This is a genomic window from Kitasatospora sp. NPDC090091 (genome assembly GCF_044747365.1).
In the GTDB taxonomy this organism is placed as follows: Bacteria; Actinomycetota; Actinomycetes; order Streptomycetales; family Streptomycetaceae; genus Kitasatospora.
In genome coordinates, this window is record NZ_JBIVDY010000021.1 from 1 (window position 1) to 57671 (window position 57671).

Genomic DNA, 57671 nt, shown 5'->3' on the forward strand with positions numbered 1-57671 from the left:
TTCAGGCGGCTTTCACACCGGCCCTCCGGGCGCTTCGTTCTTTCGTGTTTCCAGCTTATCAGACGTTTTCCGCTCCGTTTTCCGGAGTTTCATTCGCCCGACTTCGCTTTCCGCTTGTCCCCGCTCTCTCGCGGCGACTCCGGAACTGTACGGGGATCGACCCGCCACATGCAAATCGCCCCCGCCCGGGTGTCCGGACGGGGGCGAGCCGCACGCAACGAGCTGTCGCTCAGCGGACCTCGGTGATCTCCGGGCCGCGGGCGAACGGGTCCAGCGAGGTGCCACCGAAACGGGCGTCGCCCTCGCCGGCGGCAGCGGAGCCGCCACCGTCGGCGACCATCTGGGCGTCCTCGGGGAGCTTCAGCACGATCGGGTCGCGCGGCGCCATCGGGCTCTCGCCGCGGACGACGACCGTCTGCTGGAAGACCTGCTCCAGGATTCCGGCCATCTCCGGCTGCACGGCGGCCTGGCCGGAGATCACTCCGCGGAGGAACCAGCGCGGGCCGTCGCAGCCGACGAAGCGCACCAGCTGGACACCCTGGGTGCCGTCCGGCAGCTGCACGGGGACCTGGGCGCGGAGGTGCCAGCCCAGCGGGCCCTCCTCCTCCTCGACGAGGCCGCCCTGCGAGGTGATGCCGTTGGCGATCTCCTCGCGGACCTCGCCCCAGATGCCCTCCGACTTGGGGGCCGCGAAGGCCTGGAGCTGGATGGCGCTGTTGCCGAGGACGAGCGTCGCGGCCACGATCGCGTCGCCGGCCACCTCGACGCGCAGTTCCATGCCCTCGACACCGGGGACCAGCAGGCCCCCGAGGTCCACCCGACCCTCCTCCGGCTTCTCCAGCTCGGAGTAGTCCCACGGACCGTCCGGGCGCGGGGCGGGCGGCAGCCCGACCCGGTCCGCCGGGTCCAGCTCGGTCACGTTCTCGCTCTCGGCGGAACCTTCGACGTCATCGGCCGTCTCGTCGGCGCTGATGGCGTCGTCGGCGAGCTGCTCGACAGCGTCCTCGCTCTTCTGGCGACGACGGAACACGGTCACTGTCCTTCCCGGTCCAAGACCGATGCGAATACCTGCTCGGCTTCCTGCGAGGCCGCGGGCAGCCTAGACCGCGGCGTGGCCGCCGGTCGACCCGAACCCGCCCTCGGCGCGTGCCGACCCGGGCAGCTCCGCCACCTCGTGGAAGCGGGCCTTCTCGACCTGCTGGATGACCAGCTGGGCGATCCGGTCCCCTCGGCGGAAGGTCACTGCCTCGCGCGGATCCAAGTTGACGACGATCACCTTGATCTCTCCACGGTACCCGGCGTCGACCGTCCCCGGGGCGTTCACCAGAGCAACTCCGCAACGAGCTGCGAGCCCGGAGCGGGGGTGGACGAACGCCGCGTAGCCGTCGGGCAACGCGATGGCCACACCGGTGGGCAGGACGACCCGCTCACCGGGGGCCAGCTCGGCGTCGACGGTGGTGCGCAGGTCGGCCCCCGCGTCGCCGGGCTGCGCGTACTCGGGGAGCGGCAGCTCGGGGTCGATTCGCCTGATCAGGACGTCCACCGGCGGACGGGCGGTGCTACTCAAGGATTCACCTCAAAGGCTCGGGCGCGCTTCATCAGATCCGGGTCGTCGAGGACCTTGTCGATGTCCTCGGGACGACCGTGCTTGGTGAAGTGTTCCAGCTTCACCTGGATGAAGAGTGCCTGCGCGCGCACGGCGACCGGACCGTCCGGCCCGCCGATCCGCGCCTCGCCGGCGCTGTAGATCTTGCGGCCGTGCACACCGGTGACCCAGGCGCGCAGGTGCAGCACCGAGCCGACCGGGACGGGGCAGAGGAAGTCGGTCTCCAGCCGGCCGGTGACGGCCGGGGCGTGCAGCAGCCAGTTCAGCGTGCCGAGCGTCTCGTCCATCGCGGTGGTGAGCAGGCCGCCGTGGGCGAGGCCGGGGCCGCCCTGGTGCTCCGAGCGCACGGTGAGCTCGGCGGTGACGTCGAGACCCTCCCCGGCGACGGCGTCGATCCGGAGACCGCCGGGGTGCTGCGGCCCGCAGCCGAAGCAGTGCTCGTAGTGCGAGCCGAGCCTGGTGCCCGGCGCGGGGGCCTCCGGGGCGCGAGACGGCAGCACGGCGTCCGGCGGGGGCATGGTCGGCGACAGCGGCTGGGTCGGCGCCGGCTGCGCGGTGGGGGCGGTGGGGGATATGGAACCGGTCACGGCGGACAACCCTACCGACCGGTAGGTGGCTTGGTTCCGGGGGTGGCGTCCCGGGCCGGCCGTAACGGCGCCCACAATGGGGTCATGTACGACGAACGCCTCACCGTGCCGCGCTCCTGGTGGTTGCTCCCGGTCGCGATCGGGCTCACGCTCGCGTTGATCATGCTGCGTCTCACCGCCGTGGGCGCACTGGTCGGGCTGGTGGTCGGCATCGCCGCCGGCGCGGCCGCGATCAGCAGCTACGGCTCCGCCCGGATCCGCGTGGTGCAGGGCTCGCTGGTCGCGGGCCAGGCCCGGATCCCGGTCGACGCCCTCGGCTCCGCGCACCCGCTGAGCCCCGCCGAGGCGGTGGCCTGGCGCGGGCCGAAGTCCGACCCGCGCGCCTTCATGCTGCTGCGCAGCTACGTGCCGACCGCCCTGCGGGTCGAGGTCAGCGATCCGGCCGACCCCACGCCGTACCTCTATCTCTCCACCCGTTCGCCGATGAAGCTGGCCGAGGCGCTGGAGGAGGCCCGGCGCGGCGCCCGCACCTGAGCGCACGGCCCGCGCGACCGGCGGGCCCGCGCGACACCGGCCGGGGGCCGGACAACCGGAAAACGGAAAGGGACGGTTCCGCGGTGCGGGACCGTCCCTTCGATTCCGGTAGCGCCCGGGGTGCCGCCCGAAGGGGCACCCGGTGCGAGACCCGGTACTGCGCCGGTACTACCCGACTCCGTACTGCTGGTGCGTCCGCCTCGACGGCCGCCGAAACTGCCGTCCGGCCCCGCTGCCCGGGGCCGGAAGGGGCGGTGTGCCGGTCTCGCGGCAGGCCGCGAGGACCGGACCATGGCCGCCCTCGTGCTCAGGCGCCGCAGTCCCGGCAGATCGGGTTGCCGTTCTTCTCGCTGTACAGCTGGCTGCGGTGGTGCACCAGGAAGCAGCTCATGCAGGTGAACTCGTCGGCCTGGCGCGGCAGCACCCGGACGGAGAGCTCCTCGTTCGAGAGGTCGGCGCCCGGGAGCTCCAGGCCTTCGGCCGCCTCGAACTCGTCGACGTCGACCGAGCTGCCGGTCTTCTCGTTCCGTCGAGCCTTCAGTTCCTCGATGCTGTCCTCGTTGAGGTCGTCATCGGTCTTGCGTGGGGTGTCGTAGTCCGTTGCCATTGTTCGCTCTCCCCCTCCGGGTTGTGCGGTGTGCGGTATCTCCAGCGCACGTAACGCATGGGGGGTCGGTCTTGTGCCCGACCCGAGGCGGAGATTTTGCCTTACTTCAAGCCCTGTTACTCAATCGACACTCAGCCAGGGGTCCGTTGGGGTGATCCGCTCGGGCTCGGGGGGCCTCACGCTGGGCCATCGTCACCCGGCAGCGAGGCCCGCCCGTCGGACACGCACAGTGATCGCCGGCCGCGCCGACGTCTGCCAATTCCCTTGCCCACCAGCACGGAGCGTCAATCCACCCCGGTGGGGCCGACCCGGGTTTCCCTCACGCACGGCAACCTGGGGGCCATCCACCATGATCACGCTCCGAGGTCGGGCCGACTCGTGGAGCGACACGGTGTGACCTTGGTCACGTTCCGAATCTTCCGGGGCAAACCACGGAAAATCCCCCCAAGCGGAACAGCCGGATCCCGAGCCCGCGACACCCCGCGGTTCGTGTCCGGCCGCTCCTGCGGTCAGGGCCGACGACGGGCCCGCCCGGGGCCCGTCCGACCGCTGCCGTCGGGGCCCGCTACTGGGCGCCGGCCCGCGCGGCGCGGCGGGCCAGCAGGGCGGCCTGCCGCTCCTCGAACTTGCGCGCCTGCGCGTCCAGGCCGCCGAGGAAGACGCCGAGCTCGTCCTGGGCCTGCTGACCCGTCGGCCCCAGGTCGGCGACCTCCATCACCTTGAGGTGGCGCAGCACCGGCTGCAGCACGTCGTCGTGGTGGATGCGCAGGTTGTAGACGCCGCCGATGGCGATCTGGGCGGCGGCCCGCTCGAAGCCGGGGATGCCGTGGCCGGGCATCCGGAAGTCGGTGACCACGTCGGCGATGGCGCGCATGGCCTGGTCGGGGGCGATCTCCAGGGCGGCCTTCAGCAGGTTCCGGTAGAAGACCATGTGCAGGTTCTCGTCGTTGGCGATCTTCGCGAGCAGCTGGTCGCAGAGCGGGTCGCCGGCGAAGTGCCCGGTGTTGCGGTGCGAGATGCGGGTGGCGAGCTCCTGGAAGGCCACGTAGGCGACCGACTGCAGCATGCTGTGCGAGTTGTCGGACTCGAAGCCCTCCGACATGTGGGCCATCCGGGCCCGCTCCAGCTCGTTCGGGTCGACGGCGCGGGTGGCGAGCAGGTAGTCCCGGATGGCTATGCCGTGCCGGCCCTCCTCCGCGGTCCAGCGGTGCACCCAGGTGCCCCAGGCGCCCTCGCGGCCGAACATGGTGGCGATCTCGTGGTGGTAGCTGGGGAGGTTGTCCTCGGTCAGCAGGTTGACCACGAGCGAGATCCGCCCGAGCGGGGTGACCTTGGACTGCTCCACCGACCAGGCCTCGCCGCCCAGCACGCCGTCGAAGTCGCGGCCCTGGCTCCACGGGACGAACTCGTGCGGCATCCAGTCCTTGGCGACCTTCAGGTGGCGGTTGAGCTCCTTCTCCACCACCTCTTCGAGGGCCATGATCAGTCGCGCGTCGGTCCAGGCGCTCGAACCGAGCGAGGCGGTGCGCTGCACGGGGGCGATGGTCACGAGTCTTGCTCCTGGGGTACGGCACGCACGGGGACGGGCGCGTTGGGGGCGGGCGCGGGAGGCGCTCTGTCGGGACGCACTTACGGTTGCGTAGGTTACGACACCGTAAGTTGCCCGGACCGGAAATGACAAGCCGCCCCCGCCAGGCCTTATGTCGTCTTGACAGGCCTGACGGGGGCGGCGGAACCGGTCGGCGCACGGAGCGCGGCGCACCCGGACGGCGTAACGGGCCGAGGAGGGCCCTGCGGAGGCGGTCAGGCTCCCGGGATACGCACCCGCATGGTGAGGCCGCCACCGGCGCGCGGAGTGGCCTCGACGGTGCCTCCGTGCGCGCGGACCACCGAGCGGACGATGGAGAGGCCGAGACCGACCCCCTTGTCGCTGCGGGTCCGGTCGGCGCCCTTCACCCGGCGGAACGGCTCGAAGATGTGCTCCAGTTCGTAGCCGGGGACGACCGGGCCGGTGTTGGACACCACCAGCTCGCCCCCGCCGCCGGGCACCGCGGCGGTGGTGATCTCCACCCAGCCGCCGGCGGTGTTGTAGCGCACGGCGTTCTGCAGCAGGTTGAGCGCGAGGCGCTCCAGCAGCACGCCGTTGCCGGCGACCACGGCCGGGCCGGGTTCGGAGCGCAGCTCCACCTCGCGCTTGCCGGCCTCGGCCCGGGTCTGCTCCAGCGCCCGGGTGGCCACCTCGGAGAGCTCCACCGCGCGGCGGTCGGTCAGCTCGTTCTCGCTGCGGGCGAGCAGCAGCAGGCCCTCGACCAGCTGCTCGCTGCGCTCGTTGGTGGCCAGCAGGGTCTTGCCGAGCTGCTGGAGGTCGGGCGAGGCGGCGGGGTCGGAGAGCTGGACCTCCAGCAGGGTGCGGTTGATCGCCAGCGGGGTGCGCAGCTCGTGCGAGGCGTTGGCGACGAAGCGGCGCTGGGAGTCGAAGGAGCGGTCGAGCCGGTCCAGCATGTCGTCGAAGGTGTCGGCGAGCTCCTTGAGCTCGTCGTCCGGCCCGTCCAGCTCGATCCTGCGGTGCAGGTCGGAGGAGGCCACCTCGCGGGCGGTGCGGGTGATCCGCCCGAGCGGGCGCAGCACCCGGCCGGCCATCGCGTAGCCGGCCACGAAGGCGATCACGGCCAGGCAGACCAGCACCGTGAGGGACTTGCGCAGCAGGGTGTTGAGGGCCGAGTTGGACGCCAGGTCGTGCCGGTTGGCGAGGTACTGGTTGAACTGCTCGCTGGTCATCGGCACACCGTTGACGGTGATGTCCTTGCCGAACACGAAGGACGGCGGCGCGACGTCGTGCAGGGCCTGCCGGACGAAGAAGTACATCAGGAGCAGCAGCACCACCCCGGCCATCAGGAACATCCCGCCGTAGAGCAGGGTGAGCCGCATCCGGATGGTGGGGCGGAACGGCAGCCAGGCGAGCATGCCGTCACCGGGGACGTAGGTCTCGCGTGACGCGGAGTGCAGCCGGGGAACCCGCGGCAGGTGCGCGGGCTTGGGCGGGACCGGCTTCGGCGGGGCGGGCTTGGGCGGGGCGGGCTTGGGCGGGACGGCGCGCGAGCCGCCGGCGGGCGCGCCGGAGGGCCCGCCGGCCGGGGGCGGGGTGGTCATGGTGTTCCTCTCGGGGCGTCCGCCGGGCGGCGGGCGCGGTGGGTCCGGCGCGGTGGCCGGAGGGGTCAGATCCGGTAGCCGGAACCGGGGACGGTGACGATCACCGGCGGGTCGCCGAGCTTGCGGCGCAGCGTCATCACGGTGACCCGGACGACGTTGGTGAACGGGTCGGTGTGCTCGTCCCAGGCCTTCTCCAGCAGTTGCTCGGCGGAGACGACGGCACCGCCGGCCCGCATCAGCACCTCCAGGACGGCGAACTCCTTGGGGGCCAGCTGGACGGTCCGCCCGTCGCGGATCACCTCGCGGCGGCCGGGGTCGAGCGAGATGCCGGCGCGCTCCAGCACCGGCGGCAGCGGGACGGTCGCGCGGCGGCCCAGCGCCCTGACCCGGGCGACCAGCTCGCTGAAGGCGAACGGCTTCGGGAGGTAGTCGTCGGCGCCGATCTCCAGGCCCTCGACCCGGTCGCTGATGTCACCTGAGGCGGTCAGCATGATCACGCGGGTGGCCAGGCCCTGCTCGACCACGCTGCGGCAGACGTCGTCCCCGTGGACCAGCGGCAGGTCCCGGTCGAGGACCACCACGTCGTAGTCGTTGACCGCGATGCGCTGGAGCGCGGCCTCCCCGTCGTACACCACGTCGACGGCCATCGCCTCGCGGCGCAGGCCGGTCGCGACGGCCTCGGCGAGCAGCTGCTCGTCCTCGACGACGAGAACCCGCACGGTCGTTGTCCCTTCTCCAGGCCGGCCCCGGAAGCGGACGCACGGCTCCGACGGTGCCTCCATCCTGCCTGGTCCCGCGGTAAAGCAGCGATAAGCTGCCCCGGAGGCAGGGGCGCCGGGCGGGCGCCGACCGCCGTGATCACCGCCCGGGGCGCGATTCGCACCCGGAGCACTCCGCTTGGCCTGTGACACAGGCAACTTTCTCGCGGTGGGAGGTTTCCCCGGGCCGGGGGCGGGGAGGACAGGTGCACACCCGCGATCTGGCTGTTGGCCGATCGCACCCACCCGCCGTGCGTTCATCCGCGCCGGCCCTGGGGTTGGGGCGTCACCGGGAGCGCGGCCGAGGGCCGTCTCCGCGCCCGTCCGGAGCTCACCACCGACCGGACCGGGCGCTTCCGCTGGCCACCACGACCCTGGGGCGGGGGACGCACAACGTGCACGTCCGACACAGTAAGGGGGCCCGTATGGACGCCTTCACCGCCGGAATCCTGCAGCGCATAGCCAATGCCGAGCAGGATCTGCACCGCGCGATCGAGGCCGGGGACGAGTTCCTGGCCGAGGTGGAGCAGTCCGAGCTGGACGATCTCCGCCGGCTCGCCGCCGAACACGGCGTCGACACGGTGCTGGAGCGCCACCGCACCGCGGCCTGAACCGCCCGACCCGCCCGACCCGACGCCGGTCCTCCGGCACCAGCGGCCCTGTGGGGGCCGTGCGAGATCCCAAGCCCTGGCATCCCCCGTATGCCAGGGCTCTTCGTTCGCCCGCGGGGCACTCGGTGACGAGTGCCCCGCGGTGACGTCAGTCCGCCCAGGCGCGGAGCTCGGCCAGGCGCTCCTGGAGCGGCTCGTAGACGCCGGGCGCGGCCGCGACGGTGAGGTCGCCGTCGGGGCCGTGCCCCGGGCGGCCGCCGACCAGGGCGCCGGCCTCGGCGGCGATCAGGCAGCCCGCGGCGCGGTCCCAGGGGGCGAGCCCGCGCTCGTAGTAGCCGTCCAGGCGGCCCGCGGCCACGTCGCACAGGTCGACGGCGGCGGCCCCGCCCCGGCGGATGTCGCGGACCTCCGGCATCAGCGCGAGCAGGATCGCGGCCTGCCGGACCCGTACCTCGCGGACGTAGTTGAAGCCGGTGGCGATCAGCGCCTGGCCCCACGGCGGGGCCTGGCGGGCCGCGACCGGACGGCCGTCCAGGAGGGCTCCGCGGCCGAGGACCGCCTGGAACAGCTCCCCGCGGGCCGGCGCGTACACCACGCCGACGACCGCCCGGCCGTCGATCTCGGCGGCCACGCTGACGGCCCAGGAGGGCAGCCCGTACAGGTAGTTGACGGTGCCGTCGAGCGGGTCGACGACCCACCGGACCCCGCTGGTGCCGGGCCGCTCGGCGCCCTCCTCGCCGAGGTAGCCGTCCGCCGGGCGGCGGTCGCCGATCAGCTCGACGATCAGCTTCTCGGAGGCGAGGTCCATCTCGGTGACCACGTCGACCGGGCTGCTCTTGGTCCCCGCCACGCCCAGGTCGGCGGGCCGGCCGTCGCGCAGCAGGGTGCCCGCCTGCCGGGCGGCGTCCAGGGCGACGTCGAGCAGTTCGTCGAGCAGTTCGGGGCTGGGCACGGGGTCCTCCTCGGGACGGGGTCGTCGGCTCGAACGGGGTCGTCAGCGCTCGGCGACGGCCGGGCGCGGGGCGCGCGGGTTGGGGCAGCAGGCCACCGCGCAGACGTCGTGGCTGGGACCGCGCCTCCCGACGGCGCACCGGGTCACGGCCTCGCCGCGCTCGGCGGCGGCCCGCTCCAGGACGAGCTCGCGCACCGCGGCGGTGAACCGCGGGTCGGCGCCGACGGTGGCGGCGCGGGCGACCGGCAGGCCGAGCTCGGTGGCCTTCGCCACCGCCTCGGTGTCCAGGTCGTACTTGACCTCCATGTGGTCGGAGACGAAGCCGATCGGGACCATCACCACGGCGGGCGCGCCGTCGGCGTGCTCCGCCTCCAGGTGGTCGCAGATGTCGGGCTCCAGCCACGGGATGTGCGGGGCGCCGCTGCGGCTCTGGAACACCAGCTCGCAGCGGCGGCCGGCGACGCCGGTGCGTTCCGCGACGGCCGCGGCGATCAGTTGGGCGACGTCCAGGTGCTGGGCGACGTAGGCGCCGCCGGGCCGGCCGCGGGCCGGGTCCTCCGGGTCGCCGGAGCTCTCCGCCATGGTCTCCGGGACGGAGTGGGTGGTGAACGCCAGCCGGGCGCCGTCCCGGACCTCCGCGGGCAGCCCCTCCAGGGCGGCCATGGTGGCGTCGATCATCGGCTCGACGAAGCCGGGGTGGTTGTAGAAGTGGCGCAGCTTGTCGACCCGCAGGGCGGGCAGCCCCTCCTCTGCGAGCGTCGCCAGCGCGTCGGCGAGGTTCTCCCGGTACTGGCGGCAGCCGGAGTAGCCGGCGTAGGCGCTGGTGGCGAGGACGGCGACGCGGCGGTGCCCGTCGGCGGCGATCTCCCGCAGGGTGTCGACCAGGTACGGCGCCCAGTTGCGGTTCCCCCAGTAGACCGGCAGGTCCAGGCCGTGCTCGGCGAAGTCCTTGCGCAGCGCGGCCAGCAGTTCCCGGTTCTGCTCGTTGATCGGGCTCACACCGCCGAACATGAAGTAGTGCTTGCCCACCTCCTTGAGCCGCTCCTTGGGGATGCCCCGGCCCCGGGTGACGTTCTCCAGGAAGGGCACCACGTCCTCCGGGGCCTCGGGCCCGCCGAAGGAGAGCAGCAGCAGGGCGTCGTACGGCGGGGCCGCGACCGGAGCGGCGCCGGAGGGCGAGGGATTGCGCACGTCGGACATGGGACCGATCCTGCCATTGAGGGGCCGGACCGCGCGGACAGGGCCGCGTGAGGTGTCCGGAAAATACCGATTGCCAAGGTACGTAAGCTGTGTTGATCAGCCTCGTTCCTTACCCCCGCGGAGCTCCCCCGTGCTGTCCAGCTACCGCCAGATCTTCGCCGCCCCCGGCAGTCTGGCCTTCTCGTCCGCCGGCTTCATAGCCCGGCTGCCGATATCGATGACCGGCATCGGCATCGTGACCATGCTCTCCGAGCAGAGGGGGTCGTTCGGCGTGGCGGGCGCGGTGTCGGCCACGCTGGCGATCGCCGCCGGCGTGCTGGGCCCGGCGGTCTCCTGGCTGATCGACCGCCACGGACAGCGAAGGGTCGCCCGCCCCGCCGCCGCGCTCACCGTGGTCGCCGCGATCGGGCTGCTGCTCTGCGCACACTTCGAGGCACCGGCCTGGACGCTGTTCCTGTTCGCCGTCGGCATGGGCGTGATGCCCAGCGCCGGCGCGATGGTCCGCGCCCGCTGGGCCCACCTCTACCGGGACGAACCGGCCAAGCTGCACACCGCCTACTCCCTCGAAGCGGTGGTCGACGAGTTCTGCTTCATGGTCGGCCCCATCGTCGCCGTCAGTCTGGCCACCAACGCCTTCCCCGAGTCCGGCGTGCTCGCAGCCGTCGTCGCGTTCACCGTCGGCATCGCCCTGTTCACCGCCCAGCGCCGCACCGAACCGCCGGTCCACCCGGCGTCCGCCCACACCAGCAGCAGCGCCATCCGCAACGGCGGCCTGGTCGTCCTGGTGCTGACCTTCATCGCCACCGGCGCGATCTTCGGCTCGGTCGAGATCGTCACCGTCGCGTTCGCCAAGGCCCAGGGCCACGAGGGGCTCGCCGGCACGGTCCTCGCCGTGTGGGCGCTCGGCTCCGGCCTGGCCGGCATGGTCTACGGCACCCTCAAGCCGAAGGGCTCGCTGGCGAACCGTTTCTTCGCCGGGGTGCTGATGATGGCGCTCAGCATGATCCCGGTCCTGCTGGTCGCCTCGACCGTGCAGGGCATGACCGGCCTGCTCGCCGTCGGTGCCGCCCTGCTGATCGCCGGCGTCGCCATCTCCCCCACCCTGATCTCCGCGATGGCCCTGGTCGAACGCCTCGTCCCGGCCTCCCAGCTGACCGAGGGCATGGCCTGGACCACCACCGGGCTCGCAATCGGCGTCGCGTTCGGCTCCGCGGCCGGCGGCTGGGTGGTCGACGCCGCCGGCGCGGCCGGCGGATACTGGGTGCCCCTGGTCGCCGGGGCGTTCGGCGTCCTCGTCGCCCTCGCCGGACTGCGCCGCCTGCAGTCCGGGATCGCCGCTCCCGGCGCCCCCGAGCCGGCCGGACAGACCGTAGACCTCGAACGGTGAACTGACTACTCTCTCCCTACCCGTGGCCCTACCCGCGGGTAGGGAGACCGCAGGGCGGGCCGGCCGCCCCGGAGCGAGCCGACACCGTTCGGCCGCGGAGCAGGAGGCAACCGCAATGCCCCAGGCCAGTACCGCACCCCGCACCCGCTGGACCAACTGGGCCGGCAACCAGAGCGCCCACCCGTCCCGGGTGGCCACTCCCGGGACCGCGGAGGAGCTGGCCAAGGAGATCCTGCGCGCCGCCGACCAGGGCCGCACCGTCAAGGCGGTCGGTTCCGGCCATTCCTTCACCTCGATCGCCTCGGCCGGCGACGGCGTCCTCGTCCGCCCGCACGCGATGACCGCCGTCCGGGCGGTCGACCGCGAGGCCGGCACCGTCACCGTCGAGGCCGGCCTCCCGCTGGCCCGGCTCAACCGGCTGCTCACCACCGCCGGGCTCTCGCTCACCAACATGGGCGACATCGAGGTGCAGACCGTCGCCGGCGCGACCAGCACCGGCACCCACGGCACCGGCCGGGACTCCGGCTCGCTCGCCGCCCAGATCCGGTCGCTGGAGATCGTCCTCGCCGACGGCAGCATCCGCCACTGCTCCCCCACCGAGAATCCGCGGCTCTTCCAGGGCGCCCGGCTCGGCCTCGGCGCCCTCGGCGTGATCACCGCACTCACCTTCGCGGTCGAACCGGCGTTCCTGCTCACCGCGCACGAACAGCCGATGCGCTTCGACGAAGTGCTCGACCGGCTGGACGATCTCACCGCCGTCAACGAGCACTTCGAGTTCTACTGGTTCCCGCACACCGACCGCTGCTCCACCAAGCGGAACAACCGCAGCCAGGGCCCGGCCGCCCCGCTCCCCCGGTTCAAGGAATGGCTGGAGGACGACTTCCTCTCGAACACCGTCTGGGAGGGCGCCTGCCGGATCGGCCGGCGCTTCCCCGCCACCGTTCCCGCGATCGCGTCACTGGCCAGCCGCGCCTGGTCGGACCGCAGCTACACCGACACCGCGTACAAGGTGTACACCAGCCCGCGGAAGGTCCGCTTCACGGAGATGGAGTACGCGGTGCCGCGCGAGGCCGTCGGCGAGGTGCTGCGCGAACTGAAGGCCATGGTCGAGCGCTCCGACTGGCGGATCAGCTTCCCGGTCGAGGTGCGGTTCGCGCCGGCCGACGACCTCTGGCTCTCCACCGCCAACGGCCGCGACAGCGCCTACATCGCCGTACACCTCTACCGGGGCTCCGCCGAGCAGGGCTACTTCACCGAGGTGGAGAAGCTGATGACGGCCCACCGCGGCCGCCCGCACTGGGGCAAGCTGCACACCCGCGACGCCGGCTACCTCGCCGGGGTCTACCCCCACTTCGCCGACTTCACCACGCTGCGGGACGAGGTCGACCCGCAGCGTGTCTTCGGCAACGACTACCTGCGCCGGGTGCTGGGCGCCTGAGTCGCGTCAGCCCCCGGTCGGCGCCGGGGCGGCGGACGCGGCCGGTGCGGCCGCCCCGCTCGGGGCCGGCGACTGCGGGGTCGACCCGCCGGCCGGTTTGGACGCGCCACCGCTCGGCGACACCCCGCCCGTCGGACCGGCGGTCGGCGACGGGCTCCCGCCCGCCGACGGCGAGGAGCCACCGGCACTCGGGCTCCCGCTCGGAGCGGCCGAGGGCGGGGCGGCGTCACCCCGCCCGGCCGACGGCGACGAGCCGCCACCGCCCGGCGACGGAGCACCCGACGGAGCACCGGAAGAACCGGAGCCGCCCGACGGGGCACCGGCCGGAGCACCGGCCGGCTTCGACGGGCCGGACGGATCCGGCCGGTCCGAACGCTCCGAGGGACCCGACGGCTTCGGGGCGACCGTGCCGCCGAACGAGGTGCCGCTGCCCGACTCCCCCTGCACCGTCGCCGACACCGGCTGACCGGTGGCCAGTTCGAAGGCGACGATCGGCGTCATGGCCAGCACGAACACCAGGCCGGACACCGCCGCGAAGGTCTTCCACGTCCACCGCCGGCGCGCCCGCACCACCCGGGGCTCGTTCCACTCCGAGGAGATCCGCGGCCGCCCCGTCGCGGAGCCCGCCGCGACCGCCGGCCCGGACACCGCCCCGGCCGACTCGGGCACCGCTCCGGCCGGCACCTGGCGCAGCGCGTTCACCTCCGCCCCGGGCCCGGTCCGCTCCACCGCCTCGCGCAGCTGCTCCCCGGTGCGTCTGAAGAGGTGTTGGAAGACCGCACTGCCCGTGGTCGCACCGACACTCACCACCGCGGCGCCCAGAATGGTGCCGTAGACGCCGAGTTCGGACGCGAGCACCGCCCCCACCACGGCGGCGAGTGCACTGGCGGAGACCTGAGCCACACTCAGATCAATTCGCCTGCGACCTTCCTTCTCCTCCTCCTCGGCGGCGGCCTTCTGCTGCGGCATCGACATCCCTCGTCAGTACGACTGTCCTTCGAACAAGTCACTCCATCTTGCCCAAAGAAGGACACAAGGGACGAAAATGCGGTTGCAGACGGGAGATATATGTGAAGATGATCACCGTTCCGTGGTCGGCCGTCGGCCATTGGGGGAGTGCGCTCTTGAGATTCCCGTGAATCGCGGGAGACTTGAGCGGCGAGCCGCCCCTTTGGATGCCACGAATGGAGTACTGTTCGTAAAGCCTGAGCCCTGGGTCGACTTGTCGACTGCCCATCAACCGGCAGCTTGACGAAGAGCCACGGAGCGGGCACGCACGGCGACGTCCGTCCCGGATCGTCGCGTTCACTGCTCGTGCGAGGACGGCCGGGACACCCAGGCGCGACGTCGACGGATGGCGTGGCAAAAAGGCAACCGTGCCACAGCGGCGCGCCCGGGCGTAAGCCCGACACGCCGGGGAACTCAGCAAGGTTGTGGCCAGTCGCGAGCGGGCAGGCCACACTCAGTACGGGAGCAGCGACGCAGGTGACGTCGGCAGGCACCACCCGGGAGGTAACCGTGCCCGAACTGCGGGTTGTGGCCGTCAGCAACGACGGCACACGGCTGGTGCTCAAGGCTGCCGACAGCACGGAGTACACCCTCCCCATCGACGAGCGGCTGCGCGCCGCCATCCGGGGCGACCGCCCCCGCCTCGGCCAGATCGAGATCGAGGTCGAGAGCCACCTCCGCCCCCGTGACATCCAGGCGCGGATACGAGCCGGTGCCTCCGCCGAGGAGGTCGCGCAGGCCGCCGGCATCTCCGTCGACCGGGTCCGCCGCTTCGAGGGGCCGGTGCTCGCCGAGCGCGCCTTCATGGCCGAGCGGGCCCGCAAGACCGCGATCCGCCGGCACGGCGAGTCCCCCGGCCCGCAGCTCGGCGAGGCCGTCGCCGAGCGGCTCGCGCTGCGCGGCGCCGAGAAGGACACCGAGCGCTGGGACTCCTGGCGCCGCGACGACGGCACGTGGGAGGTCATCCTCTCCTACCGCGCCGACGGCGAGGGCCGCTCCGCGTCCTGGACCTACGACCCGCCCCGGCGCCTGGTCCAGCCCAACGACGACGAGGCCCGCGCGCTGATCGGCGAGAACGTCGAGCGCGAGGAGGAGTCGGTCTTCCCGTTCATCCCGCGGATCGCCCGGCTCCCCCAGGACCGGCCGCCCCGCCCGATGATCGACCGGCCCTCGGCCGACCGCATCATGTCCGGCCGCGAGGTGCGCGAGGCCCGCGAGGCCACCGCGGAGTCCCGCGACTCGCTGACCAGCCTGCTCGACGTCGTCCCCGCCTTCCGCGGCGACCTCGCGGTCGGCGCCCCGCCGTCCATCGAGCCGGTGCCGGCCGAGGTCGCCGAGGAGAGCGAGGAGGCGGCCGCCGCGGCCGCGCCCGCCGTCGGAGCCGGCTCGGCGTACGCGGACATCCTGATGCCGCGCGCCGTCGCCCCGCACCGCGAGCGGCTCGTCGGCACGACCGACCGGCAGGCCGAGGCGGACGGCGTCCGCCCCGGGCGCCGGGCCACCGTGCCCAGCTGGGACGAGATCGTCTTCGGCAGCCGGCGCAAGAAACAGGAGTAACGGAACACCACGCGTACGGCGGGCGGGGCGGGGGGCAGGTCCCCCGCCCCGCCCGCCGCGTACGGCTCAGCCCGGCTGGTCGGTGACCGCCACCGGCCGGCTCTCGTCGCTCGACCACTCGCTCCACGAACCCGGGTACAGCGTGGCCGGCAGACCCGCCACCGCCAGCGCCAGGATCTGGTGCGCCGCCGTCACCCCCGAGCCGCAGTACACCGCGATCTCCGGCTCCCCCGCGCCCAGCGCGCGGAACCGCTCGGCGAGCTCGGCGGCCGGCCGGAACCGCCCGTCCGGACCGACGTTCTCGGTGGTCGGCGCGGAGACCGCACCCGGAACGTGCCCGGCCCGCGGATCGATCGGCTCGGTCTCGCCCCGGTAACGCTCCCCCGCCCGGGCGTCCAGCAGCAGACCGCTCCGCGCCCAGGCCGCGGCACCGTCGCCGTCCACCGTCGGCAGCTGCCCCGGCACCGGCTTGAAGTCACCCTCCTCCGGCGCCGGCACCTCGGCGGTCACCGGCAGCCCGGCCGCCTGCCATGCCGCGAAGCCGCCGTCCAGCACCCGCACCTCCGGATGGCCGGCCCAGCGCAGCAGCCACCAGGCCCGCGCCGCTGCCATCGAGGTGGCGCCGTCGTACACCACGACCGGCCGGTCCGCGCGGACCCCGAAGCGGCGCAGCGCGGCACCGAACTCCTCCGGGTCCGGCAGCGGGTGGCGGCCGCCGCGCCCGGGCGGGCCGGCCGGGGCAGCGAGGTCGGTGTCCAGCGCGACGAAGTGCGCGCCGGGCAGGTGGCCGAGCGCGTAGTCCTCGATACCGGGCGGGCCGCCGAGCTGCCAGCGCACGTCGAGCAGGACCGGCGGGCGGGACGAGGCCAGCGCCTCGCTCAGACTGGCCGCAGAAACCAGCGGGGAGTCGTAAGAGGTGGTCATGCCGGCCATTCTCGCGCAGCACCGCCAACTCGCCGCTCTTTGTCCGGTCTTTGCCGGACTTTCCGCGCGGCCCGGGGGTTCGGCGTGCGCCAGGGTGGAACCATCACCCTCACGTGCGCCGCTCCGTGCGCCGACCGCCGCGTGAGGAGGAGGCCCGCATGCCTGCGGTGAAGCTCCGGCTGGCCCAGGGCACACCGTGCTGGTTCAGCCTGATGACCGACGACCTGGCCGGCGCCCGGGCGTTCTACGGCGAGCTGCTCGGCTGGACGTACACGCCCGGCCCCGGCCAGCTCGGCGACTACGTGCGGGCCGAGTCTGCCGGGGAGCCGGTGGCCGGGCTCGGCGTCTCGTCGGTGACGGGCTTCCCCGTGCAGTGGACCACCTACTTCGCCGTGGACAGCGCCGACCGGACGGCCCAGTTGGTGCGCGAGTGCGGCGGCACGGTCGCGGTCGGCCCCCTCCAGGCCGAACGGGCCGGGCGGCTGGCGATCGCGGCCGACGTGTCCGGCGCGGTCTTCGGCCTCTGGCAGGGCGAGGAGCACACCGGCCGGGAGGCCGGCCCCGAGCCCGGCGGGCCCGCCTGGGCCGAACTGCTCACCCCGGACGAGGCGGGCGCCTCGGCCTTCTACGGCACGGTGCTGGGGCGGCCGGTCGCCGCCGCCGACGGCGGGTCCGCACTGCTGGTGGACGGGCGGCCGGTGGCGGGCCTGCGCCCCGGCAGCGAGCTGCGCGGGCACCCGCCGCGCTGGCGGGTCCACTTCGCCGTCCGGGACGCCGGGTTGACGGCGCGTCGGGCGGTCGATCTCGGCGGCCGGGTGCTGGTGGAGCCGCACCCGACGGCGCGCGGCCGGGCCGCGCGGCTGGCCGACCCGCAGGGCGGCCACTTCTCGGTCCTGGAGCCCTGAGAAGGGCTTCCCGGGTCTCAGGCCTGCTGCTCCTCGAACGGGAGCACGTCCGGGGAGAGCACCGAGGCACGGGCGGTGGCGGCGGTCAGCCGCCGGCGGTGGTGGCGGCGGCAGAGCACCTCGTAGCCGACCTCGTCCTCCCTCACCGAGATGTCGCCGATCACGACCTGGGCGCCCTCGACCACCATCACGCCGCCCACCGTGCGGGCGTTGTGGGTGGCCCGCGCGCCGCACCAGCAGAGCGCCTCGACCTGGAGCACCTCGACCCGGTCGGCGAGCTCGATCAGCCGCTGCGAGCCGGGGAAGAGCCTGGTCCGGAAGTCCGTGGTGATCCCGAACGTGAAGACGTCGATGCCGAGTTCGTCCACCACCCGGGCCAGCTGGTCGACCTGCTCGGCGGCGAAGAACTGGGCCTCGTCGCAGATCAGGTAGTCCACCCGGCCGCCGGCCGAGAGCCGGTGCACCACATGGGCGTGGAAGTCGAAGTCGTCCGCGACCTCGACCGCCTCCGCACGCAGGCCCAGCCGGCTGGAGATGGTGGCCGCACCGGCCCGGTCGTGACGGGTGAGGATGATCCCCTGTCGGCCGCGGGCGGCGTGGTTGTGGTCCATCTGGAGCGCGAGCGTCGACTTGCCGCAGTCCATCGTGCCCGAGAAGAACACCAGTTCAGCCATGGGTGGTGCAGAGGCCTTTCAGAGGAGGGGAGTTCAGCGGCGGACTTCGAGCAGCGGCACGAACTGCTCCACCGGGGTCATCGAGCCGTGAAGACCGATCATCGCGGACTCGCCCGGCTCGTTGCGGGAGGCGATCACGGCGACGTCGTCGCGGGCGGCGGCGACCACGTCGCCGATCCGGTGGTAGACCCGCTCGTCCACCGACGGGCCGAACCAGCCGGCGGCGATCGCCTCGTCCCGGGTCGCCACCCACATCCGGTCGCCGAGCACCTCGCTCCAGACCGTGTACACGTCGGCGGCCGCCCCCGGCACGGCGTACACGTGCCGGGCCCGGCCCTCCCCGCCGAGCAGCGCCACTCCGGCCCCGAGCTCCCAGTCCTCGTCGAAGTCGATCCGGTCCTCCGGCGCGATGTCGATCATGCCGTGGTCGGCGGTGACGTACATCGCCGAGCGCGGCGGCAGCTGCTCGGCCAGCCGGCGGGCCAGGCGGTCCACCGCGTCCAGCGTCATCCGCCACTCGTCGGAGTCCACCCCGAACCGGTGCCCGGCGCCGTCCAGCTCGCTCACGTAGGTGTAGACGAGGGCGCGGTCGTGCTCGGCCAGCCAGGCGGCGGCCTGGTCCATCCGCTCCTCGCCCGTGGTGCGGCCGAGGAAGGTGCCGCCGGAGAGCGCCACCCGGGTCAGCGGGGTCTGGGCGAACAGCGGCGAGGAGACCTGCGCCGTCGCCACTCCCGCCAGATGGGTCTGCTCGAACACCGTCGGGTAGGGCTGCCAGAGCGCCGGGTCGGTGTGCGGCTGCCAGCGCAGCTGGTTCATCAGGTAGCCGGCGCCCGGGACGGCCACCGTGTAGCCGGCCAGACCGTGCAGGCCGGGCGGCGTCCCGGTGCCCACCGAGGCCAGCGAGGTGGCGGTGGTGGACGGGAAGCCCGCGGTCAGCGGGCGGCCGGAGCCGCCGAGCGAGCTGCCGGCCAGCGAGGAGAGGAACGGTGCGTACTCGGGGTGGCGCAGCAGCAGCTCCCAGCCGAGGCCGTCGACCAGGAACACCACCACCCGGTCGGCGGGTGCGATCGGCAGCGCCGCCGTGAAGCCGGGCACACCGAGGCCGGCGGCCACCGAGGGCAGCAGGTCGCAGAGCGAGCCACCGCCGTACGGGGGCGCCGGGGCGGTGGCGGGGTCGAGGATCTCGAAGGCGTCGTGGCCGTCGGGTGCGAAGGACATGGCTGAGAGGCTGGCTTCCTGGCTTCCGTTGCGTCGCCGGTTGGTCGCACGGCCGTGCGGTGCGTGCCGCACGGCCCGGGATCAGACCCGCGGGCCGTTGTTGATCGTCGCGTCGGAGAGCGCCCGGGCGAACACGAGCGCCTGGGCGACCGTCTCCGGGCCGTCGCCCGCCTCGCTGACCCGCAGTGACAGGTCGTCAGCGGTGGCCGACCCGGTGTACCCGTGGTCCGCCTCGCAATTCGGGTCCGAGCAGCCGGCCGGCTCCAGGTCGAGCCGCTGCACCGCGCCCCAGCCGATGGTCAGCACGACCTCGCGCGGCAGCGTGCCCGGGGTGTACGTCTCCGGGTTGGCGACCATCCGGCTCACCACGACCGAACCGATCCGGTCCAGCCGGACGCTCTCGGTGGAGGTCGTCGCGAAGGGCACCGCCGCACCCGCGCCGTCACCGGACTGCTCGTCGGTGTGGCTCACCACGAAGCGGGTCGGGGTCAGCACGAGCACGGTGACGTGCCGGCGGACCTCGTTGGCGTCGAAGGTGGTCTCCTGGTGCACCAGGTAGGAGCTGATCGGCTCGGGACCCACCGCGGACTCGACCGCCTCGGACACCAGGGCCGGGTAGTAGCCGCTGCGCTCGATCGCCGAGCGCAGGTCCTGAGTGGTGGTGGTACCGGTCTTCGCCATAACTCCATCCTGGCATGGTCCGCCGACGAAGCGGGCGGCGCGGCGCCGAGCTTCCGGGCAACAGCACCCCGGGGCGGGGCGCAACCAAGGAAGGTTACAGGGTGCTCATGGCGCGCGGGCCCAGATCGCTGCGGACGGGCAGGGGCGCGAGCCGCACTCGCGCCCCCAGGATCGCCAGTCCGTGCGGGGCCACGACCACGGGTTCGAGATCCACCGAGGCCACCTCCGGGAGGTCGTCGACCAGCCGGGAGACCCGCAGCAGCAGCTCCTCCAGGGCGCCGGTGTCCACCGCCTCGGCCCCGCGCCAGCCGAACAGCAGCGGCGCCGCCCGGACCTCGCGGATCAGCCCGGCCACGTCCTGGTCGGTGGCCGGGACGAGCCGGTGCGCGACGTCGCCGAGCAGCTCGGCGGGGGCGCCGGCCAGGCCGAAGGAGAGGATCGCGCCGACCGCGGGGTCGACCGTGGCGCCGATCACGGTGTCCACCCCGCGCGGGGCGAGCCGCTGGACGACCAGCTCGGCCTGGGCGGCCCCGCCGAGCAGGGCGTCCAGCTCGCGGTGGGCCCGGCGCAGCCCCGGCTCGCCGGTCAGGTCCAGCCGGACGCTGCCCAGGTCGGGGCGGTGGCGCAGGTGCGGGGCGGTGGCCTTGAGGGCGACGGGGTAGCCGAGCGCCGCCGCGGCGCGGACGGCGGACTCCTCGTCGGGGGCGGGCAGGGTCGGCGAGACGTCGATGCCGTAGTGGGCCAGCAGGGCGGCCGCATCGGCGTCCGGCAGGGTGATCCGCGCGCCGCCGGGCCGGGTACGGGTGAAGAAGCTCCGGCGCGTGGCGCCGCGGTCGAGGGTGGTGGCGGGCGACGGGCGGGCGGCGACGCGGGTGGAGAGCGCGGCGTCGACCCGGGCCCGGGCGGCGCCCTCGTCGATCCGGTCCAGCTCGGGGACGCGGGCGGTCTCCTCGGCCACGGCCGTCCGGCGGCGCCAGTGCGCGTAGTGGACGGCGTGGGCGAGGGCGCGGACGGCCCGCTCGGGCGCCGGATAGGCGGGGATGCCGCCGGGCCGCAGCCGGTTCGGCAGGTCGGTGAGCGCCAGGTGGGCCAGCAGCAGAGGCTTGCCCAACTCGCGTGCGCGATCGCCGGCTTCGAGCAGGGCGGCGGCGATCTCGGGGTCGTCGGAGCCCATCTCCGGGTCGTCCGGGCCGGCCAGCCGGCCGCCCATGAAGGCGTGCGCGGAGGTGCCGATCGGCGGGATGGCCACCGCGATGACCGCGTCGACGGCCTGGTCCTCCAGGGCCACGTCCAGCGCGATCCGGAAGTTCTCACCGGTGGCGGCGGTGGTCAGGTCGACGGGGGTGCGGGGGCGCAGCCCGGCGCTGAGGCAGGCGTCGTGGGTGAGCAGGCCGAGCGAGTCGGAGTTTCCGACGACGGCGACCCGGTCGCCGGGCGGCAGCGGCTGCAGGGCGAGCAGCTCCCCCGTGTCGTACAGCTCGGTGATGGTCTCCACCCGGGTGACGCCGGCCTGCTCGAAGAGTGCGTCGACGGTGGCGTCGCGCAGCCCGGTGGCGGTGGACGGGACGGCGTGGCCGGGCGGCAGGCTGCCGGTGTGGCGGGCGCCCTTGACCACCACGATCGGCTTGGCGGCGGCCAGCCGGCGGGCGATCCGGGTGAACTTGCGGGGATTGCCGAAGGACTCCAGGTAGAGCAGCACCACGTCGGTGGCCGGGTCCTCGGCCCAGTACTGGAGGAGGTCGTTGCCGGAGACGTCGGCGCGGTTGCCGACCGAGGCGAAGGTGGAGACGCCGAGGCCGCGGCGGTGGGCGGCCTCCAGCAGGGCGACGCCGATCGCGCCGGACTGGCAGAAGATCCCGAAGCCGCCGCGCTGCGGCAGGGCGGGCGCGAGCGAGGCGTTGAGCGGGTGCCCGGGGTCGGTGTTGATCAGGCCGAAGGCGTTCGGGCCGATCACTCGCATGCCGGCCGCCCGGGCCTGGCGGACCAGGGCGCGCTGGCGGTCGCGGCCCTCGGCGCCGGTCTCGGCGTAGCCGGCGGTGACCACCACCAGGCCCTGCACGCCGTGCGCGCCGCAGTCGGCGACCGCGGCGGGGACGGCGCCGGCCGGGACGGCGATCACCGCGAGGTCCACCGGGCCGGGGATGTCCAGGATCGAGCGGTGCACCGGGACGCCGTCCACCTCGGTGCCGGGCGGGGCGTTGCGGTTCACCGCGTAGATCCGGCGGTCGTCGTCCTCGCCGCCGGCCTCGAAGCCGACCAGCAGGTCGCGCAGGAGCGCCCGGCCGACGGTCTGCGGGTTGCGCGAGGCGCCCAGGACCGCCACCGAGCGCGGGGTGAGCAGCCGCTGCACCGACCTCGCCTCGGCGCGGTGCTCGCGCGCCCGCATCACGGCGAGCGAGGCCGCGGTCGGCTCCAGGTCGAACTCCAGGTGGACCACGCCGTCGGCGAAGCTGCGGTGCTGGGTGTAGCCGGCGTCGGTGAAGACCTTCACCATCTTCCGGTTCTCCGGCAGGACCTCGGCCTGGAAGCGGCGGATCCCGCGCTCCTGCGCCACCGCGGCGATGTGCTCCAGCAGCGCGGAGGCGACCCCGCGGCCCTGGTGGGCGTCCTGCACCAGGAAGGCCACCTCGGCGTCGGTGCCGGTCTCGGAGGGGCGGCCCTCGGCGTCGATCCGGTCGTAGCGGACGGTGGCGATGAAGCGGTCACGGATCACCACGGCGAGGCCGACCCGGTTCACGAAGTCGTGGTGGGTGAAGCGGCGGACGTCCTTGTCGGAGAGCCGGGGGTAGGGCGCGAAGAAGCGGAAGTACTTGGACTGGTCGGAGACCTGCTCGTAGAACTCGACCAGGCGGCCGGCGTCGTCGGGCGTGATCGGCCGGATCCGGGCCGTGCCGCCGTCCCGCAGGAGGATGTCGGCCTCCCAGTGCTGCGGGTAGTCCGGCTCGCTCTGCTCGGGGTGCGGTACCGCGGCGTCGTCCACATTCGTCAGGTTATCCGGCGGCGAGCCGAATGGCGCCGGGCGTGCGCCCGCGGCAGGGTGGACAGGGCCCCAGGGGCCCGCTGACCGGGCCTTGAGCCCCTTCTTATGCCCCCGAAAGAAACAATCACAACTCCCGAACGGGGCGGTCCGGAGGGGTTCCCTGCGTGCGACACTGGTCTAGACAACATGGCCGCCTCCCCCAAGCCCGGCCATGACCAGCTTCACCGGAAAGGCACGTCTCATGGCTGAGCGCCGCGTCACCATCGGTTGGGCCGAGGGCCTGCACGCCCGTCCCGCCGCCGTCTTCGTCAAGGCCGTGGCGGCCACCGGCGTGCCGATCACCATCGCCAAGCCGGGCGGCGTCCCGGTCAACGCCGCCTCGCTGCTCGGCCTGCTCGGCCTCGGCGCCCAGGGCGGCGAGGAGGTCGTCCTCACCTCCGACGCCGACGGCGCCGCCGACGCCCTGGACCGCCTCGCCAAGCTCGTCCAGGAAGGCCTCGACGAGCTCCCCGCCGCCGCCTGAACGAAGCGGGACGCACGACAGCGAGGCCCCCGGGTGTCCCGGGGGCCTCGCTGCGTCTCAGCCCTTGACGCAGACGACCTGCTTCAGGTGGGCGACCACCTCGACCAGGTCCTTCTGCTGCTCGATGACCTTCTCGATCGACTTGTACGCGCCCGGGATCTCGTCGACGACACCGGAGTCCTTCCGGCACTCCACGCCCTTGGTCTGCTCGACCAGGTCCTGGGTGGTGAACCGCTTCTTCGCCGCGTTGCGGCTCATCTTGCGGCCGGCGCCGTGCGAGGCCGAGTTGAACGCCGCCTCGTTACCGAGGCCGCGGACGATGTACGACCCCGTCCCCATCGAGCCGGGGATGATCCCGTAGTCGCCGGATCCGGCCCTGATCGCGCCCTTGCGGGTCACCAGCAGGTCGACGCCGTCGTACCGCTCCTCCGCCACGTAGTTGTGGTGGCAGCTGATCACCTCGTCGAAGGTGACCTTCGCCTTGGCGAACTCGCGGCGCAGGACGTCCTGGAAGAGCACCATCATCAGCGCGCGGTTGTTCTTGGCGTACTCCTGCGCCCAGAAGAGGTCCTGGCGGTAGGCCGCCATCTGCGGGGTGTCCGCGATGAACACGGCGAGGTCGTGGTCGACCAGGCCCTGGTTGTGCGGCAGCGAGCGCGCGACGCCCATGTGGTGCTCCGCCAGCTCCTTGCCGATGTTGCGCGAACCGGAGTGCAGCATCAACCACACAGCACCGGTGCTATCAACACACAATTCTATGAAGTGGTTTCCCCCGCCGAGCGTTCCCATCTGCTGCATGGCCCGTTCGCGGCGCCACTTGACCTCCGGGGCCACCCCGTCGAAGCGCTGCCAGAAGTCGTCCCAGCCCGCCGTCGCGAAGCCGTGCAGCTTGCCCGGGTCGACCGGGTCGGTGTGGAGGCCGCGGCCGACCGGGATGGCCTGCTCGATCTTGGAGCGGAGCCGGGACAGGTCGTCCGGCAGGTCCTTCGCGGTCAGCGAGGTCTTCACCGCGCTCATCCCGCAGCCGATGTCCACGCCGACCGCCGCCGGGCAGACGGCGCCCTTCATCGCGATCACGGAGCCGACGGTCGCGCCCTTGCCCAGGTGGACGTCCGGCATCACGGCGAGGCCGTGCAGCCACGGCAGCGAGCTGATGTTGCGCAGCTGCTGCATGGCCTGGCCCTCGACGGTGGCCGGGTCGGTCCACATCCGGATCGGGACCCGGACGCCGGGCACCTCGGTGTACGACATGGTTGAACGACCTCCAAAGGCCGGTTGGTTCAAGTCTGGGTGTGGTGCCGCGCGAAGAGTCCCGGCGCGGCGCGGGGAAGATCAGGGGCAGTGCTCAGACTGCGGAGGGGCGGCGTCGGGAGGACGGCCTCGGGGAGCGCGCTATGGTCTGCTCGACCCGCATGGTGACCGCCTCCTCTCCGTGTGTGTACCGGCTGCCGGGGGATATCTACCCACAGCGCGGTCGCGCCCCGCAAGGGATTAAACGGCGGCGGGCCCGGCGGAGCGGAGTGCTCCACCGGGCCCTGCCCGTACCGGGGTTCAGCGGCTTCAGGCGCTGATCACGGTGACCTCGCCGAGGCCGAGTCCGCGCACCTGCTCCGCGAACTCCGACGCGTCGCCGACCAGCACGGTGACCAGGCGGTCCGGCGGGAAGGCGGCGACCACGGCGTCGGTGGCGGCGGCGGTGGGGAGCTCGGCCATCTGCCGGTAGACCTCGGCCTGGTAGTCGTCCGGCAGGTGCTGCTCGACCTGGTCGGCCAGGGTGCCGGCGACCGAGCCCGCGGTCTCGTACTTCAGCGGCGCGACGCCGACCAGGTACTGCACGGCCTCGTCGCGCTCGGCGTCGGTGAGGCCCTCGGCGGCGAGGGTGCGCAGGATGGTCCAGGTGTCGGCGAGCGCCGGGGCGGTGGAGGCGGTGTCCACCGAGCCGCTGATCGCGAGCAGCGCGCGGCCGCTGCCGTCGGCGGCGGAGCGCAGCGGCTGGGCGAAGGCCCGGACGCCGTAGGTGTAGCCCTTCTCCTCGCGCAGCACCCGGTCGAGGCGGGAGGTGAGGGTGCCGCCGAGGCAGTAGGTGCCGAGGATCTGGGCGGCCCAGGCGGGGTCGTGGCGGTCGGGGCCGATGCGGCCGATGAGCAGCTGGGTCTGGACCGAGCCGGGCCGGTCGACGATGACGACGCGGCCGGTGTCGTCGGCGGTGACCGGGGCGTGGACGCCGGCCTCGGCCGGGGCGGCGGTCCAGGTGCCGAGGGTGCTCTCCAGCAGCGCGGGCAGGTCGGTGCCGGTGAGGTCGCCGACCACGACGACGGTGGTGGTGGCGGGGCGGACGTGGGCGTCGTAGAACGCCTTGACGCCGCCGCGGTCGATGGACTTGACCGTCTCGGCGGTGCCGCCGCGGGGGCGGGAGAGGCGGTCGGCGCCGTCGAAGAGCTCGGCGTAGAGGGCCTTGGCCGCGCGGCGGGCGGGGTTGGCCTGCTCGTGGACGATCTCGTCGAGGCGGTTGGCGACGAGGCGCTCGATCTCGTCCTCGGGCAGGGCGGGGGCGCGCAGGGCGTCGGCGAGCAGGCTGAGGCCGCGCTGGAGCCGGCTGGCGGGGACTTCGAGAGAGACCCGGATGCAGGGGTGGTCGGCGTGCGCGTCGAGGGTGGCGCCGGCGCGCTCCAGCTCGGCGGCGAACTCCTCGGCGGTGAGGGTGTCGGTGCCCTCGCTGAGGGCGCGGGCGAGGATGCTCGCGATGCCGTCGAGGCCGTCGGGTTCGGCGGCGAGCGGGGCGGCGAGCAGGACGTCGACGGCGACCAGCTGCTGGCCGGGGCGGTGGCAGTGCAGGACGGTGATGCCGTTGCCGAGGGCGGCGCGCTCGGGGGCGGGGAAGGCCCACGGGCTGGGGGTGCCGGGCTCGGGCTGGGGGTGGAACGTCATGGCGGGGACGTGGTCCGTGCTCATGCGGCGGTGCCCTCCTCGTCGGTGGCGGCGGTGGTGTCGGTGTCGTCGGCGGGGGTGGGCTCGTAGACGAGGACGGCCCGGTTGCGCTGGTGCAGGCGGGCCTGGGCGACGGCCTGCACCTCCTCGGCGGTGACGTCGAGCACCTTGGGGAGGGCTTCGTTGAGCAACTTCGGGTCGCCGAAGAGGACGGCGTAGCGGCAGAGTTCGTCGGCGCGGCCGGCGACGGTGGTGAGCCGGTCGAGCCATTCGCGCTCGATCTGGGCCTGGGCGCGCTCGAGTTCGGCGGTGGTGGGGCCTTCGGCGGCGAAGCGGGCGAGCTCCTCGTCGACGGCGGTGTCGATCTGCTCGATGGTGGCGTCGCCGGAGGTCTTGACGTCGAGCCAGCCGAGGCTGGGGGCGCCGGCGAGGCGGAGCAGGCCGAAGCCGGCGGCGACGGCGGTGCGGTCGCGGCGGACGAGGCGGTTGTAGAGGCGGCTGGACTCGCCGCTGCCGAGGATGGTGAGGGCGAGGTCGGCGGCGTCGGCCTCGCGGGTGCCGTCGTGCGGGAGGCGGTAGGCGGCCATCAGGGCGCGGGAGGGGACGTCCTCGCGGATGAGCTCGCGCAGTTCGCTGCCGATGGTGTCGGGCAGGGTGCCGTCGCGCGGGGGCTGCTTGGCGTCGTGGGCGGGGATGGTGCCGAAGTACTTCTCGACCCAGGCGATGGTCTGCTCGGGGTCGATGTCGCCGACGACGGAGAGGACGGCGTTGTTGGGCGCGTAGTAGGTGCGGAAGAACGTGCGGGCGTCCTCCAGCGTGGCGGCGTCCAGGTCGGCCATCGAGCCGATGGGGGTGTGGTGGTAGGGGTGGCCGTCGGGGAAGGAGAGCGCGGTGAGCTTCTCGAAGGCGGTGCCGTAGGGGACGTTGTCGTAGCGCTGGCGGCGCTCGTTCTTGACGACGTCGCGCTGGTTCTCCATCGAGGCGTCGTCGAGCGCGGCGAGCAGCGAGCCCATCCGGTCGGCCTCCAGCCAGAGGGCGAGCTCCAGCTGGTGGGCGGGCATGGTCTCGAAGTAGTTGGTGCGCTCGAAGCTGGTGGTGCCGTTGAGCGAGCCGCCGGCGCCCTGGACGAGCTCGAAGTGGCCGTTGTTCGAGACGTTGGCGGAGCCCTGGAACATCAGGTGCTCGAACAGGTGGGCCAGGCCGGTGCGGCCCTTCACCTCGTGGCGGGAGCCCACGTCGTACCAGAGGCAGACGGCGGCGACCGGGGTGAGGTGGTCCTCGGAGAGGACGACGCGCAGGCCGTTGGCCAGGCGGTGCTCGGTGATGGCGATGCCTCGGGTTGAGGCGGGGGCCGGGTTGGCCATGCGCTCGGGTCCTTCCCGTCGTCGATGTCGGGGTTCGTGTGGCGTCCCCATTGTGGTGCAACGCGCGAAGGGCGCGGATGTGTCCGCGCGGACGGTGCGTTCGCCAGGGGCGGAAGAGGGGCGGCGGCGGGGATTGTCGGCGGGAGGGTCCACAATGGGGGCGCTGAGCCGTGATCCGAAGCAGAGCAGAACCGCAGACGCAGACAAGACGCAAGGGAGCCCCGCCGCGATGGCCCGCCGCAGTTCGCAGACCCCGCCGCCCGGAGATTTCGAGGAGCGGATCCTCGATGTCGACGTCGTGGACGAGATGCAGGGCTCCTTCCTGGAGTACGCCTACTCGGTGATCTACTCGCGCGCGCTGCCGGACGCGCGGGACGGTCTGAAGCCGGTGCACCGGCGAATCCTGTACCAGGCCAACGAGATGGGCCTTCGCCCGGAGCGGGGGCACGTGAAGTGCGCCCGCCTGGTGGGCGAGGTGATGGGCCGGCTGCACCCGCACGGTGACGCGTCGATCTACGACTCGGTCGTGCGCATGGCGCAGCCGTTCTCGATGCGGCTGCCGCTGATCGACGGCCACGGGAACTTCGGTTCGCTGGGCAACGACGACCCGCCGGCCGCGATGCGCTACACCGAGTCGCGGCTGACGGCCGCGTCGATGGCGATGGTGGAGTCGATCCACGAGGACACGGTCGACTTCGGTCCGAACTACGACGGCAGCGAGCAGGAGCCGATGGCGCTGCCGGCCGCGTTCCCGAACCTGCTGGTGAACGGCGCGACGGGGATCGCGGTCGGCATGGCGACCAACATGCCGCCGCACAACCTGTCCGAGGTGGTGGCGGCCGCCCGGCACCTGATCAAGCACCCGAACGCGGACCTGGACACGCTGATGCGGTTCGTGCCGGGTCCGGACCTGCCGACGGGCGGGCGGATCGTCGGCCTGTCGGGGATCCGGGACGCCTACGAGTCGGGCCGCGGCACCTTCAAGATCCGGGCGACGACGACGGTGGAGGCGGTGACGGCCCGCCGCAAGGGCATCGTGGTCACCGAGCTGCCGTACAACGTCGGCCCTGAGAAGGTGATCTCGAAGATCAAGGACCTGGTCAACGCGAAGAAGCTGCAGGGCATCGCGGACGTCAAGGACCTCACCGACCGCGAGCACGGGCTGCGGCTGGTGATCGAGGTGAAGAACGGCTTCGTGCCGGAGGCGCTGCTGGAGCAGCTGTACAAGCTGACGCCGATGGAGGAGACCTTCGGCATCAACAACGTGGCGCTGGTGGACGGCCAGCCGTTGACGCTGGGTCTGAAGGAGCTGCTGGAGGTCTACGTCGACCACCGCTTCAACGTGGTGCGCCGGCGCAGCGACTTCCGCCGGCGCAAGCGCCAGGAGCGGCTGCACCTGGTCGAGGGCCTGCTGGTGGCGCTGGTCGACATCGACGAGGTCATCGCGATCATCCGGTCCAGCGACAACGCGGCGCAGGCGAAGGAGCGCCTGATCGAGCGCTTCTCGCTGTCGGAGACGCAGACGGCGTACATCCTGGACACCCCCCTGCGGCGGCTGACCCGGTTCGACCGGGTGGAGCTGGAGGAGGAGCAGGCGAAGCTGACGTCGGAGATCGCGGAGCTGACGGAGATCCTGGAGTCGGACGCGCGGCTGCGCAGCGTGGTGTCGGGCGAGCTGGGCGCGGTGTCGAAGCAGTTCGGCACCGAGCGGCGGACGGTGCTGCTGGAGGCGGGTGCAGCTCCGTCGGCGGCGCTGTCGGTGCCGCTGGAGGTGGCGGACGACCCGTGCCGGGTGTTGCTGTCGTCGACGGGTCTGCTGGCGCGGACGGCGGACGGCGAGCCGTTCGAGCTGTCGGAGAAGCGGGCGAAGCACGATGTGATCGTGTCGGCGGTGCCGGCCACGGCGCGGGCGGACGTGGGTGTGGTGACGTCGGCGGGCCGGGTGCTGCGGCTGCCGGTGATCGACCTGCCGGCGCTGCCGCCGACGCCGTCGCCGACGCTGGCGGGCGGGGCCGCGGTGGACGAGTTCCTGCGTCTGGAGGCGGGCGAGCGGGTGCTGGCGCTGACCACGCTGGACGAGTCCTCGCCGGGGCTGGCGCTGGGCACCGTGCAGGGTGTGGTGAAGCGGGTGGTCCCGGAGTGGCCGGCGAACAAGGACGAGTTCGAGGTGATCGCGCTCAAGGAGGGCGACGAGCTGGTCGGCGCGGTGGAACTGCGCACGGGTGAGGAGGACTTGGTCTTCATCTCCTCGGACGCCCAGTTGCTGCGCTATCCGGCGGGCCAGGTCCGTCCGCAGGGCCGGCCGGCCGGCGGCATGGCGGGGATCAAGCTGTCGGACGGTGCCCGGGTGCTGTCGTTCACCGCGGTGGATCCGGCGGCGGACGCGGTGGTGGTCTCGGTGGCCGGTGCCTCGGGCACGCTGACCGGCGAGGCGCAGTCGACGTGGAAGGTCACGCCGTTCGAGCAGTACCCGCGCAAGGGGCGGGCCACCGGCGGTGTCCGCTGCCAGCGCTTCCTGCGCGGTGAGGACTTGCTCTCCTTCGCCTGGGCGGGCGCGGCGCCGGCGCGGGCGGCGACGGCCAAGGGCGCCCCGGTCGACCTGCCGGAGCGGGACCCGCGTCGGGACGGCTCGGGCACGCCGGTGACGGCGCCCATCGCGGTGGTGGCCGGCCCGGCGTAGCGGCGCCGGGGACGGGCTGCGGCCCGCGGCGGGACACCTCCGGGTGTTCCGCCGCGGGCTTTTCCGGTACGGGTAGCCTTGCCTGCGTGAGCACGTGTGCGACGTTGTCGCGGGAGCTGTCCGAGCCGCTGGCCGCCACCGCGGCGACCGCCACCACCTGGCTGCTGCTGGAGCAGAACGGTCCGTGGGGGGCCAAGGCGCTGGGTGAGAGCCATCTGGACGCGGCGGTGGGGCGGGCGCTGGAGGCGGCGGCCGCCGGGACCGGGGTTCGGGTGGCGCTGATCCGCCGGCCGGGGCGGCACGCGGACTGTCTGCCGGACGCGCGGCACGAGGTGGTCGTGGCGCACGCGGTGCCGGGCCGGAGCTGGGTGCGCCGGGCGGCGGTGGCCGATCCGGCGGAGCTGCTGGAGCTGGACTTCTCGGCGCTGGGCGCCGGTGATCACGGCGGGTTCGGTGCCGAGCACGTGGGCGGGCCGATCGCGCTGGTCTGCACGAACGGGCGCCGGGACCGCTGCTGCGCGCTGCTGGGGCGGCCGCTGGCGGCGGAGTTGGCGGCGGCCGGGCACAGTGAGGTGTGGGAGGTGACGCACCTGGGCGGGCACCGCTTCTCCCCCACGATGCTGGTGCTGCCGTACGGCTACGCGTACGGGCGGCTGACGGCGGAGAGCGCCAAGGAGGTGCTGGCGGCGACGGCGGCCGGGCACATGGTGCCGGAGTGGTCGCGGGGCCGCTCGGGCTGGGACCGTCCGGGCCAGGCGGCCGAGCATGCGGTGCGGGTGGCCACCGGGGAGACCGCGGTGGACGTGCTGACGGTGGCGCAGCGGCCGGCGGGCGAGGGGCGCTGGCTGGTCGGGGTGGTGCACGAGGACGGCCGGGCCTGGGAGGCCGAGGTGGTCGAGGGTGCGAGCGAGCCGGCCCGGCCGGAGAGCTGTGGCAAGGCGGCGGGGACGCCGTCGCGGATGGACGTGGCGGCGGTCCGGCAGGTGGCGTAGCCGGGGCGCCGGGCCGGCGCGGGCGGGTGCCGGCTGCCGGGCCGGCCCAGGCGGGTGCCGGCTGCCGGCTGCCGGCCCCGCCCTGCCATACCCCGCCCTGCCCCGCCCCGCGACGGCTTCACAGTGCAGCGGCCCCGCGCCCGTGGGGGTGGGCTCGGGACCGCCGGTACGGTGAACGGCCCCGCGCCCGCTGTCCGGGGTGGCGCGGGACCGTTCGGTCGGGGGCGGCTCAGCCGGTGGCGGCCTTGCCGACGAACTCGGTGGTGTAGGTCCGGGCGAGGTCGATCGTGCCCTCCTTGCCCTTGACGTCCGGGTGGAAGGCCGCGAGCACGGCGAGCACCGTCCTGGGGCCGTCCGCGGGCATCACCCCGTCGGTGGTGAACATCGGCAGCGTCGCCTTGATCGCGGCCGCGTACTGCTCGGCCCCGCCCTGCGCGTAGTCGGCGGGCATCTTCGCGGCGATCTCCTCCGGGGTGTGGCCGGACATCCACTTGAGGGTCTTCACGAAGGCGTTGGCGAGCTTCTGGGTGGTGTCCTTGTTCTTCTCCACCCAGTCGGTGTTCATGTAGAGCGAGGACGACGGGTAGAGCCCGCCGAGCGCGTCACGCGAGCCCTGCGGGGTGCGCATGTCGTAGAGGATCTTGCCGAGGCCCTTGTCCAGGATGGTGGCCACCGTCGGGTCGGTGGTCATGCCGGCGTCGATGCTGCCCTGTTGGAGGGCGGCGATGAAGGTCTGGCCGGCGCCGACCGCGATCGGGCTGAACTCGCTCACGGCGGTGCCGTTCTTGACGGCGAGGTACTTGGTGAGGAAGTCGGTGGAGGAGCCGATGCTGGTGACGCCGAGCTTGCGCCCCTTGAAGTCGGCACCGGACCGGATGGCCTCGGCCTGCTTGGTGGAGACGATCTCGACCTCGCCGGGGGCCTGCGAGAACTGGACCACGGACTCGACGTTCTTGCCCTTGGCCTGCAGGTCGATGGTGTGGTCGTAGAAGCCGACCGCGCCCTGGACGTCGCCGGCGAGCAGCGCGGTGGTGGCGTTGACGCCGGCGGGCTCGCTCATCAGCTCGACGTTGACGCCGGCCTCGCCGAAGTACCCGAGGCGCTGGGTGAGCATGGCGGGCAGGTAGATGACCTTGTCCAGGCCGCCGACCATGATCTTGACCTTGGGGCCGTCGACCTGCTGCCCGGCCGGTACGGCGGCGTGGGAGGCGGAGGCGGCGTCGTTGGCGCAGGCGGTGAGGGGGAGCAGCAGGACGGCGGCGAGGGCGGTGGCGGCGGCTCTGCCGGTCGGGTTCGGGCGCATGGGTGGGGGCCTCTCTGCGGAGGGACGGGCGGGGGGGAGGCAGAAGGGGTCAGCGGCCGTCGCCGGATTCGGCCGGCTTCCAGCGGAACAGCTTCTTCTCGGCGAAGGTCAGCAGCCCCTCGGTGAGCAGCGCGACGACGGCCAGGATGGTCATCGCGGCGTACACGCCGGCCGCGTTGAAGGTGCCCTGGGCGGCCGCGACGAGCAGGCCGAGGCCCTTGGTGGCGCCGATGTACTCGCCGACGATGGCGCCGATCAGTGCGAAGCCGAAGCTGACGTGCAGGCTGGTGAAGATCCAGGTGGTGGCGGCGGGGATGACCACCTGGAGGGTGACCTTGCGGTTGTTGGCACCCAGGATGCGGGCGTTAGCGACGAGGTTGCGGTCCACCTCGCGGGCGCCCTGGAAGGCGTTGAAGAAGACCGGGAAGAACACCAGCACGACGGCGGAGGCGACCTTGGAGGCCGGGCCGAGGCCGAACCAGATCAGGAAGATCGGTGCCAGCACGATGCGCGGGATGGCGTTCAGCACCTTGATGTAGGGCCCGAACACGTCGGCCAGGAAGCGGATCCGGCCGAGCGCGATGCCCAGCAGCACGCCGCCGGTGACGCCGAGCACCCAGCCGCTGAGGGCCTCGTAGAGGGTGTAGCCGATCTGTTCGCCGAGCGAGCCCTGGGCGGTGCCGTGGGTGATCCACTGCCAGATCTGCGCCCAGATCCGCGACGGCTGGGAGAAGTTGAACGGGTCGACGACCTCGGTGCGGGCGCAGAGTTCCCAGAGGCCGAGGAAGGCGACCAGGACGGCGGCCCTGGCCCCGTAGACGCTCAACCTGCGGTTGCGGGCGGCCCGTTCGCGGGCCTCGGTACGGCTGGCGGGGGCGGCTGCGGGCCTGGCGGCGGCCGCCACGGTGGTCTCAAGCGGCACGACCCGCTCCTCTCTCGCGGGTGATGCGCACCTCTTCGCCGAGCGAGGCCCAGATCTCGCGGTACAGCTCGACGAACCTCGGTTCCAGCCGGACGGCCTCCACGGTGCGCGGGCGGGGCAGGTCGACGGTGAAGACCTCCTTGACGGTGGCCGGGCCGGCGGTCATCACGACGACCCGGTCGGCCAGCGCGATGGCCTCGTCCAGGTCGTGGGTGACGAAGACGACCGACGAGCCGGTACCGGCCCAGAGCTCCAGCAGCTGGTCGGACATCAGGGCGCGGGTCTGCACGTCGAGCGCCGAGAACGGCTCGTCCATCAGCAGGATCCCCGGGTCGTTGACGAAGGTCTGCGCCAGCGCGACCCGCTTGCGCATGCCGCCGGAGAGCTGGTGGGGGTAGCGGTCCTCGAAGGCGGCCAGGCCGACCCGGGCCAGCCAGTCGCGGGCCCGCTCCCGGGCCTCGGCGGCCGGGACGCCGCGGAACCGCGGGCCGGCCGCGACGTTCGACAGGACGGTCCGCCAGGGGAAGACGGCGTCCTGCTGGAAGACGAAGCCGACCTGCGGGTTGATCCCGCCGACCGGCTCCCCGTACACCCGGACGTCGCCCTCGGTGGGCTCCTCCAGGCCGCTGACCAGCGTCAGCGTGGTGGACTTGCCGCAGCCGGTGGGTCCGACGACGGCGACGAACTCGCCCTGCGCGACGGTCAGGTCGAGATCGCGGACGGCGGTGTGCAGCGCCCCGGACGGGGTGCGGAAGCGCTTGGTGGCGCCGCTCAACTCGATCGCGGGAGCCGGCGTCGGATCCGGCACCGGGGTTGTACTCATGTGACCTCCCGGGTCTGTGCTTGCCCCGGGAGGCTAGGAGCGGGCCGGGCAGCGGCGGGAGCCTTCTCGGCGTAGTGCGGGTTCTCCGCGTTGAGGGGTGTTCTGCTCGTTTTGCTTCCGCTACAACAGCGGGGACGCGGCTGACAGGAGCACCTCGGAAACGTAGGGTGTGCCGACCACAGGACCGACCACAGGGCCGACCACAGGAGAGGAGGCCCCGGATGAAGCACCCCCGCCGCCCCCGCCGGGTCTTCGCCCAGCTCCTGCTGAGCCAGACCGTCGTCACCGTCGGCGTCACCGTGGTGACCGCCGGGCTGTTCCTCGCCCCGGTCAGCTCCGAGCTGGACCACGACGCGATGCAGCGTGCGCTGTCGATCGCCCAGGCCACCGCCGGCGACGAGGCGATCGCCCGGGCCGCCGAGGCCCGCGACTCCGCCACCGCCCAGCGCAACGCCGAGCAGATCCGGCTGGCCACCGGCGCCAGCTTCGTCGTGGTCACCGACGTGGACGGGATCCGGCTCTCGCACACCGACCCGGGCCGGATCGGCCAGCGCGTCTCCACCGACCCCGAGCCCGCGCTCAGCGGCCGCAGCGTCACCGCCATCCAGCAGGGCACGCTGGGCCGCACCGCCCGCGGCAAGGTGCCGCTGCGGACCGCCGACGGGCGGATCGTCGGCGAGGTGTCGGTCGGCATCAGCGACGACTCGATCCGGCGCCGGCTGCTGAAGATGCTCACCGGCATCCTGCTCTGCGCCGGCGCCGGCCTGGCCGCCGGCACCGTCGCCACCCTGGTCCTGGCCCGGCGGCTGAAGCGCCGCACCCACAACATCGCGCTGGCCGACATCTCGGCGCTGCTGGTGGAGCGCGAGGCGATGCTGCACGGCATCCGCGAGGGCATGGTGGCGCTGGACGAGCACGGCCGGATCCGGCTGGCCAACGACGAGGCGGTCCGGCTGCTCGGCCTGCCCGCGGGCAGCACCGGCCGGCCGATCGACGCGGTGCTGCCGCCCGGGCGGCTGGCCGACGTGCTGGCCGGGCGGATCGCCGGCACCGACCTGCCGGCCGTCCGGGACGACCGGGTGCTGGTGGTGAACCGGATGGCCACGGCCGAGGGCGGCGCGGTGGTCACCCTGCGCGACCGCACCGAGCTGGAGTCGCTGGTCCGCGAGCTGGACACCACCCGCAGCCTCACCGAGGCACTGCGGGCCCAGGACCACGAGCACGCCAACCGGATGCACACCCTGCTCGGCCTGCTGGAGCTGGGCCGGCACGACCAGGCCGTGGAGTTCATCTCCGAGCAGTCGGGCTCGCACGCGGCGGTCGCGGCCCGGATCGCCGAGCAGGTCCAGGACCCGCACGTGGCCGCGCTGCTCGCGGGCAAGACCGCGGTGGCGGGCGAGCGCGGCGTCCGGCTGGCGGTCACCCCGGCCACGCACCTGCCGGACGCGGTGGTGGACGCCCGGGCGCTGGTCACCGTGCTCGGCAACCTGATCGACAACGCCGTCGACGCGCTGGCACCGGGCGGCGGCCGGGTGGAGGTGGTGCTGGCCGCCGCCGGCGCCACCCTGCTCGTGGAGGTGTCGGACAGCGGCCCGGGGGTGCCGGAGGGGCTGCGCGAGCGGGTCTTCGAAGAGGGGTGGAGCAGCAAGGACGCACCCGCGCACCGGCCGCGCGGACTGGGGCTGGCCATGGTGCGGCGGCTGGTCGAGCGGACCGGCGGCCGGATCGTGCTCGACGCCGGCCCGCTCGGCGGGGCGCGGTTCACCGTGGAGCTGCCCGAGGCGCTGCACACCGCGGCCCTGCCCGGCGCAGGCCCGGACGCCCGTGGGGACCACCGGCCCACCGGACCTCTCGTGGAGGCGTGATGATCGACGTACTCGTGGTGGACGACGACTTCCGGGTCGCCGACGTGCACGCCGCGTACGTGGCCAAGGTGCCCGGCTTCCGGGTCACCGGCACCGCGCACTCGGCCGCCGAGGCGCTGGCCGCCCTGGAGCGGCGCCCGGTCGACCTGCTGCTGCTCGACCACCACCTGCCGGACGAGACCGGCCTCGCCCTGGTCCGGCGGCTGCGCGAACGGCAGGTGGCCTGCGACGTGATGATGGTGACCGCCGCCCGGGACGTCTCCACCGTGCACGCGGCGATGCAGCACGGCGCCCTGCAGTACCTGGTCAAACCGTTCACCTTCGCCGGCCTGCGGGAGAAGCTCGTCGCCTACGCGCAGCTGCGGCACGCGCTGGCCGGACCGGCCGCCCGCGAGGCCGGCCAGGACGAGGTGGACCGGCTGTTCGCCACCCTGCGCAGCGCGGCGGCCCCGGCGGCCGCGCTGCCCAAGGGGCACTCGGCGCCCACCACCGACCTGGTGCTCGGGGTGCTGCGCCGGGCCGGCCGGCCGCTCTCCGCCCAGGAGGTCGCGGACGCCACCGGGCTCAGCCGCTCCACCGCGCAGCGCTACCTCAAGCAGCTGGAGCGCGACAGCCGGCTGCGGCTGACCCTGCGCTACGGCGACACCGGCCGCCCCGAGCACCGCTACGGGCTGGCCGCCCGCAGCTGACCGGGGACCGGAAGGCCGGCGACAGCTTCGGAGCCGGGGCGGAGCCGAACCCGCCCGAACCCGCCGCCGACGCACCGCGGACGCACCGCCGACGCACCGCCGACGCACCGCCGACGCACCGCGGACGCACCGCGGACGCACCGCACCCCGGCGGTCCTGGGACCACCGGGGTGCGCGCCTGCGGGGTGTACGGGCTCAGGCCGCCCCGGCTCCGGTGAGGGAGCGGACCTCCAGCTCGGCGTAGCGGTCCGCGTCGGCCGGCTCGGGCGAGGTGAGGGTGCCGATCCAGCCGGCCAGGAAGCCCAGCGGGATGGAGACGATGCCGGGGTTCTCCAGCGGGAACCAGTGGAAGTCCACCCCCGGGAAGAGCGCCGCCTTGCTCCCGGAGACCACCGGCGAGAAGGCCACCAGCAGCACCGCCGGGACCAGCCCGCCGTACACCGACCAGACCGCGCCGCGAGCGGTGAACCGCCGCCAGAACAGGCTGTACAGCAGCACCGGCAGGTTGGCGGAGGCCGCGACGGCGAAGGCCAGGCCGACCAGGAAGGCGACGTTCATCTGCTGGGCGAAGAGGCTGAGCGCGATCGCGATCGCCCCGATCACCACCGCGGCGATCCGGGCCACGCCGACCTCCTCGCGCTCGGTGGCGCCTCCGCGTGCGTGCTCGCCGCGTGCCCGTCCCCCGCGTGCCCGCCGGGAGGCCGGCACGGCGGCCCGGCGGCCGCCGCGACGCGGACGGCCGCGCCAGGCGCCCGCCCAGATGTCGTGCGCGAAGGCCGCCGAGGAGGCGAGCGTCAGACCGGCCACCACCGCCAGGATGGTGGCGAACGCGATCGCCGAGATCAGCGCGAACAGCAGCACGCCGCCGGTGCTCCCGTTGCCGCCGCCCAGCACCAGGGCGAGCAGCGGCACCGCGGTGTTGCCCGCCGGGTTCGCGTGCCGCACCTCGGCCGAGCCGACCAGCGCGGTGGCGCCCAGGCCGAGCGCGATGGCCATCAGGTAGAAGCCGCCGACCAGCCCGATCGCCCACATCGTGGAGCGCCGCGCGGCCCGCGCGGTGGGCACGGTGTAGAAGCGGGAGAGGATGTGCGGCAGGCCGGCGGTGCCCAGGACGAGGGCCAGGCCGAGGCTGAAGAAGTCCAGCCGGCTGGTGACGCTCGCGCCGTACTTGAGCCCCGGCTCCAGATACCGCCGTCCGGCGCCGCTGTGCTGGGCGGCCTGCCGCATCAGCTCGGCGACGTCGCCGTGGAAGCGCATCATCAGCAGCACGGTGAGCAGCACCGAACCGGCGACCAGCAGGACGGCCTTGACGATCTGGATCCAGGTGGTGGCCCGCATGCCGCCCACCGTGACGTAGACGATCATCAGGCCGCCCACCGCCACGATGGTCCAGGTCCGCGCTCCGGAGCTGTTGGTGCCGAGCAGCAGGGCCACCAGGCTGCCGGCGCCGACCATCTGGGCGACCAGGTAGAAGAGCGTGACGACGACGCTGGCGCCGCCGGCCGCCGCCCTGACCTTCCGCCGGCGCAGTCGCAGCGCGAGCACGTCGGCCAGGGTGTACCGGCCGGCGTTGCGGACGAGCTCGGCGACGAGCATCAGCACCACCAGCCAGGCGACCAGGAAGCCGATGCTGTAGAGCACGCCGTCGTAGCCGTAGAGCGCGATCAGCCCGGCGACGCCGAGGAAGGAGGCGGCGGAGAGGTAGTCGCCGGCGAGCGCGAAGCCGTTCTGCAGCGGGGTGAAGTCGCGCCCGCCGGCGTAGAAGTCCTCGGCGGCGCTGCCGCGGCGGCCCACCCAGACGGTGATGGCCAGGGTGACCAGGACGATCACGGCGAACAACGCGATGGCCAGGTCGTGGTGGTCGCCGGTGGGGGCGACGGGGGGCGGGGTCGCGGTCCTCATCGCAGCTGGTCCTGGGTGTCCCAGCGCAGCGACAGGGCGGCGCGGTCGCGCTTGGTGCGGGCGTTGCGGGCGTAGAGCCACGTGAGCAGGAAGGTCGTCGCGAACTGCAGCAGGCCGAGCAGCCACGCCACGTTCACCGGGCCGGCCACCTGGCTGCGCATCACCCCGGGGGCGGCCGCCTGGGCGGCCACGTACATCAGGTACCAACCGAGGAACGCGCCGCCGGCGGGGAAGACGAAGGCCCGGTAGCCGCGCTTGATCTCCTGGAACGCCTCGCTGACCTGGACCGCCCGGTACACCTCGGTTCTGCTGTCCGCGGCCGGCTCGGCCGCCTCGGCGACGGACCGGGGCCGGGCGGGCGGCACGGGGTGGGCGGACGGAACGGACCGGGTGACCTGAACGGGCTGCGCGGGCCCGGCCACGGCCGCGGGCCGGACGGGGGCCGGCCGCCCCGGCTCCGGCACCGCCCGGTCGTGCTGCGGCGCCAGGTCGTGCTGCGGCGCCGGCCGCGAAGCCTCGGGCTCCGGCCGTTCGGCCCTGGGTTCGGCGGCGGGAGCGGCCCACCAGTCGAAACGCTGCCCCTGCCCGGGACTGCTCGTCTGCTGCTGTGGCACTGCTGCTCCTGGGCCGGGGGGTGTGCTGACCGAACCATGATGGAGGCCCGCGAACCCCGCCAACTCCCAATGCAGATACGTTCACTCGATGAGGTGATCGATGATCCGACAGACACTCATGCGACTACTGCTGCGTACCGGTGATTCCGTGCCGGAAGGCGTACGCGACGGCCTGCGCGCGGTCCCGGACGGCCGTTTTGGCGAAGAGGTTGTTGATGTGGGTCTTCACGGTGGCCGGGCTGACGAACAGCCGTTGGGCGATCTCGGTGTTGGAGAGCCCCTCGGCGATCAGTGCCAGTACCTCGGCCTCGCGGGCGGTCAGCCCGTCCGGCAGCTCCGCCGGCGAGGCGGCGGCCGGGCCCGGCCGAGCGGCGGCCGGCGGTGCGGCGACCCCGGCCTCGTCCGCCAGCCGCTCCAACAGGCGCAACTGGACCTGCGGCGAGAGCCCGGCCGCGCCCGAGCGGACGTCCGCGACGGCGCGGGCGATCTCCTCGCCGCCCGCGTCCTTGGTGAGGTAGCCGCGCGCACCGGCCCGCAGCGCGGGGAACAGCGAGTCGTCGTCGGCGTAGGTGGTGAGCACGACCACCTCGGTCTCCGGATGGGCGGCGCGGATCCGCCGGGTCGCCTCGACGCCGTCGCAGCGCGGCATCCGCAGGTCCATCAGCACCACGTCCGGGTGGTGCCGCTCCACCAGGGCGACGGCCTCCTCGCCGTCCGCGGCCGCGCCCACCACCTCGATGCCGGGCAGCAGCCCGAGCAGCATCACGATGCCCTCGCGCACCACCGTCTGGTCGTCCGCCACCAGCACCCTGATCGGGCCCGCCCCGTCCTGTCCGCTCACGCCGGCACCCGCAGCAGCACGCGCCACCCTCCCTCGTCCGGGCCCGCCAGCAGGGTGCCGCCGAGCAGTTCCGCGCGTTCGCGCATCCCCAGCAGACCGTACCCGCTGCCGCTGGCGGCCAGCTCACCCGTGCGATCGGAGCGGGCTGCGGTGTTGCGGACCTCCAGCTCCACCGCCTCGGGCAGGTAACGCAGTTCGACGGTGCAGCGCGCTCCGGGAGCGTGTTTGCGCACGTTGGTCAGCGCCTCCTGCACCGTGCGCCGCACCGCGAGCCCCGCCTCGGCGGCCAGCGGGCGCGGCGTCCCGGCCACCGAGAACGCGGCCCGCTCACGCACCGTCAGCTCCACCAGGAACTCCCCGACCGGGGTGAACTCGCCGCGCAGCGCGGAGAGCGCCTGCCGGGTCTCGGCCAGTCCGTCCTGCGCCATCCGGCGGGCGGCGACCACCCGTTCGCGGACCTGTTCCCGGTCGGTGCCCGCGTCCAGCATCAGCCGGGCCGCCTCCAGGTGGACCAGCTGGGCGGAGAGGCTGTGGGCGAGCACGTCGTGGATCTCCCGGGCGATCCTGGCCCGTTCGGCGAGGGCGGCGGTCTCCGCCTCGGCGGCCCGGGCGGCCCGTTCCTGGGCGAGCAGCCGGCGCGCGGTGCCGCGGGCCTCGGTGTCGAGGCGCAGCAGGTAGCCGAGGACGGTCAGCCCGCCGACCGTGGCGCAGACGGCGAGCCAGCTCTCCCAGCTGGCGGCCGTGTACGAGCCGAAGGCGGCCGCCGCCGTGGCCAGCGCGGCGCCCATCGGCAGCCGGACCAGAGCCGCCACGGCGAGGCCGGCCCAGGTGAAGTCGGCCAGGACGTAGGCCCGCCCCCACTCGGCGAGCCAGGCGCCGCCGATCAGGACGCCGGCCAGGGCGAGCGAGGCGAGCAGCCGCTGTTCCCGGCTGGCCCGCAGGAAGGCCGCCACCACCAGGATCGTCGCGAGCAGGCCCGCGACCGCCGCGACCGCGGTCCAGCCGGTGTACCCGCCGCGGGAGTACATCCCCCAGATCACCGTGACCAGCAGCACGAGCCGGCCGGCCACGGTGAGGAGCCGCCGCGGCCGGCTCTCGGCCTCCCGCTCCAGCCCCTCGCGGGACGGCCAGCGGGTCCAGGACCACTCGGGCACGGGTGTCTCCTCCGGGGGGCTTCGGTGGTGCGGTCGGCGGGCGTCCGTCGGGCCGGCGACCCCACGGGTCGGGTGCGGTCACCGGGCCCGCGGCCGCGTGGCGGGGTGCGGTCAGTGGGCCGCGGTGGCCCCGTACGAGGGCTCCAGGGTCCGCGCCCTCCAGTTCACCACGAGCGACCTGACCAGCAGCAGGACCGCCAGGCCGAGCAGCAGCGCGCTGCCGGTCTGGTGGACGTGCAGGGCCGCGCCGAGGCCGAACAGACCGAGCCGGATCGCGATCATGCCCGACCAGGCGGCCACCGTGGCCTTGGTGCCCTTGGCCCAGACCGCGCCGTCCTCGCCGCGCCAGAGCCGGACGGTCCAGCCCCAGACGCAGCCCATCGCGAGCACGGCCAGCAGCGAGCAGGCCAGCAGGGCGACGGACGTCCCGGCGTGGGCGCGGTCGACGAGTTGCGGGTCCCGCAGCGCGAGCACTCCGAGGAGCACCGGGAGCAGCCAGGTGCGGCGGCCGGAGTCCAGGCGCTGCGCGCGCATCTGACGCTGGACCACCAGGACCATCACCACGATGATCACAAGGACGTTGGCGAGGGCGGTCATCGGACTCTCCGTCCCGACGGAAGGCTGACTGGGCTGACCTCACCGACGCTACGGATCCGGCCCCGCCGGGTGATCGGAGCCGGGGTGGACCGGGGACGGACCGGGGTGGAGCCGACGGCAGAGGGCCCTCCACCCGTGGGTGGAGGGCCCTCTGCCGTCAGTACCGGGATCAGCGGCCGGTGCCGGGATCAGGCGTCGATGCGGGAGCGGTCCAGGGTGGCCGCCGAGTCCACGATGAACTCCTTGCGCGGGGCGACGTCGTTGCCCATCAGCAGGTCGAAGATCCGCTCGGCCTGCTCCAGGTCGCCCAGGTTGATCCGGCGCAGGGTGCGGTGGCGCGGGTCCATGGTGGTCTCGGCCAGCTGGTCGGCGTCCATCTCGCCGAGGCCCTTGTAGCGCTGCACCGGGTCCTTCCAGCGCAGGCCCTTGCGCTGGAACTCCAGCAGGGTGGAGCGCAGCTCGGCGTCGGAGTAGGTGTAGTGGTACTTCTCCTGGCCGCGCTTGGGGTTGGTGAGCTCGATCCGGTGCAGCGGCGGGACGGCCGCGAAGACCCGGCCCTGCTCGACCATCGGCCGCATGTACCGCTGAAACAGCGTCAGCAGCAGGCAGCGGATGTGCGATCCGTCGACGTCGGCGTCGGCCATGAAGATGACCCGGCCGTAGCGGGCCTGGTCGATGTCGAAGGTGCGGCCCGAACCGGCCCCTATCACCTGGATGATCGCGGCGCACTCGGCGTTCTTGAGCATGTCGCTCACGGACGCCTTCTGCACGTTGAGGATCTTGCCGCGGATCGGCAGCAGGGCCTGGAACTCGGAGTTGCGGGCGAGCTTGGCGGTGCCGAGCGCGGAGTCCCCCTCGACGATGAAGAGCTCGCTGCGGTCGACGTCGTCGCTGCGGCAGTCGGCCAGCTTGGCCGGCAGCGAGCTGGTCTCCAGCGCGGTCTTCCGGCGCTGGGCCTCCTTGTGCTGGCGGGCGGCGACGCGGGTGCGGGCGGCCGCGACGACCTTCTCCAGCACGGCGCGGGCCTGCAGCTTCTCGTCCTTCTTGGCCGAGGTGAGGAAGGCCTTGAGCTCCTTGGCGACCACGGCCGCGACGATCCGATTGGCCGCCGAGGTGCCCAGCACCTCCTTGGTCTGGCCCTCGAACTGCGGCTCGGCGAGCCGGACGGTGACCACCGCGGTGAGGCCCTCGGTGGCGTCGTCCTTGGTGATGTCGTCCTCGGCGACGCGCAGCAGCTTGGCGGAGCGCAGCACCTCGTTGACCGTCTTGGCGAGCGAGCGCTCGAACCCGGTGACGTGGGTGCCGCCCTTGGGGGTGGCGATGATGTTCACGAAGGAGCGCAGCGTGGTGTCGTAGCCGGCGCCCCAGCGCAGCGCGATGTCCACGCCGAGGTGGCGGGTGACCTCGGTGGGCGTCATGTGGCCGAGCTCGTCCAGGACGGGGACGGTCTCCTTGAAGGTGCCCTCCCCGCGCAGCCGCAGCACGTCGCAGACCGGCTTGTCGGGCGCCAGGAACTCGCAGAACTCGGCGATGCCGCCGTCGTAGCGGAACGTCGCCTCCTCGACCTGGTCGCTCTCGGTCAGCCGCTCGTCACGGACGACGATGGTCAGGCCGGGGACGAGGAAGGCGGTCTGCCGGGCCCGGTTGTGCAGGTGCTCCAGCGCGAGCCGGGCGTCCTTGAGGAAGATCTGCCGGTCCGCCCAGTAGCGGATCCTGGTCCCGGTGCGGGTCTTGGGCACCTTGCGGACCTTCGTCAGCCCGTTGGCCGGCTCGAACGGGGCGTCCGGGCTGGTCTCGGTGAAGATGCCGGGGGTGCCGCGGCGGAAGCTGATCGCGTGGGTGTGGCCGCTGCGGTCGACCTCGACGTCCAGGCGGGCGGAGAGCGCGTTCACCACGGAGGCGCCGACGCCGTGCAGACCGCCGGAGGCCGCGTAGGAGCCGCCGCCGAACTTGCCGCCGGCGTGCAGCTTGGTCATCACGACCTCGACACCGGACAGCCCGGTCTTGGGCTCGACGTCGACCGGGATGCCGCGGCCGTTGTCGCGGACCTCCACCGAGGAATCGTCGTGCAGGACGACCTCGATCCTGTCGCAGTGGCCGCCGAGGGCCTCGTCGACCGAGTTGTCGATGATCTCCCAGAGGCAGTGCATCAGGCCGCGGCTGTCGGTGGACCCGATGTACATGCCGGGGCGCTTGCGAACCGCCTCCAGGCCCTCCAGGACGAGCAGGTGCCGAGCGGTGTAGTTGGAACCGTCGTCGCCGGCCAGCAGTGCGGACGGCACGGTCGTTTCGGCACTCACGCGGCACTCTCCTCAGGTCAAGTTCTGTCTCGTCGGTCACACCGGTCGCATCCGGCTCGGCCGCCAGTGCAGCACATCGCACCGACAGCCGCTCCGCTGCGTGTGCACACCCCTCCGGTGGGTGCACAGCACGGCGAGCCGGTCCCGCGCAGCTTGTACGCGCTGCGCGAACAAGCGCCGTGCCGGACGGGGAGCGCCGGGGCTCCATCTCCTCCCGGTACCACCGGTCCTGGCGGATCGTGGGGCCGGGTGCAGGCTCCGGAACTGCCGTTATGCAGGCTACCGGGGCCCGGGACGGGGCTTATGCTCCAACCCAGCAGAGGATTATGCTACGCGGACCTCGCACCCCGTTCCGATCGGGCGTTCGAGAGGTGGGCGGATCCTGGGACTCGGCACGCATGAACCACCGGCCCCCGGGGCACGTCCTCATCAACACAGCAGAATCCTCAAAGAAGAAAAGCCACGAGCGGGAACGTTTTCGGCCTGGTTGGATGTTGACCCTGGTACGACAGCTCGTCGAGCTAGAGAAGAGGCGACGTGACTACTGTTCTGACACCTGCGAGCCCGCTCACCGCGGCCGACCGCTGCGACCGCTGCGGCGCCCAGGCCTACCTGCGCGTCGTACTCGCCAGCGGCGGAGAGCTGCTCTTCTGTGCCCACCACGGCCGGAAGTTCGAGCCCGAGCTCAAGAAGATCGCCGTGGAGATACAGGACGAGAGCGGCCGTCTCGGCAGCACCACGACGGCCACGGCCGCCGACGACGAGCGCTGATTCCGGGCGCCACAGCAGCAGCCAGACCACGAGCTGTGTCCGATCGCGCACTGCGCGCGACCGGACGGGCCGGGCGACGGGCCCCCTCCGGGGACCGGTCGCCCGGCTTCGCTGTTTCCACGTCAGAAGGCGATCGTGCGACCACCGGCCGCAGGCCGGGCGGCCGGCACGGCCACCGGGCCGGCCTGCACCGCAACCGGCAACGGCACGGCAACGGCAACGGCAACGGCAGGCCGCTACAGCACGGAGCGCACGGCGTCCGAGACGGTGCTCACCCTCGTGTAGACGCCCGGGTGCACCGCCTCCGCACAGCCCGTTCCCCAGGAGACCAGGCCGACCAGCCGGCCCGCGACGACGAGCGGGCCTCCACTGTCCCCCTGGCAGGCGTCCCGGCCGCCCTTCTCCTCCCCCGCGCAGACCATGCCGCGGGCGTCGAACCGCCCGTCCGGCCCGCCCGGGTAGGCCTTCGCGCAGGTCTGGTCGGCGATGGTCGACACGTCCACAGCGCGCAGCGTGGGCGAATAGTCACCCCTCGCAGTGGTGTCGCCCCAGCCGAAGACCCGTGCCGGCGTGCCCGGCCGGTAGGGCTCGGTCTCGCCCTGGCCGACCAGGTCGAGCACCTGCCGGGCGCCCTGCGACTCGGTGAGCGAGAGCACCGCGATGTCGTTCATGTTGGCGGAGAACGAGTAGTCGGGGTGGATCCAGACCGACTCGACCGCCACCTCGCGGCCGACGGAACCGCGCAGGTCGTCCCGGCCGAGCACGACCTCGAGCGCCGGCCGGTCGACCCGCTTCCCCCTGGACTCGTCGAAGAAGCAGTGCGCCGCCGTCACCACCTTGGTCGGGGTGACCAGCGCGCCGCCGCAGAACTGGCCGGACCGCCCGTTGCCGAACTGCGGCCGGCTGGAGAGCGCCACCATCCACGGATGGTCGGCCGTGGACACCGCGTTCCCGCCGATGATCCGGCGCTGCGCCTCGGCGGAGGCGGCTCCGGGGCCGAGCACGACCAGCGGTGCGGGCAGCGCCGCGAGCAGCGCCAGTGCGGCGGCCCGCCGCCGGCGACCGCCGGGCCGGGCGGTCGCGGGTACCGGCGGTCCGGCCGGGGCGCCGGCGGCGGCGGTCGGCAGATCCGGGCGGTCCGGACGATCCGGGGTGGGCAGCACCGTGACTCCAGGTGGCTCGGCAGCAGGCAACCGGCACAGCGTAGGTGACCGACTACGCGCCGCGACCGCGTCCCGCCGCACGGCCACCCGGACGAGCGACAACGGACACCCGGACGCTGACGCACCCGGCCCCCGAGCCGCCCGGACATGCGAAAGGGGCCCGGAGCGGTGTGCTCCGGGCCCCTTTCGCCGCAGGGCCGGGGCCCTGCGGAAGGTCTGCCGATCAGTCCAGGTAGTCGCGCAGCACCTGGGACCGCGACGGGTGGCGCAGCTTCGACATGGTCTTGGACTCGATCTGGCGGATGCGCTCACGGGTGACCCCGTACACCTTGCCGATCTCGTCCAGCGTCTTCGGCTGACCGTCCGTCAGGCCGAAGCGCATCGAGACGACGCCCGCCTCGCGCTCGGACAGGGTGTCCAGCACCGAGTGCAGCTGCTCCTGGAGCAGGGTGAAGGAGACCGCGTCGGCCGGGACGACCGCCTCGGAGTCCTCGATCAGGTCACCGAACTCGCTGTCGCCGTCCTCGCCCAGCGGGGTGTGCAGCGAGATGGGCTCGCGACCGTACTTCTGGACCTCGATGACCTTCTCGGGGGTCATGTCGAGCTCCTTGGCCAGCTCCTCCGGGGTGGGCTCGCGGCCCAGGTCCTGGAGCATCTGGCGCTGGACGCGGGCCAGCTTGTTGATGACCTCGACCATGTGCACCGGGATGCGGATGGTGCGGGCCTGGTCGGCCATGGCGCGGGTGATCGCCTGGCGGATCCACCACGTCGCGTAGGTCGAGAACTTGTAGCCCTTGGTGTAGTCGAACTTCTCGACCGCACGGATCAGACCGAGGTTGCCCTCCTGGATCAGGTCCAGGAAGAGCATGCCGCGGCCGGTGTAGCGCTTGGCCAGCGAGACCACCAGGCGGAGGTTGGCCTCCAGCAGGTGGTTCTTGGCCCGGCGGCCGTCCTCGGCGATGATCTCCAGCTCGCGCTTGAGCTTCGGGGCCAGCTTGTCGGCGGCCGAGAGCTTGTCCTCGGCGAACAGACCGGCCTCGATGCGCTTGGCGAGCTCGACCTCCTGCTCGGCGTTGAGCAGCGGGACCTTGCCGATCTGCTTCAGGTAGTCCTTGACCGGGTCGGCGGTGGCACCGGCGACGGCGACCTGCTGGGCCGGCGCGTCGTCCTCGTCGTCGTCGGAGAGGACGAAGCCCTGGTCCGACTCCTCCTCCGGGGTGTCGCCCTCGGTGCCGGGCTTGTCGCCGGGCAGGGCCACGTCCTCAAGCAGCTCCTCCTCGCCGAGCAGCTCCTCGTCCGCACCCTTGCCGGCCTTGGCGGCGGTGGTCTTCTTGGCCGCGGTCTTCTTGGCCGGGGCGGCGGTCTTCTTGGCCGCGGCCTTCTTGGCCGGAGCGGCCTTCTTCACCGGTGCCGCCTTCGCCTCGGCGGCGACCGAGGTCGCCTCCTGGGCGGTGATGTCGGCGGACACCGTGCCGACCGGGGCCGCGGCGGCCGCGACCGCCGGGGCGGAGACGGTGGCACCGGGCGCGATCCGCACGGGGGGCTTGGTCGGGGCCGACGGCGCGGCCGGGGTCCGGGTGGTGACCGCCTTGGTGGCAGTGCGCTTGGTGGGGCTCTTGGCCGCAACGCTCTTGCGCTTGGCGCCGGCCGGCTCGGCCGCGCTGACCATGAGGTCCACCCCCTCCTCAATCAGCACCTGGTTGAGGCTGCGCATGACGTTCTTCCACTTGGTGACCGGGATCTGGTCCGCCTCGAACGCCTGGCGCACGTCGTCACCGGCGATCTGCCCCTGGGCCTTGCCCCGCTCGATGAGCGCCAGCAGTGCCGCGGACTCGGCGATCTCGGGGGGAAGCGAACGGGATGTGCTGGCCGACACGAACAACCTCTCGGACGATGAGTGGACTCGAACCCGTACCGGCCGCCCGAGCGGGCGGGGAAGGAAATCGCGCATCGGACGCGCGGTGTCGATTCCGACCGACTCGGGCTTGAGGACTGGGTTTGCAGGACGGCAGCAGCGCCGCAGACCAACACAGCATTCTGACATGTTGGGGTATTCCGGAGCTGCTTCCGCTCAGGAGACATCGCTGCTACGCGTCAAGTGTTACGCATGGCCTTCGTGTCGCGGGTCACACCGGTCGGCGCCCGCGGCCCGAGGCCGACTTCCATCATCGCGCACTCGCGCCGAAGATGGTTGGCATGGGCAGGACATTTCCGCCGAGTGTCTCGCCGGAGCGGGTCGGGGACCGGTCGGAGCGGGGCCGGGGAGGCGTCGCGGCCGGGCCCGGGGGTGGCCGACGGGCGGGCCGGGGCAGGCACCGCGACCGGGTCCGGGAAGGCGGGCGGGCCGGGGCAGGCACCGCGACCGGGTCCGGGAAGGCGGGCGGGCCCGGCACCGGGGCGCGGGGGTGCGAGAGGGCCCTCCGACCGCGCCGTGCGATGCGGTGCAGCCGGAGGGCCGGGGGTTCGCAGGAGCCGCTCGGTCGCCGGGTGGACGGCTCAGTGCTCGCGGGGCGCCGGGACGGACGGCTCGATCTCCGGGTGCACGGTGAGCAGCGCCCGCATCGCGACCTCGCCCGCGGTGCCGTCGCCCGTGCCGAGCGCGTCGACCAGCCGGGCGTGCAGGCTGACCGAGGCCTCCGAGGGCCGCTCGCAGGAGGTCGCCGGGCCGCCGGACACCTGGAGCGCGCAGGAGACGATCCCGGAGAGGTGCTCCAGCATGCGGTTGCCCGCCATCTGCAGGACCAGGACGTGCAGCTCGGCGTCGGCCCGGGAGTAGGTGGAGTGGTCACCCTGGGCGGACGCGTGGCCCATGATCTCGACCAGCTCGACCAGCCGCTGCTGGACGTCCTCGCGGCCGTGCCCCGCGGCGAGCCGGGCCGCCAGCGGCTCGATTGCCCAGCGGAGCTCGAACAGCTCCCGGCGCTGCTCGTCGCGCTGCGGGCCGAAGGCGCGCCACTCGATGATGTCCGGGTCGAGGAGGTTCCAGTCGCCGACCGGGCGGACCCGGGTGCCGACGTTCGGCCGGGCGCTGACGAGGCCCTTGGCCTCCAGCACGCGCAGCGACTCGCGGACGACGGTGCGGGAGACCTCGAACCGCTGGCCGATCTCCTCGGGGACGAGCGGGCGGTCGGCACCGAGGTCGCCGGAGACGATCATCTGACCGAGCTGCTGGACGAGCTGGCCGTGCAGACCGCGGCCGCGGCTGCTGGTGGTCTTGCGGCCGACCCGGGCCAGGTCCGACTCGGCGCCCTCCCAGCGGGGCGCCGGCGGGGTCGGCCGGTCGGCGTACGAGAAGCGGTCCAATTCGCCGGCGCCGGGGATGGCGCTGTCGGCGGAGCGGGCGGGGGTCATGGTGGGGTGCGCAAGGGTACTCACAGGTCCTTTGTCGGCGATCGGCGGGCGCAGCTTGAGAATTCTCGTGAAAAGCACACGAAAGGGTGATCGACCGTGACTGGATAATTGACTTCTTATCAGGAAGAACCGCGCATTACGGTCACAGGTGGTCGATCTTGACGGAGCGTCAATCAGCCCGCCGCCCAAGGGGTCAGAGCGCGCGGCGGCGGACCTGTACCAGGAGCGCGGCGAGCAGCAGCACGAACGCCGGCGCCGACACCGCCGCCAGCAACGCCGGATCCGTCAGCGCCGACCCGCTCACCGCAACCCGGCGGTCCCCGCCGTAGACCCACCCGTAGGCCCACTCCACACCGGACTGGAACGGCAGCAGCTCCACCGCGCGCGACGGCCAGGGCGTGCCGGTCTGGCGCAGCAGCAGCGCCACCCCGGTCTCCAGCAGCGGCGGCAGGGCGCAGAGCAGCAGGACGCCGGCCGCGGCGCTCCGGGTCAGCGAGGCGGTCAGCACCCCGGTCCAGGCCGCCACCACGGTCAGCAGGACGAAGGCCACCAGTGCGGCCGGGCCGCCGTGACCCGCTCCGAGCGCCGCCGGGGCGAGGGCCCCGGGCAGGTCGGCGGGCGCGGCGAGACCGGCCGCGGAGAGCGCCGCGGCGAGCCGGTCCGAGAGCGCGCCCGGGTCCGACCAGGCCGCCACCGTCACCCCGCCCGGCAGCGCGAGGCGGGCGGCCACCGCGTCGACCGCCAGCGTGAGCGGTGCGAGCAGCAGCGCGGCCGCCCCGGTCACCGTCAGCTTGGCCAGCAGCAGCCGGACCCGGCGCAGGTACGAGACCTGGGAGGCCGGCAGCCCCGGGTACCGGACCTCGTGCCCGTAGGAGAGGGCGCCCAGGATCCCGGCGCCGAGGGCCGCGAACGGCAGCGGGACCAGCGGCACGGCCGCCGTCAGCAGCCGGACGCCGGCCGGGCCGGAGAGCGGCCCGGCGGGTGTCTGGGCGGCCAGGACCGCGGCCACCACGGCGTCGCAGAGCAGGACGGCGGCGAGGAGCAGCCAGGTGGAACGGAGGCCGCGCAGCCGGCGCAGCTCGTAGGCCAGGGCACGCACGGTTCACTCGCTCCGGTGGTCGGGGGTGGTGGGGGTGGTGGGGGCGGTCGTGGTGACGGCGGCCGGGGCGGTCGGGGCGGCGGCGGTCGGGGTGGTCGTGGTGACGGCGGTCGCCCCGGTGGGGACCGTCAGCCGGCCGAGGCGGACGGTGTCGGCGGTCAGCAGGTCACCGGCCGCGGCGTCGTCGCGCCAGTCGGTGGCGGGGGCGGACGGACCGCCGTCGCGGTCGTTCCTGGCGTCGCCACCGTCGCCGCATTCACCGTCGCCGTCTTCGGACCGGGCCAGGCTGCTGAGGCCGTCCCGGAAGAGGCGGTCCACGGCGACGGTCGGCTTGGTCTCGTCGAAGAGGTCCGACTCCGGCCCGGCGGGCCGCGGCGCTCCGGAGACGGGTGAGGTGGCCGTGGTGGCCGTGGCGGGCGTGGCGGCTGACGCGGCCGAGGTGCTGGAGGTGGCTGGGGCAGTCGTGGCGGCTTGGGCAGTCGTGGCGGCTGAGGCGACGGTTGCGGCAGCGGTCGCGGGGAGGGCGAGGGCCGGCAGCGCCCCGCCGGTGGGCGGTGGCGCGGACGGCGCTTCGGCGGCCGGCCGGGGCATCTTGGCCGACGCGACCCCCGGCTCCGCCGTGCGGACCGGACCCGCAGGCGCGGGCCCGGCAGGCGCCGGCCCGCACTCGGCGGCCGATGCGTCCCCGGGCTGCGGCATGCGCAGCGGCTCGGGCTCGGCATCGGACCGGAGCGACGACCGGCGCTCGGGCTCCGCCGACCGCTGCCCGGTGAGAACCGCCCCGGCCGGCCGCGGCTCGGCCGGCACCGGGCCGGAGGCCGATCCGGCGGGCACCGAGCCGGCGGGCGACGGCTGGACGCGGACGCGCCCCGAACGGCCCGAGGCCACCGGCAGCGTGACGCGCGGAGCGGGCTGCTCGACCACCCGGTCTGCGAGTTCGTGCAGCAGGATGCCGTTGCGGTAGGCGAGTTCACCGATCTCGGTCCGGCCGATCCCGGCGACCGCGATGCCCGCCCCGCCGTCGCGCCGCACCTCCGCGCCCTGGCTGACCAGCAGATCGGCGAGCCGGGCCATCTGCGGTCCGCGTACCGCCACCTCGGGGCTGAGCCGCGTCCGGCGGAACTCGGTCACCGGCTGGTCGGCCACCAGCCGCCCCCGGTCGAGCGTGATCACCCGGTCAGCGAGCTCGGCCGCCTCCTTCGGGGCCCTTGTGGTCACCAGGACCGTCCCGCCCGCGGCTCCGAAGGAGCGCAGGAAGGAGTGGAACCACTCGGCATTGCGCGGCGAGAGGCCGTCGGTGGGCGCGTCGAGGACGAGGGTGCCGGGGTTGCCGAGCAGAGCTGCGGCGAGCGCGAGCCGGCGGTGCATACCGGGCGAGAAGGTCCGCAACCGCTGGTCGCCGACGGCGGCCAGCCGGGTCTGCTCCAGCAGTTCGTCGGCCCGGCGGGAGGGGACGCCCGCCGCCGCCGCCAGCATCCTCAGGTGGCTCTGCGCCCTCCGGCCCGGGTGCCCCGCCACGACCCCGGCGGAACTCGCGGCGCCGGTGCCGCCCGGCCCCGCCAGCAGGACGCCGACCTCGCGCTCGGGCCGCCGCAGCCGCCGGTACGGGCGGCCGTCGAAGAGCGCTACGCCCTGGCCGCGTTCGAGTCCGAGCATCAGCCGCAGCGCGGTGGACTTGCCGGAATCCTCGGGGCCGAGCAGCGCCGTGACGGCGCCCGCCCGGGCGTCGAAGGTCAGATCGAGCACCGCCGGCGGAGTACCTCTGCGGTAGACCTTGGTCAGTCCGGTGATCTGGATCATCGCTGGCTGCTCCCATGCCCTCGGCCGACCGGCGCCTGTACGGCGCGGGACGCCCCGCGCCGCCCCCGCGCCAGCACACTAGGGGGCCACGGGGACGATTCCGGGCATTACGGGAGCGGCACGGGCCCGCCGTCCGCACACCTCACCCGATCAGGGGACAATCCGATCCTGCGACCGAGCGGCGGACCCTCCGGCCGGCTCGCCTCAGGACTCCGGGCGCAGCATGGGCGGATTGAGCACGGTGGCCCCGCCGGCGGTGAACAGCTGTGCCGGGCGGCCGCCCTGACGGGTCGTCGTGCCGCCGGAAGGCAGCAGGAAGCCCGGCGTGCCGGTGACCTTGCGGTGGAAGTTCCGCGGGTCGAGCACCACGCCCCACACGGCCTCGTAGACCCGGCGCAGCTCGCCGACGGTGAACTCGGTCGGGCAGAAGGCCGTGGCGAGCGAGGAGTACTCGATCTTGGAGCGGGCGCGCTCGACCCCGTCGGCCAGGATGAGGCCGTGGTCGAAGGCGAGCGGGACGCCGTCCGCCGGGCTCTTCCCGAGCAGCTCGGTGACGGGTGCCCAGCGGGCGCTGCTGGCGTCGCCGCCGGCCCGCGGGGTCGGCAGGTCGGGCGCCAGGACGAGGTACGCGACGCTGACCACCCGCATCCGCGGGTCACGCTGCGGGTGGCCGTAGGTGGCGAGCTGTTCCAGGTGGGCGCCGGCCGTGCCGGGGCCGGCCGTCTCGTGGCCGGGTGCGGAGTACGCGCGCAGGCCGGTCTCCTCGGCGAGCTCCCGGGAGGCCGCCTCGGCCAGGCCCTCGTCCGGGCGGACGAAGCCGCCGGGCAGGGCCCAGTAACCCTGGAAGGGCGGCTCGCCCCGGCGGACCAGCAGGGCGCAGAGCTCATGGTCCCGAACCGTCAGCACCACCAGGTCAACCGTGACAGCGAACGGGGGGAAGGCCGACGGGTCATAACGCGACATGGCGACGATCATAGTCGTCTTTCTGACGATAAGCACAGGCCCCGTGCACGGACCGTGCCCCGCCGGTACCTGACCGCTTCCGACGGCCCTGCGGGGCGGACGATGCACGGGCCGGCGGCCGGCCGGGCCGGGCCGGCGATGGACGGAACCGGCAACCGGGCCGGGCGGTGGGGCGGGGGCCGGCCCGGGTCCACCGGCCGGCCCCGACCGGCCCGGCGCCCGGCCCGTGCGCCGGGAGGCGCGTCAGCGGGCGACCATCAGCGGGCGACCAGCTGCAGGTCGGCGGACGCCTCCTCCACCATGGCCACGCCGATCCGGCTCACCCGGACCGAGAACGGCTCACCGGCCACCCGCAGCCCGGTCAGCTGCAGCTCGCCGAGCGGCGCCGTGCTGGCCGGGCGGACCAGCACCCGCCCGCCCGGGACGTCGGGCCGGACCCCGGCGAGCGCGAACACCGCGTGCACCGCCCCGGCCGCCGACACCGCCGCCGGCCGGCAGGCACCCGGGTGCGGCACCGGCGGGCAGCCGGGCGTGCGCTGCTCCCCCGCGTACATCTCGGGCAGTCGCCCCTCGAAGTGGGCGGCCGCGCCCAGCAGGCCCTCCAGCAGGGCGCCGGCCTCGTTCTCGTGGCCGGCCTCCGCCAGCCCGGCGACGGCCAGCGCGGTCTCGTGGACCCGCACCGCGCCGCTCCGGTGGCCGAGCGGGTTGAACCGGGGCGACTTGGCGCTGAGCGTGCGCAGGCCCCAGCCGCTGTCCAGCTCGGGCGCGGCCAGCCGCTGGGCGAGCAGCCTGGTCTGCTCCCGGTCCAGCAGGCTCTCGTGGCGACCGCCGTCGGCGGAGAGCCCCGGATCGAGCAGATGGACGATGGTGGAGGCGACCGCGGGCAGCGGCTGGCCGCCCGGGGCCAGACCGGCCGCCGGCCGCCCGCCGGAGAAGTCGTCGATCCAGAACCGGTCGCGGAAGCGCCCGCGCAGGTCGGCGGCCCAACCGCGCCACTCCTCGGCGCCCGGGCGGCCGAAGGCCTCCAGCAGCTCGGCCCCGTGCAGGGCGGCCCGGTGCGCCTGCGCCTGGACCTCGGCGCGGACCGCCACCGGGTGGGTGGAGCGTTCCTCCACCGGTCGGCTCAGGTCGGTGACGAAGCCGTCGACCAGGCCCCCGCGCAGGGCACCGAGGGCGCGCTCGGCGGCCGGGAGCAGCTCGGCCACCTCCTGCCGGGGCAGGCCCCACCGCCAGGCCTCGGCCAGCACCGTGACGAACAGCAGGGTCGCCTCGGTGGCGGTGCAGGTGGGCGGCAGTTCGGGGCCGCCGTGCCGGAGTGCGCCCGGCAGCAGCCCCTCGGGACGCTGGCCGGACCGGCCGGGGCCGCCCGGCACGCCCGGGCCGGCGGCGGGGTGCAGCTGCTGCCGGCGGGCCAGCGCCCGCAGGGTGCCGGCGGCCAGCCGGGTGCCCAGCGGGAGGGTCAGCCGGGCCGCCCAGAGCGCGTCGGCCGGGGTGAGGCCGAACCGCCAGGGCGCGCCGGAGGCCGGGTAGAGGTCGGTGGGGCGGTCCGGGTCGGCGAACAGCAGTCCGCCGAGCGCCTCCAGCGAGCGGGCTACCAGCGTTCCGGCCCGGGCGTCGTCGCAGCGGACCTCGGGCTCCGCCCAGGGCAGCGGGACGCCGGTGCCCCGGCCGCCCGGCGGGCGCGGCCCGGGGGCGGTGGTCTCCAGCTCGGCGCGGAGCTCCACCGACCAGCGGGCGCCGGGCTGCACTTCGAGGTCCCAGCGCAGCACGCCCGCGCCCGCCAGCACGGCGTGCGGCGACGGCTTGGCGCTGACCACCGCGCTGTGGGTGGGGCCGACCCAGCGCAGCCCGGCGGACTGCACCTGGCCCGGCAGGTCCGGCGGGCGGTGGCCGGCGGCGATCTCGCCGACCGGGCCGAGGTCGGTGCCGAGCGCGATCTCCAGCGGAAGCCGGGCGGGGCGGCTGCCGGTGTTGCGCACGGTCACGGTCTCCACGCCGTCGGCGTGGCGCAGCCGCTCGACGGTGAGCGCCGGGTCCGGGTCGAGGTCGCCGGGGATGCGGACGGCGCCGAGGAAGCGGGCCTGGGCCGACGTGGTCAGGGTGCCCTGGAGCGGCAGCGGCTCCATGCCGCCGATCCGCAGCTCCATCCGGGCCACCACCCGCACGCCCGAGCGGTAGAAGCCGTGGAGGCCGTGACCGCGCAGCTGTCCGTCCGGGCCGGAGGCGGCCATCGCGGGCGCGTTCACACAGAGCACCGCGTGGTGGGCGGCGGCCGGCTGCGGACGCGGCGGTGCGGCAGGCCGGGCCTGGCCGACGGGTCCGGCTCCCGGGGCCTGGTCGGGCCGGCCGACCGGTCTGGGGGGCGCGCCGACCACGCTCTCGGCCGGCATGGCCTGTGGTGGCCTCATGGCGGTCACCGGACTCTCCTCCCTCGGCGGTCCGGTGGCCGGTCAGGCCGGTGGGCCGCGAGCATGCTCGATCGCGTACTGATGGTGCCGGGCCGGCGGGGGTTCCCGTCGGCGTGTGTGCCGTGCTGGCCGTACCCGCCGAGGGGTCGTGCCATGCGGTGCGCGGTACCGCTGCGGTATGCGCTCCGCATCTCGCCCCGGGCACCCCGTTGTGCCCGGCACGTCGTCATGTCCGGCGTCCGGCCCCGCCCTGACGCCGCACCACGGCCGGAACCGCCGCACCGGCCGACCACCGGGACGGGTCGGTGGTGCGTCCCCGTCCCCGCCGTCCGGCGCTCCGGCGTCCGGCGCGCTGCCGACGGCCCGGCCGGCTCGCCGCCGTCCGACCGCCGTGGACGCCCCGACCGCTCGTGCCCACCGGCGCGGCGCGGCTGCGTCCACCGCTGCCGGAGGGCCGGAGGCCGTCCGGGCGCAGTACCCCCGGGTTGAACGCCGCCGACCGGGCACAGGTAACGCCCGGCGCGCCGATCCGGCCGACCGGACCGGGGCGCGCTCGCCCGTGGCGCCGCTGCCGCCGGGCGGTGCACGCCCGGACGGTGCCGCTCCGGGACGGGGACCCGCCCGAGGTGGAACCGCCTGGTGGAGCCGCCGTCCGTTCCGCCCCCGGTGCCGTCGGCCGGTGACCGTCGACGGGCCACCGCCGAACCGGCGTTTGACCGCCGTCAGGATACGGTGCGGGGGTCGCGGCGCCCGCACCGGCGACACCGCTGACGGCGACGCGACCGCTGTGACCTGCACATACCGAGGAGTTGTATGTCTACCGCCAGCCGGCTGCCCGGGATCGTCACGACCGACCACGTCTTCCAGCTGCCCCTCGACCACGCCGCCCCGCAGGGCGAACAGATCGACGTGTACGCCCGCGAGGTGGTGGCGTCGGGGCGCGAGAAGGACGACCTGCCCTGGCTGCTCTTCCTCCAGGGCGGACCGGGCGGCAAGGCCGGCCGCCCGCTCGGCCGGGACGGCTGGCTGGAGCGCGCCCTCGACGACTACCGGGTGCTCCTGCTCGACCAGCGCGGCACCGGGCGGTCCACGCCCGCCAACCGGCAGAGCCTCGCCCGGCGCGGCGGCGCCCGGGAGCAGGCGGACTACCTGGCGCACTTCCGCGCGGACTCGATCGTCCGGGACGCCGAACTGATCCGCCGCCAGCTGGCCGGCGACCGCCGCTGGAGCGTGCTCGGCCAGAGCTTCGGCGGCTTCTGCACCCTCACCTACCTCTCGATCGCGCCCGAGGGCCTGTACGAGGCCTTCATCACGGGCGGCCTGGCCGGCCTGCGCAGCTCGGCCGACGACGTCTACCGGGCGGCCTACCCCCGGGTCGTCGGCAAGAACGAGGAGCACTACGCCCGCTACCCGCAGGACGTCGAGGCGGTCCGGCGGATCGCCGCGCACCTGGCCGACTCCCCCGCGACCCTGCCGGACGGCGGACTGCTCACCGTCGAGGCGTTCCAGTCGCTGGGGCTGATGCTCGGCGCCGGGAGCGGGTCCGGCACCCTGCACTACCTCCTGGAGGAGGCCTGGGTGGAGGGTGTGGCCGGGCCGGAGCTGTCCGACACCTTCCTGGCCGGTGCGCAGGCCAAGCTCTCCTTCGCCGAGGGACCGCTCTACGCCGTGCTGCACGAGTCGATCTACGGCCAGCGCTCGGTGGACCCGGCCGGGACGGCCTGGTCGGCCGACCGCGTCCGCAAGGAGTTCCCGGAGTTCGACGCCCGCACGGCGCTGGAGTCCGGCGCGCCGGTCCTGTTCACCGGGGAGATGATCTACCCCTGGATGTTCGACACCGAC

The 57671-nt window shown here is 73.9% G+C and carries 48 protein-coding genes (1 of these 48 running past the window's edge); 15 read left to right on the forward strand and 33 right to left on the reverse strand.

The window, feature by feature from the left end:
• Positions 1–229 precede the first annotated feature (229 nt).
• The 3 genes from ACIPSC_RS30240 to ACIPSC_RS30250 all read right to left on the reverse strand — a co-directional run bounded on the left by ACIPSC_RS30240 (position 230) and on the right by ACIPSC_RS30250 (position 2124).
• Entirely contained in the window at positions 230–1030 is an 801-nt protein-coding gene (locus tag ACIPSC_RS30240; protein WP_395294095.1) for a DUF3710 domain-containing protein, read from the reverse strand.
• A gap of 69 nt (positions 1031–1099) precedes the next feature.
• Positions 1100–1567: a dUTP diphosphatase gene (gene dut / locus ACIPSC_RS30245; RefSeq protein ID WP_400830068.1), complete on the reverse strand. Its 468-nt coding sequence runs from the start codon at positions 1565–1567 to the stop codon at positions 1100–1102.
• Complete coding sequence (locus tag ACIPSC_RS30250) at positions 1564–2124, reverse strand: PaaI family thioesterase (RefSeq protein WP_400830347.1); 561 nt, start codon at positions 2122–2124, stop codon at positions 1564–1566. The genes dut and ACIPSC_RS30250 overlap by 4 nt, the downstream gene beginning before the upstream one ends.
• A 153-nt stretch (positions 2125–2277) precedes the next feature.
• Here ACIPSC_RS30250 and ACIPSC_RS30255 point away from each other — a divergent pair, with 153 nt between their 5' ends.
• Positions 2278–2727 (forward strand): DUF3093 domain-containing protein, encoded by a 450-nt coding sequence (locus ACIPSC_RS30255; protein WP_400830071.1) that lies wholly within the window; start codon positions 2278–2280, stop codon positions 2725–2727.
• A gap of 307 nt (positions 2728–3034) precedes the next feature.
• Here the strand turns inward: ACIPSC_RS30255 and ACIPSC_RS30260 are convergent, their stop codons facing one another.
• The 4 genes from ACIPSC_RS30260 to ACIPSC_RS30275 all read right to left on the reverse strand — a co-directional run bounded on the left by ACIPSC_RS30260 (position 3035) and on the right by ACIPSC_RS30275 (position 7203).
• The gene (locus ACIPSC_RS30260) at positions 3035–3334 is read right to left on the reverse strand and encodes a DUF4193 domain-containing protein (RefSeq protein ID WP_148642658.1); all 300 of its coding nucleotides are present in this window, start codon (positions 3332–3334) and stop codon (positions 3035–3037) included.
• Positions 3335–3899: 565 nt separating this feature from the next.
• Positions 3900–4883 (reverse strand): acyl-ACP desaturase, encoded by a 984-nt coding sequence (locus ACIPSC_RS30265; RefSeq protein ID WP_400830073.1) that lies wholly within the window; start codon positions 4881–4883, stop codon positions 3900–3902.
• Positions 4884–5137: 254 nt separating this feature from the next.
• On the reverse strand, positions 5138–6484 hold the full coding sequence (locus ACIPSC_RS30270) for a sensor histidine kinase (protein WP_400830076.1): 1347 nt from the start codon (positions 6482–6484) through the stop codon (positions 5138–5140).
• Between the two features lie 65 nt (positions 6485–6549).
• Positions 6550–7203: a response regulator transcription factor gene (locus ACIPSC_RS30275; RefSeq protein ID WP_400830078.1), complete on the reverse strand. Its 654-nt coding sequence runs from the start codon at positions 7201–7203 to the stop codon at positions 6550–6552.
• Between the two features lie 464 nt (positions 7204–7667).
• Here ACIPSC_RS30275 and ACIPSC_RS30280 point away from each other — a divergent pair, with 464 nt between their 5' ends.
• Positions 7668–7853, forward strand: a complete 186-nt coding sequence (locus ACIPSC_RS30280) for a hypothetical protein (RefSeq protein ID WP_030301315.1) — start codon at positions 7668–7670, stop codon at positions 7851–7853.
• Between the two features lie 148 nt (positions 7854–8001).
• Here ACIPSC_RS30280 and ACIPSC_RS30285 read toward each other — a convergent pair whose 3' ends face one another.
• Together ACIPSC_RS30285 and ACIPSC_RS30290 are read right to left on the reverse strand one after the other, a co-directional pair.
• Positions 8002–8805 carry an inositol monophosphatase family protein gene (locus ACIPSC_RS30285; RefSeq protein WP_400830080.1) on the reverse strand — a complete coding sequence of 268 codons (804 nt, stop codon included), beginning with the start codon at positions 8803–8805 and terminating at the stop codon, positions 8002–8004.
• A 42-nt stretch (positions 8806–8847) separates the two neighbouring features.
• Entirely contained in the window at positions 8848–10005 is a 1158-nt protein-coding gene (locus ACIPSC_RS30290) for a ferrochelatase (RefSeq protein WP_400830082.1), read from the reverse strand.
• 130 nt (positions 10006–10135) lie between these two features.
• Here ACIPSC_RS30290 and ACIPSC_RS30295 point away from each other — a divergent pair, with 130 nt between their 5' ends.
• The 5 genes from ACIPSC_RS30295 to sepH all read left to right on the forward strand — a co-directional run bounded on the left by ACIPSC_RS30295 (position 10136) and on the right by sepH (position 15395).
• Entirely contained in the window at positions 10136–11392 is a 1257-nt protein-coding gene (locus ACIPSC_RS30295; protein WP_400830084.1) for an MFS transporter, read from the forward strand.
• Between the two features lie 115 nt (positions 11393–11507).
• The gene (locus ACIPSC_RS30300) at positions 11508–12830 is read left to right on the forward strand and encodes a D-arabinono-1,4-lactone oxidase (protein WP_400830088.1); all 1323 of its coding nucleotides are present in this window, start codon (positions 11508–11510) and stop codon (positions 12828–12830) included.
• A 97-nt stretch (positions 12831–12927) separates the two neighbouring features.
• A complete protein-coding gene (locus ACIPSC_RS30305; RefSeq protein WP_400830090.1) occupies positions 12928–13296 on the forward strand; it encodes a hypothetical protein in 369 nt (122 codons plus the stop codon).
• Positions 13297–13329: 33 nt separating this feature from the next.
• Complete coding sequence (locus tag ACIPSC_RS30310) at positions 13330–13665, forward strand: hypothetical protein (RefSeq protein ID WP_400830092.1); 336 nt, start codon at positions 13330–13332, stop codon at positions 13663–13665.
• Positions 13666–14315: 650 nt separating this feature from the next.
• Positions 14316–15395 carry a septation protein SepH gene (sepH, locus tag ACIPSC_RS30315; RefSeq protein ID WP_400830094.1) on the forward strand — a complete coding sequence of 360 codons (1080 nt, stop codon included), beginning with the start codon at positions 14316–14318 and terminating at the stop codon, positions 15393–15395.
• Positions 15396–15461: 66 nt separating this feature from the next.
• Here the strand turns inward: sepH and ACIPSC_RS30320 are convergent, their stop codons facing one another.
• On the reverse strand, positions 15462–16319 hold the full coding sequence (locus ACIPSC_RS30320) for a sulfurtransferase (RefSeq protein WP_400830096.1): 858 nt from the start codon (positions 16317–16319) through the stop codon (positions 15462–15464).
• A gap of 158 nt (positions 16320–16477) precedes the next feature.
• On the opposite strand from ACIPSC_RS30320, the gene ACIPSC_RS30325 reads away from it, so the two are divergent.
• Complete coding sequence (locus ACIPSC_RS30325) at positions 16478–17224, forward strand: VOC family protein (RefSeq protein WP_400830098.1); 747 nt, start codon at positions 16478–16480, stop codon at positions 17222–17224.
• Between the two features lie 17 nt (positions 17225–17241).
• Here the strand turns inward: ACIPSC_RS30325 and ACIPSC_RS30330 are convergent, their stop codons facing one another.
• The 4 genes from ACIPSC_RS30330 to ACIPSC_RS30345 form a co-directional block, all read right to left on the reverse strand.
• Positions 17242–17898: a thymidine kinase gene (locus ACIPSC_RS30330; protein ID WP_400830100.1), complete on the reverse strand. Its 657-nt coding sequence runs from the start codon at positions 17896–17898 to the stop codon at positions 17242–17244.
• A 33-nt stretch (positions 17899–17931) separates the two neighbouring features.
• Complete coding sequence (locus tag ACIPSC_RS30335) at positions 17932–19116, reverse strand: alkaline phosphatase family protein (protein WP_400830103.1); 1185 nt, start codon at positions 19114–19116, stop codon at positions 17932–17934.
• A gap of 81 nt (positions 19117–19197) precedes the next feature.
• Entirely contained in the window at positions 19198–19797 is a 600-nt protein-coding gene (locus tag ACIPSC_RS30340) for a DUF5998 family protein (protein WP_400830105.1), read from the reverse strand.
• A gap of 94 nt (positions 19798–19891) precedes the next feature.
• Positions 19892–22777, reverse strand: coding sequence for a GNAT family N-acetyltransferase (locus ACIPSC_RS30345; RefSeq protein ID WP_400830107.1), 2886 nt, complete (start codon positions 22775–22777; stop codon positions 19892–19894).
• Positions 22778–23018: 241 nt separating this feature from the next.
• Here ACIPSC_RS30345 and ACIPSC_RS30350 point away from each other — a divergent pair, with 241 nt between their 5' ends.
• The gene (locus ACIPSC_RS30350; RefSeq protein ID WP_400830109.1) at positions 23019–23300 is read left to right on the forward strand and encodes an HPr family phosphocarrier protein; all 282 of its coding nucleotides are present in this window, start codon (positions 23019–23021) and stop codon (positions 23298–23300) included.
• A gap of 57 nt (positions 23301–23357) precedes the next feature.
• Here the strand turns inward: ACIPSC_RS30350 and ACIPSC_RS30355 are convergent, their stop codons facing one another.
• The 3 genes from ACIPSC_RS30355 to ACIPSC_RS30365 form a co-directional block, all read right to left on the reverse strand.
• The gene (locus ACIPSC_RS30355) at positions 23358–24551 is read right to left on the reverse strand and encodes an RtcB family protein (RefSeq protein WP_400830112.1); all 1194 of its coding nucleotides are present in this window, start codon (positions 24549–24551) and stop codon (positions 23358–23360) included.
• 309 nt (positions 24552–24860) lie between these two features.
• Positions 24861–26252: a M16 family metallopeptidase gene (locus ACIPSC_RS30360; RefSeq protein ID WP_400830116.1), complete on the reverse strand. Its 1392-nt coding sequence runs from the start codon at positions 26250–26252 to the stop codon at positions 24861–24863.
• Complete coding sequence (locus ACIPSC_RS30365) at positions 26249–27592, reverse strand: M16 family metallopeptidase (protein WP_400830117.1); 1344 nt, start codon at positions 27590–27592, stop codon at positions 26249–26251. The genes ACIPSC_RS30360 and ACIPSC_RS30365 overlap by 4 nt, the downstream gene beginning before the upstream one ends.
• A 229-nt stretch (positions 27593–27821) precedes the next feature.
• Here ACIPSC_RS30365 and ACIPSC_RS30370 point away from each other — a divergent pair, with 229 nt between their 5' ends.
• Both ACIPSC_RS30370 and ACIPSC_RS30375 read left to right on the forward strand, forming a co-directional pair.
• The gene (locus tag ACIPSC_RS30370; RefSeq protein WP_400830121.1) at positions 27822–30272 is read left to right on the forward strand and encodes a DNA topoisomerase (ATP-hydrolyzing) subunit A; all 2451 of its coding nucleotides are present in this window, start codon (positions 27822–27824) and stop codon (positions 30270–30272) included.
• 86 nt (positions 30273–30358) lie between these two features.
• On the forward strand, positions 30359–31264 hold the full coding sequence (locus ACIPSC_RS30375) for a sucrase ferredoxin (RefSeq protein WP_400830124.1): 906 nt from the start codon (positions 30359–30361) through the stop codon (positions 31262–31264).
• Positions 31265–31493: 229 nt separating this feature from the next.
• On the opposite strand, the gene ACIPSC_RS30380 is transcribed toward ACIPSC_RS30375, so the two are convergent.
• The 3 genes from ACIPSC_RS30380 to ACIPSC_RS30390 are packed head-to-tail and all read right to left on the reverse strand — an operon-like array spanning position 31494 to position 34312.
• Positions 31494–32567: an ABC transporter substrate-binding protein gene (locus ACIPSC_RS30380; RefSeq protein WP_400830128.1), complete on the reverse strand. Its 1074-nt coding sequence runs from the start codon at positions 32565–32567 to the stop codon at positions 31494–31496.
• A gap of 49 nt (positions 32568–32616) precedes the next feature.
• Entirely contained in the window at positions 32617–33489 is an 873-nt protein-coding gene (locus ACIPSC_RS30385) for an ABC transporter permease (RefSeq protein WP_400830131.1), read from the reverse strand.
• The gene (locus ACIPSC_RS30390) at positions 33479–34312 is read right to left on the reverse strand and encodes an ABC transporter ATP-binding protein (RefSeq protein ID WP_400830133.1); all 834 of its coding nucleotides are present in this window, start codon (positions 34310–34312) and stop codon (positions 33479–33481) included. The genes ACIPSC_RS30385 and ACIPSC_RS30390 overlap by 11 nt, the downstream gene beginning before the upstream one ends.
• 221 nt (positions 34313–34533) lie before the next feature.
• Here ACIPSC_RS30390 and ACIPSC_RS30395 point away from each other — a divergent pair, with 221 nt between their 5' ends.
• Both ACIPSC_RS30395 and ACIPSC_RS30400 read left to right on the forward strand, forming a co-directional pair.
• The gene (locus ACIPSC_RS30395; protein WP_400830136.1) at positions 34534–36177 is read left to right on the forward strand and encodes an ATP-binding protein; all 1644 of its coding nucleotides are present in this window, start codon (positions 34534–34536) and stop codon (positions 36175–36177) included.
• On the forward strand, positions 36177–36866 hold the full coding sequence (locus ACIPSC_RS30400) for a response regulator (RefSeq protein ID WP_313765782.1): 690 nt from the start codon (positions 36177–36179) through the stop codon (positions 36864–36866). Before ACIPSC_RS30395 ends, ACIPSC_RS30400 begins: the two co-directional genes overlap by 1 nt.
• Before the next feature lie 195 nt (positions 36867–37061).
• Here the strand turns inward: ACIPSC_RS30400 and ACIPSC_RS30405 are convergent, their stop codons facing one another.
• From ACIPSC_RS30405 to ACIPSC_RS30430, 6 genes are all read right to left on the reverse strand, one after another.
• Positions 37062–38768, reverse strand: coding sequence for a cation acetate symporter (locus ACIPSC_RS30405; RefSeq protein WP_400830142.1), 1707 nt, complete (start codon positions 38766–38768; stop codon positions 37062–37064).
• Positions 38765–39382 carry a DUF485 domain-containing protein gene (locus tag ACIPSC_RS30410; RefSeq protein WP_400830147.1) on the reverse strand — a complete coding sequence of 206 codons (618 nt, stop codon included), beginning with the start codon at positions 39380–39382 and terminating at the stop codon, positions 38765–38767. The genes ACIPSC_RS30405 and ACIPSC_RS30410 overlap by 4 nt, the downstream gene beginning before the upstream one ends.
• A gap of 124 nt (positions 39383–39506) precedes the next feature.
• On the reverse strand, positions 39507–40223 hold the full coding sequence (locus ACIPSC_RS30415; RefSeq protein WP_400830149.1) for a response regulator: 717 nt from the start codon (positions 40221–40223) through the stop codon (positions 39507–39509).
• The gene (locus ACIPSC_RS30420) at positions 40220–41377 is read right to left on the reverse strand and encodes a sensor histidine kinase (protein ID WP_400830151.1); all 1158 of its coding nucleotides are present in this window, start codon (positions 41375–41377) and stop codon (positions 40220–40222) included. The genes ACIPSC_RS30415 and ACIPSC_RS30420 overlap by 4 nt, the downstream gene beginning before the upstream one ends.
• Positions 41378–41488: 111 nt before the next feature.
• On the reverse strand, positions 41489–41974 hold the full coding sequence (locus tag ACIPSC_RS30425) for a DUF1453 domain-containing protein (protein WP_400830155.1): 486 nt from the start codon (positions 41972–41974) through the stop codon (positions 41489–41491).
• Positions 41975–42162: 188 nt separating this feature from the next.
• Complete coding sequence (locus ACIPSC_RS30430) at positions 42163–44274, reverse strand: type IIA DNA topoisomerase subunit B (RefSeq protein WP_400830157.1); 2112 nt, start codon at positions 44272–44274, stop codon at positions 42163–42165.
• Between the two features lie 537 nt (positions 44275–44811).
• Between ACIPSC_RS30430 and ACIPSC_RS30435 the strand changes: the two genes are divergently transcribed.
• Entirely contained in the window at positions 44812–45045 is a 234-nt protein-coding gene (locus ACIPSC_RS30435) for a hypothetical protein (RefSeq protein WP_313765776.1), read from the forward strand.
• Positions 45046–45281: 236 nt separating this feature from the next.
• Here the strand turns inward: ACIPSC_RS30435 and ACIPSC_RS30440 are convergent, their stop codons facing one another.
• The 7 genes from ACIPSC_RS30440 to ACIPSC_RS30470 all read right to left on the reverse strand — a co-directional run bounded on the left by ACIPSC_RS30440 (position 45282) and on the right by ACIPSC_RS30470 (position 55829).
• Complete coding sequence (locus ACIPSC_RS30440) at positions 45282–46238, reverse strand: S1 family peptidase (RefSeq protein WP_400830160.1); 957 nt, start codon at positions 46236–46238, stop codon at positions 45282–45284.
• Positions 46239–46431: 193 nt separating this feature from the next.
• Positions 46432–48090 (reverse strand): RNA polymerase sigma factor, encoded by a 1659-nt coding sequence (locus ACIPSC_RS30445; protein WP_400830163.1) that lies wholly within the window; start codon positions 48088–48090, stop codon positions 46432–46434.
• 614 nt (positions 48091–48704) lie between these two features.
• Complete coding sequence (locus tag ACIPSC_RS30450) at positions 48705–49583, reverse strand: FadR/GntR family transcriptional regulator (protein WP_400830165.1); 879 nt, start codon at positions 49581–49583, stop codon at positions 48705–48707.
• Positions 49584–49752: 169 nt separating this feature from the next.
• Positions 49753–50658, reverse strand: coding sequence for a hypothetical protein (locus tag ACIPSC_RS30455; protein WP_400830168.1), 906 nt, complete (start codon positions 50656–50658; stop codon positions 49753–49755).
• 3 nt (positions 50659–50661) lie between these two features.
• Positions 50662–52458 carry an ATP-binding cassette domain-containing protein gene (locus ACIPSC_RS30460; protein WP_400830171.1) on the reverse strand — a complete coding sequence of 599 codons (1797 nt, stop codon included), beginning with the start codon at positions 52456–52458 and terminating at the stop codon, positions 50662–50664.
• A 204-nt stretch (positions 52459–52662) separates the two neighbouring features.
• On the reverse strand, positions 52663–53421 hold the full coding sequence (locus ACIPSC_RS30465; RefSeq protein WP_238863942.1) for an NUDIX domain-containing protein: 759 nt from the start codon (positions 53419–53421) through the stop codon (positions 52663–52665).
• Between the two features lie 257 nt (positions 53422–53678).
• Positions 53679–55829, reverse strand: a complete 2151-nt coding sequence (locus ACIPSC_RS30470) for a glycogen debranching N-terminal domain-containing protein (protein ID WP_400830349.1) — start codon at positions 55827–55829, stop codon at positions 53679–53681.
• An 813-nt stretch (positions 55830–56642) separates the two neighbouring features.
• Between ACIPSC_RS30470 and ACIPSC_RS30475 the strand changes: the two genes are divergently transcribed.
• Positions 56643–57671 carry the 5' portion of an alpha/beta fold hydrolase gene (locus ACIPSC_RS30475; RefSeq protein WP_400830174.1) on the forward strand. It continues 282 nt past the right edge of the window, so 1029 of the gene's 1311 nt are visible here — the first part of the coding sequence; its start codon is at positions 56643–56645; its stop codon lies off the right edge, out of view.

Coding starts and splice junctions, on each gene's coding strand:
- ACIPSC_RS30250 (WP_400830347.1), bottom strand. CDS start 2,124: ATGCCCCCGCCGGACGCCGTGCTGCCGTCTCGCGCCCCGGAGGCCCCC.
- ACIPSC_RS30255 (WP_400830071.1), top strand. CDS start 2,278: ATGTACGACGAACGCCTCACCGTGCCGCGCTCCTGGTGGTTGCTCCCG.
- ACIPSC_RS30260 (WP_148642658.1), bottom strand. CDS start 3,334: ATGGCAACGGACTACGACACCCCACGCAAGACCGATGACGACCTCAAC.
- ACIPSC_RS30270 (WP_400830076.1), bottom strand. CDS start 6,484: ATGACCACCCCGCCCCCGGCCGGCGGGCCCTCCGGCGCGCCCGCCGGC.
- ACIPSC_RS30280 (WP_030301315.1), top strand. CDS start 7,668: ATGGACGCCTTCACCGCCGGAATCCTGCAGCGCATAGCCAATGCCGAG.
- ACIPSC_RS30290 (WP_400830082.1), bottom strand. CDS start 10,005: ATGTCCGACGTGCGCAATCCCTCGCCCTCCGGCGCCGCTCCGGTCGCG.
- ACIPSC_RS30300 (WP_400830088.1), top strand. CDS start 11,508: ATGCCCCAGGCCAGTACCGCACCCCGCACCCGCTGGACCAACTGGGCC.
- ACIPSC_RS30310 (WP_400830092.1), top strand. CDS start 13,330: ATGGCCAGCACGAACACCAGGCCGGACACCGCCGCGAAGGTCTTCCAC.
- ACIPSC_RS30320 (WP_400830096.1), bottom strand. CDS start 16,319: ATGACCACCTCTTACGACTCCCCGCTGGTTTCTGCGGCCAGTCTGAGC.
- ACIPSC_RS30325 (WP_400830098.1), top strand. CDS start 16,478: ATGCCTGCGGTGAAGCTCCGGCTGGCCCAGGGCACACCGTGCTGGTTC.
- ACIPSC_RS30330 (WP_400830100.1), bottom strand. CDS start 17,898: ATGGCTGAACTGGTGTTCTTCTCGGGCACGATGGACTGCGGCAAGTCG.
- ACIPSC_RS30335 (WP_400830103.1), bottom strand. CDS start 19,116: ATGTCCTTCGCACCCGACGGCCACGACGCCTTCGAGATCCTCGACCCC.
- ACIPSC_RS30340 (WP_400830105.1), bottom strand. CDS start 19,797: ATGGCGAAGACCGGTACCACCACCACTCAGGACCTGCGCTCGGCGATC.
- ACIPSC_RS30350 (WP_400830109.1), top strand. CDS start 23,019: ATGGCTGAGCGCCGCGTCACCATCGGTTGGGCCGAGGGCCTGCACGCC.
- ACIPSC_RS30355 (WP_400830112.1), bottom strand. CDS start 24,551: ATGTCGTACACCGAGGTGCCCGGCGTCCGGGTCCCGATCCGGATGTGG.
- ACIPSC_RS30360 (WP_400830116.1), bottom strand. CDS start 26,252: ATGAGCACGGACCACGTCCCCGCCATGACGTTCCACCCCCAGCCCGAG.
- ACIPSC_RS30365 (WP_400830117.1), bottom strand. CDS start 27,592: ATGGCCAACCCGGCCCCCGCCTCAACCCGAGGCATCGCCATCACCGAG.
- ACIPSC_RS30370 (WP_400830121.1), top strand. CDS start 27,822: ATGGCCCGCCGCAGTTCGCAGACCCCGCCGCCCGGAGATTTCGAGGAG.
- ACIPSC_RS30380 (WP_400830128.1), bottom strand. CDS start 32,567: ATGCGCCCGAACCCGACCGGCAGAGCCGCCGCCACCGCCCTCGCCGCC.
- ACIPSC_RS30390 (WP_400830133.1), bottom strand. CDS start 34,312: ATGAGTACAACCCCGGTGCCGGATCCGACGCCGGCTCCCGCGATCGAG.
- ACIPSC_RS30395 (WP_400830136.1), top strand. CDS start 34,534: ATGAAGCACCCCCGCCGCCCCCGCCGGGTCTTCGCCCAGCTCCTGCTG.
- ACIPSC_RS30400 (WP_313765782.1), top strand. CDS start 36,177: ATGATCGACGTACTCGTGGTGGACGACGACTTCCGGGTCGCCGACGTG.
- ACIPSC_RS30405 (WP_400830142.1), bottom strand. CDS start 38,768: ATGAGGACCGCGACCCCGCCCCCCGTCGCCCCCACCGGCGACCACCAC.
- ACIPSC_RS30425 (WP_400830155.1), bottom strand. CDS start 41,974: ATGACCGCCCTCGCCAACGTCCTTGTGATCATCGTGGTGATGGTCCTG.
- ACIPSC_RS30460 (WP_400830171.1), bottom strand. CDS start 52,458: ATGATCCAGATCACCGGACTGACCAAGGTCTACCGCAGAGGTACTCCG.
- ACIPSC_RS30465 (WP_238863942.1), bottom strand. CDS start 53,421: ATGTCGCGTTATGACCCGTCGGCCTTCCCCCCGTTCGCTGTCACGGTT.
- ACIPSC_RS30470 (WP_400830349.1), bottom strand. CDS start 55,829: ATGAGGCCACCACAGGCCATGCCGGCCGAGAGCGTGGTCGGCGCGCCC.